This is a genomic window from Sphingomonas sp. GM_Shp_2 (genome assembly GCF_026540875.1).
In the GTDB taxonomy this organism is placed as follows: Bacteria; Pseudomonadota; Alphaproteobacteria; order Sphingomonadales; family Sphingomonadaceae; genus Sphingomonas; species Sphingomonas carotinifaciens.
Genome location: NZ_JALNUQ010000003.1, coordinates 56,000 through 112,713, shown reverse-complemented (window position 1 = coordinate 112,713; position 56,714 = coordinate 56,000). Strand labels below are relative to the sequence as shown.

50 protein-coding genes and 1 other annotated feature (2 of these 51 running past the window's edge) are annotated in these 56,714 nt (G+C 68.3%); of the genes, 23 read left to right on the top strand and 27 right to left on the bottom strand.

The annotated features are described in order from the left end of the window. The 5 genes from OXR08_RS02035 to OXR08_RS02015 form a co-directional block, all read right to left on the bottom strand. Positions 1 to 48, bottom strand: partial view of an ATP synthase F1 subunit epsilon gene (locus OXR08_RS02035; protein ID WP_267347364.1) — the beginning only. 204 nt of this gene lie to the left of the window's left edge; only the first 48 of its 252 coding nucleotides appear in the window; its start codon is at positions 46 to 48; the stop codon falls past the left edge of the window. Between the two features lie 123 nt (positions 49 to 171). Then, positions 172 to 1,653, bottom strand: a complete 1,482-nt coding sequence (gene atpD / locus OXR08_RS02030) for a F0F1 ATP synthase subunit beta (protein ID WP_112382077.1) — start codon at positions 1,651 to 1,653, stop codon at positions 172 to 174. A gap of 23 nt (positions 1,654 to 1,676) precedes the next feature. Then, positions 1,677 to 2,555 carry a F0F1 ATP synthase subunit gamma gene (locus OXR08_RS02025; RefSeq protein WP_112382076.1) on the bottom strand — a complete coding sequence of 293 codons (879 nt, stop codon included), beginning with the start codon at positions 2,553 to 2,555 and terminating at the stop codon, positions 1,677 to 1,679. 111 nt (positions 2,556 to 2,666) lie between these two features. Next, the gene (gene atpA / locus OXR08_RS02020; protein ID WP_112382075.1) at positions 2,667 to 4,196 is read right to left on the bottom strand and encodes a F0F1 ATP synthase subunit alpha; all 1,530 of its coding nucleotides are present in this window, start codon (positions 4,194 to 4,196) and stop codon (positions 2,667 to 2,669) included. Between the two features lie 6 nt (positions 4,197 to 4,202). Next, positions 4,203 to 4,772, bottom strand: coding sequence for a F0F1 ATP synthase subunit delta (locus tag OXR08_RS02015; protein ID WP_112382074.1), 570 nt, complete (start codon positions 4,770 to 4,772; stop codon positions 4,203 to 4,205). A gap of 226 nt (positions 4,773 to 4,998) precedes the next feature. On the opposite strand from OXR08_RS02015, the gene OXR08_RS02010 reads away from it, so the two are divergent. Continuing rightward, complete coding sequence (locus tag OXR08_RS02010) at positions 4,999 to 5,868, top strand: Ada metal-binding domain-containing protein (RefSeq protein WP_267347363.1); 870 nt, start codon at positions 4,999 to 5,001, stop codon at positions 5,866 to 5,868. On the opposite strand, the gene OXR08_RS02005 is transcribed toward OXR08_RS02010, so the two are convergent. Then, positions 5,865 to 7,394 (bottom strand): hypothetical protein, encoded by a 1,530-nt coding sequence (locus tag OXR08_RS02005; protein WP_267347362.1) that lies wholly within the window; start codon positions 7,392 to 7,394, stop codon positions 5,865 to 5,867. The two genes, OXR08_RS02010 and OXR08_RS02005, sit on opposite strands and share 4 nt — an antisense overlap. A 66-nt stretch (positions 7,395 to 7,460) precedes the next feature. Further along, positions 7,461 to 8,969 (bottom strand): trypsin-like peptidase domain-containing protein, encoded by a 1,509-nt coding sequence (locus OXR08_RS02000; protein WP_267347361.1) that lies wholly within the window; start codon positions 8,967 to 8,969, stop codon positions 7,461 to 7,463. 142 nt (positions 8,970 to 9,111) lie between these two features. Here OXR08_RS02000 and OXR08_RS01995 point away from each other — a divergent pair, with 142 nt between their 5' ends. Genes OXR08_RS01995 through OXR08_RS01985 form a run of 3 tightly spaced genes read left to right on the top strand, consistent with a single transcriptional unit; the run spans position 9,112 to position 13,412 of the window. After that, on the top strand, positions 9,112 to 10,665 hold the full coding sequence (locus OXR08_RS01995; RefSeq protein WP_267347360.1) for a CpaF family protein: 1,554 nt from the start codon (positions 9,112 to 9,114) through the stop codon (positions 10,663 to 10,665). Between the two features lie 57 nt (positions 10,666 to 10,722). After that, positions 10,723 to 11,946, top strand: a complete 1,224-nt coding sequence (locus OXR08_RS01990) for an aspartyl protease family protein (protein ID WP_267347359.1) — start codon at positions 10,723 to 10,725, stop codon at positions 11,944 to 11,946. Between the two features lie 11 nt (positions 11,947 to 11,957). Then, positions 11,958 to 13,412 carry a hypothetical protein gene (locus OXR08_RS01985; protein WP_267347358.1) on the top strand — a complete coding sequence of 485 codons (1,455 nt, stop codon included), beginning with the start codon at positions 11,958 to 11,960 and terminating at the stop codon, positions 13,410 to 13,412. Between the two features lie 6 nt (positions 13,413 to 13,418). Here the strand turns inward: OXR08_RS01985 and OXR08_RS01980 are convergent, their stop codons facing one another. From OXR08_RS01980 to OXR08_RS01955, 6 genes are all read right to left on the bottom strand, one after another. Next, positions 13,419 to 13,679, bottom strand: a complete 261-nt coding sequence (locus OXR08_RS01980; RefSeq protein ID WP_149682158.1) for a 3TM-type holin — start codon at positions 13,677 to 13,679, stop codon at positions 13,419 to 13,421. After that, positions 13,676 to 14,227 carry a glycosyl hydrolase 108 family protein gene (locus OXR08_RS01975; protein WP_267347357.1) on the bottom strand — a complete coding sequence of 184 codons (552 nt, stop codon included), beginning with the start codon at positions 14,225 to 14,227 and terminating at the stop codon, positions 13,676 to 13,678. The genes OXR08_RS01980 and OXR08_RS01975 overlap by 4 nt, the downstream gene beginning before the upstream one ends. Positions 14,228 to 14,316: 89 nt before the next feature. Further along, positions 14,317 to 15,222: an ROK family protein gene (locus OXR08_RS01970; protein WP_174236632.1), complete on the bottom strand. Its 906-nt coding sequence runs from the start codon at positions 15,220 to 15,222 to the stop codon at positions 14,317 to 14,319. A 61-nt stretch (positions 15,223 to 15,283) separates the two neighbouring features. After that, entirely contained in the window at positions 15,284 to 15,997 is a 714-nt protein-coding gene (locus tag OXR08_RS01965; protein ID WP_267347356.1) for an HAD family hydrolase, read from the bottom strand. A 54-nt stretch (positions 15,998 to 16,051) separates the two neighbouring features. Continuing rightward, on the bottom strand, positions 16,052 to 17,275 hold the full coding sequence (locus OXR08_RS01960) for a glycoside hydrolase family 27 protein (RefSeq protein WP_267347355.1): 1,224 nt from the start codon (positions 17,273 to 17,275) through the stop codon (positions 16,052 to 16,054). A 234-nt stretch (positions 17,276 to 17,509) separates the two neighbouring features. Next, entirely contained in the window at positions 17,510 to 18,367 is an 858-nt protein-coding gene (locus OXR08_RS01955; protein WP_112382066.1) for a glucose 1-dehydrogenase, read from the bottom strand. Between the two features lie 183 nt (positions 18,368 to 18,550). On the opposite strand from OXR08_RS01955, the gene OXR08_RS01950 reads away from it, so the two are divergent. Next, positions 18,551 to 20,083 (top strand): CoA-acylating methylmalonate-semialdehyde dehydrogenase, encoded by a 1,533-nt coding sequence (locus OXR08_RS01950; protein WP_267347354.1) that lies wholly within the window; start codon positions 18,551 to 18,553, stop codon positions 20,081 to 20,083. A gap of 59 nt (positions 20,084 to 20,142) precedes the next feature. Continuing rightward, entirely contained in the window at positions 20,143 to 21,285 is a 1,143-nt protein-coding gene (locus OXR08_RS01945; protein WP_267347353.1) for an acyl-CoA dehydrogenase family protein, read from the top strand. A gap of 242 nt (positions 21,286 to 21,527) precedes the next feature. On the opposite strand, the gene ftsH is transcribed toward OXR08_RS01945, so the two are convergent. The 6 genes from ftsH to OXR08_RS01915 all read right to left on the bottom strand — a co-directional run bounded on the left by ftsH (position 21,528) and on the right by OXR08_RS01915 (position 27,223). Next, positions 21,528 to 23,495 carry an ATP-dependent zinc metalloprotease FtsH gene (gene ftsH, locus OXR08_RS01940; RefSeq protein WP_149682163.1) on the bottom strand — a complete coding sequence of 656 codons (1,968 nt, stop codon included), beginning with the start codon at positions 23,493 to 23,495 and terminating at the stop codon, positions 21,528 to 21,530. 132 nt (positions 23,496 to 23,627) lie between these two features. Next, entirely contained in the window at positions 23,628 to 24,614 is a 987-nt protein-coding gene (gene tilS, locus OXR08_RS01935) for a tRNA lysidine(34) synthetase TilS (protein ID WP_267347352.1), read from the bottom strand. A gap of 93 nt (positions 24,615 to 24,707) precedes the next feature. Continuing rightward, entirely contained in the window at positions 24,708 to 24,920 is a 213-nt protein-coding gene (locus OXR08_RS01930; RefSeq protein ID WP_267347351.1) for a hypothetical protein, read from the bottom strand. Then, on the bottom strand, positions 24,917 to 25,126 hold the full coding sequence (locus OXR08_RS01925) for a hypothetical protein (protein ID WP_112382060.1): 210 nt from the start codon (positions 25,124 to 25,126) through the stop codon (positions 24,917 to 24,919). The genes OXR08_RS01930 and OXR08_RS01925 overlap by 4 nt, the downstream gene beginning before the upstream one ends. Positions 25,127 to 25,179: 53 nt before the next feature. Then, on the bottom strand, positions 25,180 to 26,571 hold the full coding sequence (gene fumC / locus OXR08_RS01920) for a class II fumarate hydratase (protein ID WP_267347350.1): 1,392 nt from the start codon (positions 26,569 to 26,571) through the stop codon (positions 25,180 to 25,182). Between the two features lie 166 nt (positions 26,572 to 26,737). After that, on the bottom strand, positions 26,738 to 27,223 hold the full coding sequence (locus tag OXR08_RS01915) for a ClpXP protease specificity-enhancing factor SspB (protein ID WP_112382058.1): 486 nt from the start codon (positions 27,221 to 27,223) through the stop codon (positions 26,738 to 26,740). An 87-nt stretch (positions 27,224 to 27,310) separates the two neighbouring features. On the opposite strand from OXR08_RS01915, the gene hisB reads away from it, so the two are divergent. The 7 genes from hisB to OXR08_RS01880 all read left to right on the top strand — a co-directional run bounded on the left by hisB (position 27,311) and on the right by OXR08_RS01880 (position 32,483). Continuing rightward, positions 27,311 to 27,898 (top strand): imidazoleglycerol-phosphate dehydratase HisB, encoded by a 588-nt coding sequence (gene hisB, locus OXR08_RS01910; RefSeq protein WP_267347349.1) that lies wholly within the window; start codon positions 27,311 to 27,313, stop codon positions 27,896 to 27,898. Further along, positions 27,895 to 28,500, top strand: a complete 606-nt coding sequence (hisH, locus tag OXR08_RS01905; protein ID WP_112382056.1) for an imidazole glycerol phosphate synthase subunit HisH — start codon at positions 27,895 to 27,897, stop codon at positions 28,498 to 28,500. The genes hisB and hisH overlap by 4 nt, the downstream gene beginning before the upstream one ends. Further along, complete coding sequence (gene hisA / locus OXR08_RS01900) at positions 28,497 to 29,231, top strand: 1-(5-phosphoribosyl)-5-[(5-phosphoribosylamino)methylideneamino]imidazole-4-carboxamide isomerase (RefSeq protein ID WP_267347348.1); 735 nt, start codon at positions 28,497 to 28,499, stop codon at positions 29,229 to 29,231. Before hisH ends, hisA begins: the two co-directional genes overlap by 4 nt. Continuing rightward, positions 29,228 to 29,989: an imidazole glycerol phosphate synthase subunit HisF gene (hisF, locus tag OXR08_RS01895; RefSeq protein WP_267347347.1), complete on the top strand. Its 762-nt coding sequence runs from the start codon at positions 29,228 to 29,230 to the stop codon at positions 29,987 to 29,989. The genes hisA and hisF overlap by 4 nt, the downstream gene beginning before the upstream one ends. 167 nt (positions 29,990 to 30,156) lie before the next feature. Beyond that, positions 30,157 to 30,474 (top strand): phosphoribosyl-ATP diphosphatase, encoded by a 318-nt coding sequence (locus OXR08_RS01890; RefSeq protein WP_267347384.1) that lies wholly within the window; start codon positions 30,157 to 30,159, stop codon positions 30,472 to 30,474. Between the two features lie 3 nt (positions 30,475 to 30,477). After that, positions 30,478 to 30,855 carry a histidine triad nucleotide-binding protein gene (locus OXR08_RS01885; RefSeq protein WP_112382053.1) on the top strand — a complete coding sequence of 126 codons (378 nt, stop codon included), beginning with the start codon at positions 30,478 to 30,480 and terminating at the stop codon, positions 30,853 to 30,855. A 92-nt stretch (positions 30,856 to 30,947) separates the two neighbouring features. Further along, complete coding sequence (locus tag OXR08_RS01880) at positions 30,948 to 32,483, top strand: amino acid permease (RefSeq protein ID WP_267347346.1); 1,536 nt, start codon at positions 30,948 to 30,950, stop codon at positions 32,481 to 32,483. A gap of 151 nt (positions 32,484 to 32,634) precedes the next feature. On the opposite strand, the gene OXR08_RS01875 is transcribed toward OXR08_RS01880, so the two are convergent. Beyond that, positions 32,635 to 34,893, bottom strand: a complete 2,259-nt coding sequence (locus OXR08_RS01875) for an NADP-dependent malic enzyme (protein WP_112382051.1) — start codon at positions 34,891 to 34,893, stop codon at positions 32,635 to 32,637. Positions 34,894 to 35,016: 123 nt separating this feature from the next. Here OXR08_RS01875 and mutS point away from each other — a divergent pair, with 123 nt between their 5' ends. From mutS to OXR08_RS01860, 3 genes are read left to right on the top strand one after another with little or no spacing between them, the layout of a single operon-like run. Further along, positions 35,017 to 37,587, top strand: coding sequence for a DNA mismatch repair protein MutS (gene mutS, locus OXR08_RS01870; protein WP_267347383.1), 2,571 nt, complete (start codon positions 35,017 to 35,019; stop codon positions 37,585 to 37,587). A gap of 60 nt (positions 37,588 to 37,647) precedes the next feature. After that, positions 37,648 to 38,490 (top strand): oxidoreductase, encoded by an 843-nt coding sequence (locus OXR08_RS01865; RefSeq protein ID WP_267347345.1) that lies wholly within the window; start codon positions 37,648 to 37,650, stop codon positions 38,488 to 38,490. A 54-nt stretch (positions 38,491 to 38,544) separates the two neighbouring features. Further along, positions 38,545 to 41,292, top strand: a complete 2,748-nt coding sequence (locus OXR08_RS01860) for a [protein-PII] uridylyltransferase (RefSeq protein ID WP_267347344.1) — start codon at positions 38,545 to 38,547, stop codon at positions 41,290 to 41,292. 199 nt (positions 41,293 to 41,491) lie between these two features. On the opposite strand, the gene OXR08_RS01855 is transcribed toward OXR08_RS01860, so the two are convergent. The 4 genes from OXR08_RS01855 to ruvB all read right to left on the bottom strand — a co-directional run bounded on the left by OXR08_RS01855 (position 41,492) and on the right by ruvB (position 46,859). Then, positions 41,492 to 42,412 carry a tetratricopeptide repeat protein gene (locus tag OXR08_RS01855; RefSeq protein ID WP_267347343.1) on the bottom strand — a complete coding sequence of 307 codons (921 nt, stop codon included), beginning with the start codon at positions 42,410 to 42,412 and terminating at the stop codon, positions 41,492 to 41,494. A 97-nt stretch (positions 42,413 to 42,509) separates the two neighbouring features. Beyond that, positions 42,510 to 43,379, bottom strand: a complete 870-nt coding sequence (locus OXR08_RS01850; protein ID WP_267347342.1) for a helix-turn-helix domain-containing protein — start codon at positions 43,377 to 43,379, stop codon at positions 42,510 to 42,512. A 93-nt stretch (positions 43,380 to 43,472) separates the two neighbouring features. Further along, positions 43,473 to 45,746, bottom strand: a complete 2,274-nt coding sequence (gene ptsP, locus OXR08_RS01845) for a phosphoenolpyruvate--protein phosphotransferase (protein ID WP_112382045.1) — start codon at positions 45,744 to 45,746, stop codon at positions 43,473 to 43,475. Between the two features lie 81 nt (positions 45,747 to 45,827). Next, a complete protein-coding gene (ruvB, locus tag OXR08_RS01840) occupies positions 45,828 to 46,859 on the bottom strand; it encodes a Holliday junction branch migration DNA helicase RuvB (RefSeq protein ID WP_149682178.1) in 1,032 nt (343 codons plus the stop codon). 73 nt (positions 46,860 to 46,932) lie between these two features. On the opposite strand from ruvB, the gene OXR08_RS01835 reads away from it, so the two are divergent. Continuing rightward, positions 46,933 to 47,532 carry an exopolysaccharide biosynthesis protein gene (locus OXR08_RS01835; RefSeq protein ID WP_149682179.1) on the top strand — a complete coding sequence of 200 codons (600 nt, stop codon included), beginning with the start codon at positions 46,933 to 46,935 and terminating at the stop codon, positions 47,530 to 47,532. Between the two features lie 3 nt (positions 47,533 to 47,535). Here OXR08_RS01835 and pyk read toward each other — a convergent pair whose 3' ends face one another. Then, the gene (pyk, locus tag OXR08_RS01830) at positions 47,536 to 49,008 is read right to left on the bottom strand and encodes a pyruvate kinase (protein ID WP_149682180.1); all 1,473 of its coding nucleotides are present in this window, start codon (positions 49,006 to 49,008) and stop codon (positions 47,536 to 47,538) included. A gap of 76 nt (positions 49,009 to 49,084) precedes the next feature. Here pyk and OXR08_RS01825 point away from each other — a divergent pair, with 76 nt between their 5' ends. Together OXR08_RS01825 and OXR08_RS01820 are read left to right on the top strand one after the other, a co-directional pair. Further along, positions 49,085 to 49,378: a DUF1244 domain-containing protein gene (locus tag OXR08_RS01825; RefSeq protein ID WP_267347341.1), complete on the top strand. Its 294-nt coding sequence runs from the start codon at positions 49,085 to 49,087 to the stop codon at positions 49,376 to 49,378. A gap of 121 nt (positions 49,379 to 49,499) precedes the next feature. Continuing rightward, positions 49,500 to 49,760 (top strand): DUF2312 domain-containing protein, encoded by a 261-nt coding sequence (locus OXR08_RS01820; RefSeq protein WP_112382040.1) that lies wholly within the window; start codon positions 49,500 to 49,502, stop codon positions 49,758 to 49,760. A gap of 171 nt (positions 49,761 to 49,931) precedes the next feature. Here OXR08_RS01820 and OXR08_RS01815 read toward each other — a convergent pair whose 3' ends face one another. Then, a complete protein-coding gene (locus OXR08_RS01815) occupies positions 49,932 to 51,395 on the bottom strand; it encodes an ATP-binding protein (RefSeq protein WP_267347340.1) in 1,464 nt (487 codons plus the stop codon). A gap of 111 nt (positions 51,396 to 51,506) precedes the next feature. Between OXR08_RS01815 and OXR08_RS01810 the strand changes: the two genes are divergently transcribed. The 4 genes from OXR08_RS01810 (at position 51,507) to OXR08_RS01795 (ending at position 55,739) form a co-directional block, all read left to right on the top strand. Then, on the top strand, positions 51,507 to 52,250 hold the full coding sequence (locus tag OXR08_RS01810) for a YebC/PmpR family DNA-binding transcriptional regulator (RefSeq protein WP_149682181.1): 744 nt from the start codon (positions 51,507 to 51,509) through the stop codon (positions 52,248 to 52,250). A 10-nt stretch (positions 52,251 to 52,260) separates the two neighbouring features. After that, a complete protein-coding gene (ruvC, locus tag OXR08_RS01805) occupies positions 52,261 to 52,767 on the top strand; it encodes a crossover junction endodeoxyribonuclease RuvC (RefSeq protein ID WP_112382037.1) in 507 nt (168 codons plus the stop codon). Between the two features lie 693 nt (positions 52,768 to 53,460). After that, a complete protein-coding gene (gene ruvA / locus OXR08_RS01800) occupies positions 53,461 to 54,057 on the top strand; it encodes a Holliday junction branch migration protein RuvA (protein WP_149682183.1) in 597 nt (198 codons plus the stop codon). A gap of 74 nt (positions 54,058 to 54,131) precedes the next feature. Continuing rightward, positions 54,132 to 54,187, top strand: a sequence feature (sul1 is cis-regulatory element that is thought to sense ions involved in sulfur or methionine metabolism; They are found in Alphaproteobacteria). A 61-nt stretch (positions 54,188 to 54,248) separates the two neighbouring features. Continuing rightward, positions 54,249 to 55,739: a SulP family inorganic anion transporter gene (locus tag OXR08_RS01795; RefSeq protein ID WP_267347339.1), complete on the top strand. Its 1,491-nt coding sequence runs from the start codon at positions 54,249 to 54,251 to the stop codon at positions 55,737 to 55,739. A 69-nt stretch (positions 55,740 to 55,808) separates the two neighbouring features. Here OXR08_RS01795 and lpdA read toward each other — a convergent pair whose 3' ends face one another. Beyond that, positions 55,809 to 56,714: the 3' portion of a dihydrolipoyl dehydrogenase gene (gene lpdA, locus OXR08_RS01790; RefSeq protein ID WP_267347338.1), read on the bottom strand. It continues 489 nt past the right edge of the window; 906 of the gene's 1,395 nt are visible here — the last part of the coding sequence; the start codon falls outside the window, past its right edge; the stop codon is at positions 55,809 to 55,811.

Sequence of the window (56,714 nt, the reverse complement as noted above, 5' to 3'; positions counted from 1 at the left end):
CTCCGAGCGGAGGAGCTTTTCGGGGGTGACGAGTTCGAAATGCAGCATTCTGGTAAGCTCCCCCCTCCCGCTCGCGGGAGGGGCTGGGGGAGAAAAGTTCGGCACAGACCCCGCGTCGCGCAGGACCATGCCCGACCCCCTCCCGCGCGTGGCAGGAGGGGACAGGCGCCTTTAGGCTTCCTTGGCCATCTTCTCGGCCTTGGCGACGACCTCGTCGATGCCGCCAACCATGTAGAAGGCTGCCTCGGGCAGATGGTCATACTCGCCGTCGACCACCGCCTTGAACGAGCGGATCGTGTCCTCGATCTGCACGAACTTGCCCGAGATGCCGGTGAAGACCTCGGCGACGTGGAAGGGCTGGCTGAGGAAGCGCTGGATCTTGCGCGCGCGGGTCACGGTCAGCTTGTCCTCTTCGGACAGCTCGTCCATGCCCAGAATCGCGATGATGTCCTGCAGCGACTTGTAGCGCTGGAGCAGCGACTGCACCGCGCGCGCGGTGTCGTAATGCTCCTGGCCCACCGTGCGCGGCTCCAGCACGCGGCTGGTCGAGTCGAGCGGATCGACCGCCGGGTAGATGCCCAGCTCCGAGATCGCGCGGTTCAACACGGTGGTCGCGTCAAGGTGCGCGAACGAAGTCGCCGGCGCCGGATCGGTCAAGTCGTCCGCGGGAACGTACACGGCCTGCACGGACGTGATCGAGCCCTTGTTGGTCGAGGTGATGCGCTCCTGCAGCGCGCCCATGTCGGTCGACAGCGTCGGCTGATACCCCACGGCCGAGGGGATGCGGCCGAGCAGCGCCGACACTTCCGCACCCGCCTGGGTGAAGCGGAAGATGTTGTCGACGAAGAACAGCACGTCCTGGCCTTCCTGGTCGCGGAAATATTCCGCGATGGTCAGGCCCGACAGGGCGACGCGGGCACGCGCGCCCGGCGGCTCGTTCATCTGGCCGAACACCAGCGCGACCTTCGATCCCTCCGAAATCGGGTTGCCGTCGGCGTCCTTGGCGATGACGCCCGCGTCCAGGAACTCGTGATACAGGTCGTTGCCTTCACGCGTCCGCTCGCCGACGCCTGCGAACACCGAGGTGCCGCCGTGACCCTTGGCGATGTTGTTGATCAGCTCCTGGATCAGCACGGTCTTGCCGACGCCGGCGCCGCCGAACAGGCCGATCTTGCCGCCCTTGGCGTAGGGCGCCAGCAGGTCGATGACCTTGATGCCGGTGACCAGGATCGCGCTTTCGGTCGACTGGTCGATGAACTCCGGCGCCTTGGCATGGATCGGCGCGCGCAGGTCGGTGCCGACCGGCCCACGCTCGTCGATCGGCTCACCGACGACGTTCATGATGCGGCCGAGCGTCGCGGGGCCGACGGGAACCGAAATCTGCGCGCCGGTATCGGTCACGGTCTGGCCGCGGGTCAGGCCCTCGGTCGAGTCCATCGCGATGGTGCGGACGGTGTTCTCGCCGAGATGCTGCGCAACCTCGAGCACCAGGCGGTTGCCGTTATTCTCGGTCACCAGCGCCGACAGGATCGCCGGCAGGGTGTTGGGGAAGTGCACGTCGACGACCGCGCCGATGACCTGCGCGATGCGTCCTACATTGTTCGTCTGGCCCGTCGACTGGATCGGGCGGATATCGTCAGCGGCGGTTGCCATGGCGGTTCTTCCTGCTTCGAAACTTAGAGCGCTTCGGCGCCCGAGATGATTTCCACCAGTTCGGTCGTGATCGCGGCCTGGCGGGTACGGTTATACTGGATGGACAGACGGTTGATCATGTCGCCCGCGTTGCGGGTCGCATTGTCCATCGCATTCATGCGGCTACCCTGTTCCGACGCGGCGTTTTCCAGCAGCGCGCGGAAGATCTGCACCGCCACGTTGCGCGGCAGCAGGTCGTCCAGGATCGCCTCTTCGCTCGGCTCATACTCGACCACGGCATCGGCGGACACCGCCGACTTGGCCGGCTGCGGCGGTACGGGCACCGGGATCAGTTGCTGGCCGACCGGCTCCTGCACCAGCGCCGAGACGAACTTGGCGTAGAACAGATGCGCCACGTCGAATTCGCCGCGGCCATAGCGTGCGATCAGGTCGTCGGCGATCGCGCGGGCATCGTCGAACGCGACCGACTTGATCTGGCCCATCTCGTGATCGGCCAGGATCGCGTTCGGGAAGAAGCGACGCAGCACGCGCCCCTTCTTGCCGGCGATGTAGAACTTCACCGTCTTGCCTTGCGCGATCAGCTCGTCCGCCTTGCGACGCGCGGCGCGCACGATGTTGGTGTTGAACGCACCGGCCAGACCACGCTCGGAGGTCGCGACGACGAGAAGCTGCACCTGGTCCTTGCCGGTGCCCGCCAAGAGCGGCGACGCGCCGGTGCCGCCGACGCGGCTCGCCAGGCTGGCCATTACCGCCTCCAGCCGCTCGGCATAGGGACGGCCGTTCTGCGCCGCTTCCTGCGCACGGCGCAGCTTGGCGGCGGCGACCATCTTCATCGCCTTGGTGATCTTCTGGGTCGATTTGACCGAGTTGATCCGAACTTTGAGGGCCTTGAGGCTTGCCATCTTGGTCCTTGTTTCTCCCCCGCCACGGGAGCGGAGGTTGCCATCAACGGAAGCGCTTGGGGCGGCCCCTCACCCAACCCCCTCCCCGGCGGGGAGAGGGCTATGGTTCACTTATGCGAAGGTCTTCGCGAACTGGTCGAGCGCAGCCTTGAGCTTGGCCTTGGCTTCGTCGCCCAGATCCTTGGTGTCGCGGATCAGGCCCAGCACGCCGGCGTGATTGGCGCGCAGGTCGGCCAGCATCGCCGCCTCGTAGCGCGTCACCTGCGCCACGGGGACGGTGTCCAGATAGCCTTGCGTGCCCGCGAAGATCGACGCCGTCTGCTCCTCGAAGGGCAGCGGGTTGAACTGCGGCTGCTTCAGCAGCTCGGTCAGGCGCGCACCGCGGTTGAGCAGCTTCTGCGTCGAGGCGTCGAGGTCCGAGCCGAACTGCGCGAACGCCGCCATCTCGCGATACTGGGCCAGCTCCAGCTTGATCGAGCCCGACACCTTCTTCATCGCCTTGGTCTGCGCGGCCGAGCCGACGCGGCTGACCGACAGGCCGACGTTGATCGCCGGGCGGATGCCCGCGAAGAACAGGTCGGTTTCGAGGAAGATCTGGCCATCGGTGATCGAGATCACGTTGGTTGGGATGTAGGCCGACACGTCGCCGGCCTGCGTTTCGATGATCGGCAGCGCGGTCAGCGACCCGTTGCCGTTGTCGTCGTTCATCTTCGCCGCGCGCTCCAGCAGGCGCGAGTGGAGATAGAACACGTCGCCCGGATAGGCTTCGCGGCCCGGCGGACGGCGCAGCAGCAGCGACATCTGACGATAGGCGACCGCCTGCTTGGACAGGTCGTCATACACGATCACGGCATGCATGCCGTTGTCGCGGAAATATTCGCCCATCGCGCAGCCGGTATAGGGCGCGAGGAACTGCAGCGGGGCCGGGTCCGACGCGGTGGCGGCGACGACGATGGAATATTCCATCGCGCCATTCTCTTCCAGCGTGCGGACGAGCTGCGCCACCGTGGAGCGCTTCTGGCCGACCGCGACATAGACGCAGTACAGCTTCTTCGACTCGTCGGTGCCGGCGTTCGCCGTCTTCTGGTTGATGAAGGTATCGAGCGCGATCGCCGACTTGCCGGTCTGACGGTCGCCGATGATCAGCTCGCGCTGGCCACGGCCGACGGGCACCAGCGCGTCGATCGCCTTCAAACCGGTCTGCACCGGCTCGTGCACCGACTTGCGCGGGATGATGCCCGGCGCCTTCACCTCGACGCGGCTGCGCTTCTCGGCGACGATCGGGCCCTTGCCGTCGATCGGGTTGCCAAGGCCGTCGACCACGCGGCCGAGCAGCCCCTTGCCCACCGGCACGTCGACGATGGTGCCGGTGCGCTTGACGGTGTCGCCCTCGCGGATCTCGGCGTCCGAGCCGAAGATCACGACGCCGACATTGTCGGCTTCCAGGTTCAGCGCCATGCCCTGCACGCCGTTGGCGAACTCGACCATCTCGCCCGCCTGGACGTTGTCCAGGCCGTAGATGCGCGCGATGCCGTCACCGACGGACAACACCTGACCGGTTTCGGAGACCTGGGCCTGGTCGCCGAAATTGGCGATCTGGTCCTTGATGACCTTGGAGATTTCTGCGGCGCGGATATCCATGGAACGTCAGCCTTTCATCGCGCTGGCGAGCGCATTCAAACGGGTGCGGATCGAGGAATCGATCATCTGGGAGCCGATGCGGACGACCAGCCCGCCGAGCAGCGCGGGATCGACCGACAGGTCGACCGAGACGTCGCGGCCGACACGCTGGCGCAACTGCTGCTTCAGCGCGGCGACCTGATCGTCGGTCAGCGGGTGGGCGCTCGTGACTTCCGCCGTCGTCTCGCCGCGATGGCGGCTGGCAAGCTGGCGAAAGGCGCGGATGATCTGCGACAACTGGCCCAGGCGACGGTTTTCCGCCAGCACGCCCAGGAAATTGCGGGTGGTGGCATCGACGCCCAACTGGTCGGCGACGGCGAGCACCGCCTTGACCGCCGCGCCGCGCGCCACGACCGGGCTGGTCGTCAGGTCGCGAAACTCGGCCGACTGGGCCAGCGCGTCGCGCACGGCCAGCAGGCTTGCCTCGACCGTGTCGATGCTGCGGCCCTGCTCGGCCAGTTCGAACAGGGCGAGCGCATAGCGTCCGCCCAGGCTCGCCTGGATGCCGCCTGTGCCACCTAGATTTCCGCCGGACATCTCCACGGACGCGAATTCCTCGTAATTACAAACGGGTTGCCCCCATGGGGAACGGGGCGCGAAATCGCGCCTCGGATGGGTTGGCGCGCGAGTAGCATCGGGAACCCGGCGATGCAAGCTGCGCCACCCCTTCCCATGACGGGATGGTAACAAGATCGTCACACCGGCGCCATGTCGTTTTGAGCGCAATCCGCGGGATGCGGTTTTGCCGCGACCACCCTAGATCATGCACATGGACGAGGACCGGGCCTGGATCGCCTTTGCAAGCCGCGACCGCGACGCCGACGGCCGCTTCGTCGTCGCGGTGCGCTCCACCGGCATCTATTGCCGGCCGAGCTGCCCCGCGCGCCGCCCCGCACGCGACAAGGTCGCTTTCTACAAGGATGCCGCGGATGCAAAAGCGGCGGGCTACCGGTCCTGCCGCCGCTGCCACCCGGACGCGGTGGCGCGCGATGCCACGGCGGTCGCACGGGCCGCAGCCATGCTGGCGCGGGACGGTGCGGTGCCGCTCGACCGGCTGGCACAGGCGGTGGGTTACGCCCCGCATCATTTCCACCGGTTGTTCAAGCGCGCCACCGGGGTGACGCCCGCCGCCTATGCCCGCGCGCTGCGCTCGGGCCGGGCGATCGCGGCGCTCGCCGGGGAAAACAGCGTGACCGAGGCGATCTACGCCGCCGGGCATGACGCACCCAGCCGCTTCTACGCCGCCGATGCGCCCCGGCTGAGCATGTCGCCCAGCGCGTGGCGGCACGGCGGCAGGGGGGAGACGATCCGCTGGACGATGGTCGCGACCGGCATGGGTCCGCTGCTCTTCGCCACCACCGCCCGGGGGCCGTGCCGGATCGCACTGGGCGAGGATGGCGCCGCACTCGCCGCCCGCTTTCCGGCGGCGACGATCCGGCCGGGCGACGCCGTCCTGCATGACCTGGCCGAGCGGCTCGTGACCCTGGCCGAATGCCCGGCGCGCAGCGACCTGCCGCCCGAGATACGGGCCACCGCCTTTCAGGAAGCGATCTGGCAGGCGCTGCGCACCGTCCCGCCGGGCGCACCATGCAGCCATGCCGAACGCGCGGCATCGGCCGGCGGTGCGGACTAGGGCGCCTCGCCCCCCGGCGCGGACTGCTCGGCATTGCCGCGGATGCGGGCCAGCGCTTCCTGCACCTTGTCGCTGTCCAGCAGCGCCAGCAACTGTGCCGCCGGATTGTCCGCCGGCGCGTGCGGATCAAAGGCCAATGGACGCAGGGTCGCGCGCGCGCCCTTGACGTCGCCCAGCTCGATCGCCTGTGCCGCCACCATGAAGCGCAGGCCCTGGTCCTGCGGCACCAGCTCGAACGCGCGGTACAGCCCCTGCACCGCCGCATTGGTCGGCTTGGCGCCGGCCATGCGATAGCTGCGATAATAAAGCGACAGCGGCTCGGCGGCGTCGGGGTCCAGCCGGTTCGCCTTCACGATCCAGCGCCGCGCCTCCGCCCACCGCGCCGGATCGCGGGAATTGCCTGCACGACGCATCAGCACCATCGCCTTGTAGGTCAGCGCCTGCACGGACTTCGGATCCTTGGCCAGCGCCCGGTCCGCCGCCGCCTCGGCCGCCGCGTCCTCCCCCGCATCATACGCCATCTCGGCCAGCCAGCCCTGCACCACCGGATCGTCGCCATAAGGCCCCACCGTGCGCAATGCGCGGTCATAGACCTCGCGGCCCGTTTCGCGATTGACGCCGCGTTCGGATCGCATGCGCAGGCCGATCATCGCCTGCTCGCCCTCGCTCAGCGTCCGGACCGCGATCGGGGGTACGGGCAGCATCGTGTATGGCAGGATCACGTTGGTGATGCGCGACGAGTTGAGATAGCGATCGAGATCCTTGTCCAGCGCCTTCAAACCACCGAACGCCGCCTCCCCTGCCTTCAGGCTGGGCACGCCTTCGTTCAACTGGCGCAGATAGGTCCCCAACTGGTTCTCGCGCTCTTTGCTGAACATCAGGTAATGAGTCAGCAGCCAGCCGCGCGCATAGACCGCCGCCCGTTGTTCGACACTGAGCTTGCGACGCGTGGAATCGAACAGCGTCTCGATGTTCATGTCGGTACGTAGCAAGCTGTAGGCGCGGTGCATCGCCGCCACGCCGACGCGCAACGCCTCCTTGTCGAAGGTGGCGGTGCTGACGAACTCGGCATAGCCTTCCGAATACCAGGCCGGATAGGCGGTGGATGCGTTGCCCAGCAGGAAGTGATGGGCATATTCGTGGAACAGCACGATCTGTGGATCGATGCTGCCCTCGCTGCTGCCGCGGCGCGGCGTGAACGCGATCGACCCACTGGCCCGCGGCTGGTAGAAGCCGGCGATGTTGGGGCATTTGCCGCACAACGACTGCACCTCGTTGGCGCTGGCCACTGTATAGACGGTGACCGGGTTGCTGGTCTGGCCGGGCTGCTCCGCCACCGCGTGCATGCGCCGCATCGCCCCGTCCAGCTGTTCCAGCCGCGTCGCCATGCGGCGGATATCGTCCTCGCCGGTATTGGCATAGATCACGAAGTGCTTCGCACGTGCCTCGCGCCATTCCGCCGCCGCCGGCGTGGCCATGCCCAGCGCCAGCGCGACACCGGCGACCCATCCCCCGAAACGCATCATCCCGTCGGCCCTCCCAAGCCCGTATTTCGCCCTATAGCGAAACAAAGGCGATGTGCGAGGGGAAGATCACCCCGCCTTGCGACAGGAATAGACCAGCTTCTCGTTGGGTAGCGGCGGCAGCGTCGCGCGGATCGCCGCCTGCTGGCGGGCCAGCGCGTCCTGCACCGCGTCCGCCGCCGAACAGCCATTGACCGGCTTGTCGCCCCGCGCCGCACGCGCCGCCGCCATGCCGGCTGCCGACAGGAAATAGCGTGTATCGGCATAGGTGCGGGTCAGCGGGTCGAAGCGCTGCACGGACACCGTCTGCTCGTCGTCGGGCACGGCGATCCGTTCCCAGCGCGCATCGCCCTCGGCAAATTGCTGCGTGCCGTTCATGCACCCCGCCCGGCCCCATTCCAGCGTCACCTCCGCCGTGGACGACATCGTCACCCGGCTGCGTTCGGGCTGCAGCGTGCAGACCAGCCGGCCAATCGCCGCGTCGCGGATCGGCATGGTCGTCGGCGCGACCGTGTCGGCGGGCAGTTCGGGCTCCCCCGATGGCCGCGCGACGAACACCACCACCGCCGCCAGCACGCCCAGCCCGCCACCGGACACCGCCCAGATCGCCGCGCGCCGCTGCCCGCGCGATTCGAACAGCCCCGCCGCGCCGATGCCGAGCGCCCCTGCGACCAGCAGCAGCCCGGCCAGCGCCATCACATTCTCGCGCGTCCGCTCCGCCTCGTCACGGGCGTGGTCAAGCGCCGCCTGCCGCTTCAGCGCGGCGGCCCCTGCCGCCTCGCGGCGGGCGGCGGCGGCATCCTCGGTGGCGCGGGCATCGGCGGCGCTGTCCTCGCGCAGCCGTTCCTCGATCGAGGTGCAGGGTCCGCCGGCCGAGACATAAGGCTGCTGCGCGTCGCGCAGGAAGCCCATCAACTCGGTATCCGCGATCGCGAAGCCGAAGGTCGAATCACCCTCGTCGGCGCGGGTCAGCGCGGAGTTGACGCCGATCACCCGCCCGCACGGATCAAGCAGCGGTCCGCCGGAATTGCCGCGCGCGATGCTGGCGGTGTGGAGCAGCACCTCGATCCCCGTCAGGCTGCGCCGCCCGGACGCCACGCCCTGCGAGCGGACCGGCGACAGCGGCCGGATATAATCCGCCGCCGACTGCGCGGTGGCCAGATCGACATTGCCGGGATAGCCCAGCGCGATCACCGCATTCCCTTCCGCCACCGGCCCCGTATAGAGTGCAACCGGCGGCAGCCGCGCCTCGGTGATCTCGATCAGCGCCAGGTCGCGCCGCGCGTCATAGGCGACGACCCGGCCCTGGTAGGATTTGCTGCCCTCCGACGGCACGATGCCGACGACCACATTGTCCGGATACCGCTCGGCCAGTTCCACGACATGCGCGTTGGTGACAATGCGGTTCGGCGCGACCGCGAAGCCCGATCCATGGCCGAAGCCCGCGACCTGATCGTCGACCACCGCGATGGTCACCACCCGCACCACCCCGCGGGCCGCCGCCGCGATGTCGTCGGCCCGCGCGGGTACGGCCAGGCCGACAAGGAAAACGAATGCGAGGGCCAGCCGGACGATCATCGCGCCCTCCTATCGCCCGGACGCGCCGCGCGGCAACCGCTTCTGCGCGGACATACGGGATCGGTGCGCGGGATCGTTGGTTAGGTATATGGTAAAGCTTGCCGTTTAGGCACCGATACCACTTGCAAGGGATTCGGGTCGGATGAGCGCGTTCGGGCGTCGCAGTGGAATGGGATCGGGTCAGCCCGCACGGCCGGCCTTTGGCGTCGCACGGCCGATGCACACCGGACAGGCCGGGGCGCGCGTGGTGCCGGCCGCCGAACAGGATCTGCCCCCTTCCGCCTTTGCCGCCCCCGAACCCGCCCCGCTGCCCGGCGGCGACATCGACGCCATCGGCCCCGGCACCATGCCCGGGCTGCAGATGGACGCGATGCAGCGCCTGGCCGATCGCCAGGCCTCCAGCGGCGACGCCGGCAGCAGCCGGGCCGAGGGGTTCGAGGCGTCGGTTCACAAGATCAAGGAACAGGTGCTGCCGCGCCTGCTGGAACGCGTCGATCCGGAAGCCGCGGCGACTCTCGGCAAGGACGAGCTGGCCGAGGAATTCCGCCCGATCATCGGCGAGGTGCTTGCCGAGCTGAAGCTGACGCTCAACCGTCGCGAGCAGTTCGCGCTGGAAAAGGTGCTGGTCGACGAGTTGCTGGGCCTCGGCCCGCTGGAAGAGCTCCTCGCCGATCCCAACGTGTCCGACATCATGGTCAACGGCCCCGAGCAGACCTATGTCGAGCGCAAGGGCAAGCTGGAGATCGCCAACATCCAGTTCCGCGACGAGGAACATCTGTTCCAGATCGCGCAGCGCATCTGCAACTCGGTCGGCCGCCGCGTCGACCAGACCACGCCGCTCGCCGACGCCCGCCTGAAGGACGGCAGCCGCGTCAACGTCATCGTGCCGCCGCTCAGCTTGCGCGGCACCGCGATCTCGATCCGCAAATTCTCCGCCAAGCCGATCACGCTCGACATGATGGCGGGCTTCGGCAGCATGTCGCCGAAGATGGCGACCGCGCTGAAGATCGCGGGCGCCAGCCGGTTCAACGTCGTCATTTCGGGCGGCACCGGCTCGGGCAAGACGACGATGCTCAACGCCCTGTCCAAGATGATCGACCCGGGCGAGCGCGTGCTGACCATCGAGGACGCGGCCGAGCTTCGCCTGCAACAGCCGCATTGGCTGCCGCTCGAAACCCGCCCCGCAAACCTTGAAGGTCAGGGCGAGATCTCGATCCGCGACCTCGTCAAGAACGCGCTGCGCATGCGCCCCGACCGCATCATCCTGGGCGAAATCCGCGGCGCGGAATGTTTCGACATGCTCGCCGCGATGAACACCGGTCACGACGGGTCGATGTGCACGCTCCACTCCAACTCCCCGCGCGAGGCGCTGGCGCGTATGGAGAACATGGTGATGATGTCCGACATCAAGGTGCCCAAGGAGGCGATCAGCCGCCAGATCGCCGATTCGGTCGACCTCATCATCCAGGTGAAGCGCCTGCGCGACGGCAGCCGCCGCGTCACCAACATCACCGAGGTGATCGGCATGGAAGGCCCGGTGATCGTCACGCAGGAGCTGTTCAAGTTCGAATATCTGGACGAGTCGGCCGAAGGAAAGATCATCGGCGAATATCGCTCCATGGGCCTGCGCCCCTATACGCTCGACAAGGCCAAGCAGTTCGGCTTCGACCAGGCGTTCCTGGAGGCGTGTCTCTAAAGGGCACGGCGGCGCCACTGGCGCGTCGCCGGCGCTTGCTCTAGGGCCGGCGGCACGATGCGCCGCCTGCTGGTCCTGGCTCCCCTGTTGATCGCCCCGTTGGTGGTGGCGACGACCCATGCCGGGCAACAGGCGTCTCCGCCCAGCGTCGTGGCCGAGGCCACGCGCGATCCCGGCACGGGCCGGCTGGCGGACGACACCGAAAATCGCTGGGTGCCCTTCACCCTGACGCCGGGCAACCAGATCCGCTTCACCATGACGCTGGACGGGCGGCCGGTGTCGGCGATCCTCGACACCGGGGTCAGCTTCACCGTGCTGGCGCGCACCTCGAAGGCGGTGGTGCAGAAACGCCTGCGCAGCGGTGGCAGCGCGACCGCGATCGGCGGCGCGGTGGCGGTCGGTTGGATGCCGACGCGTCGCGTCGAACTGGGCGGCCTGACCCGCACCGGCGGCGGCGTCACCGTGGCGGACCTGCCCGCCATCGCGACGGGCGATGCCGAGCCGGTCGATCTGCTCGTCGGGCGCGACCTGACCGCGCTATACGCGCTCGACATCGATTATGCGGGAAAGCGCTTCCGCCTGCTCCCCTCCGGCCGGATGCCTTTCGCCGGCGCGGTCGCCCCCCTCACCATCTCGGCGCAGCGACGCGTGTACGAAAGCGCGATGCGGCTGGGTGCTGGCCGGCTGGCGCCGGTCATCGTCGACACCGGCGACGGATCGTCGGTCACCGTCACCCGCGCCGGCTGGACCGCAGCGAGGCTCGACCGCCTGCCCGTCACCAGCACGATCGGCTTCGGGCTGGGCGGCGCCAGCGTCAACGAGCTGGCGATCGTCCCGCACCTGACGCTGGGCACGCTCGACGCGCAGAATGTGGAGGTGCGGATCGAGCCGCCGGGCGGCTTCAGCCAGTCGATCGGCGTCGCCGGGCGCATCGGCTCGGGCTTTCTCGGGCGGTACCGCGTGCTGCTCGATCCCTATGCCGGGCGCATGGTGCTGAAGGGTGACGGCACGCAGACCACCCCGCTGCGCTCGACCAGCGGCCTGCTCGTCGGCGTCACGCCGGATCGCCTGCGCGTGCTGCACGTCATGCGCGGCAGCCCGGCCGAGGCCGCCGGCTGGCGCACCGACGACCTGATCTGCGCGATCGACGGCCAGCCGGTGACGCGGGATTATGCCACCAGCCCGCTTGCCCGCTGGTCGGTGGCGGCGCCCGGCACGGTGGTGCGCCTGTCCGACTGCGAGGGGCGCACCCGCGCCCTCACCCTGCGCCGCTTCTACTGAGGCGTCTTCCGGTGAAGCGCGCCCGCGACCTCCTGCTGTTGCTGCTCGCCGCCGTCGCGCTGCGCGGCTGGGACATCGGCAACCCGGTGATCCATGTCGACGAGCAATATTATCTGCTGGTCGGCACCCGGCTGCTGAACGGTGCGGTGCCCTATATCGACATCTGGGATCGCAAGCCGATCGGGCTGTTCCTGCTCTATGCGCTGTTCGCCGCCGCGCCCGGCAAGGGGATCGTCGCCTATCAACTGGCCGCGCTCGCCGCCGCCTGGGGAACCGCGGCGCTGGTCTATCTGGCGGCGGGCCGGATCGGGGTGCGGCGGCGCGGTGCGCTGGCGGCGGGCGCGGTCTATCTGATCGCGCTGATGCTGCTCGGCGGGCGCGGCGGCCAGTCGCCCGTCTTCTACAACCTGCCCATGGCCGCCGCCGGCTGGCTGACGCTGGGCCTGCCCGCGCTCGCCGCGCAAGGGCAACGCACCCGCATCCTGTGGAACGGCGCCGTCGCCTGCCTGCTGGCGGGCATCGCGATACAGATGAAATACACCCCCGCGATCGAAGGGGCGTTCTTCGGCATCGCGCATCTCTGGTTCCTCCGCCGCGCACAGGCCCGCTGGCCCGCCATCGCCGCCGCCGCGCTGTTCTGGGCGCTGATCGGTCTTTCCCCCAGCCTCGCCGCGCTCGGCTGGTATTGGGCGCATGGCTGGCTTCAGCCTTTCTGGTTCGCCAACATCACCTCGATCGCGCTGCGGGCGCCCTATCCGCCGGACCAGCTGGCGATGCGGCTGCTCGGCATCGCCGCGCAGCTCGCCCCGGTCATCGTCTCCGCCGCGATCGCCTGGCGCCGCCGCCCGCGGGAGGGCATCCGGGCAAGCGCGAACCTGCTCGCCTGGGGCTGGCTCGCCGCCGCCACCGCCGGCTTTTTCGCGATCGGCACCTTTTTCGACCATTATGCCCTGCCGCTGCTCGCCCCCCTGACGCTCGTCGCCGGCCGCTGCTGGGGCCGCTCGACCCGCGCGCTGGTCGCCACGCTCGGCCTCGGCCTGACGATCCTGTCGGTGGAGGCGCTGACCGCGCATGACGATGCACCCGGTGCCTATCGGACCGCGCGGATCGTCGCCGCGAACAGCGGCACCGGCTGCCCCTATGTGTTCATCGGCGACACCATCACCTATCAACTGGCCGACACCTGCCTGCCGACGCCCTATGCCTTTCCCAACCTGCTCGCCTACACCACCGAGCAGGGCGCGACGGGAATCGACGAAGCCGCCGAAGTCCGCCGCATCCTTGCAAAGCGGCCGCCGGTCATCGTCACCTCCGACCGGCGGATGCGGATCTGGAACCCGGGCAGCCTCGCCGCGCTGAAGGCGACGCTGACCCGCGACTACCGCGCCGTGTTCCGCACCCGGCGGGCAAGCTGGCACACCATCGTCTTCCTGCGCCGCGACCTGCCCTACCGCGATCCGCGCTGATCGGATCTACCGCCGCTTCCCCCACTCCCGCGCCACCGTATAGCCCAGATATCCGGTGCCGAAGAGCGCGTAGAGCGGCTCCGGGATCGCCGCCAGATACGCCGCCATGCCGCGGATCATCGCCTGCGCCATTGCCGGGCGCAGCCCCGCGACGATGCTCATCGGCAGGCTCCACAACAGGAACACGTACATCACGTACAGGAATGCCGGCCGCGCCTGCGCCGTCCAGCGGTCGACCGGCTCGGCGGGTTCGTCGCCCGCCGTCATGCCAGCACCCCCACCCGGTGCGCCAGCCAGCCATACAGGAACGCCTCGTTCGCCGGCCGCCGCTCGGCCAGGGTGATATAGCGTTCGCCGCGCAGCGCCTCGATCGCCTTGACCAGCACCGCCTCGCCGTCACGCCCCCGCCGCACCAGATACGCATCCAGCGCGGTCAGCGTGGCATCGCCGATCCGCCCGTCGCGCGCCACCTCCGGATAATCCGCCGCGCCCCGATTCAGCGCGTTCAGCGCGCGCTGAAGAAAGCCGATCGGAACGCGCGGTCCCATGTTCACGCCCCCGTCGAACAGTTCGGCCGCCAGCATCGGCGTGCGCCGCGCGACCCGGTCGATCCCCGGCCCCTTCCAGTAGCGGGTCCGGTAGATATCCTCCGCCACGCTGCGCGGCAGTTGCCGGATCGCCCCGGCATAGCCCCCGGCGCGCGCCACCGCCTCAGTGATCCCGAAGCGCGTCGGCCCGCCCCGGTCGGCGGGATGGTCGACATAGCCCCCTTCGCGCGCGACCACGCCTGCAATCAGCCCATCGATATCCGTCATGCCCGTCTCCCCCGGGCAGCAACGAACCATATCGGTTCGCTGTAGGACAGCGATTTCGGCGAGAGGCCGCTATTTTGTTGGAAACGCCCTCAGCGCGCCGGCAGCACCGTCTGCGCCAGCGCCAGCGTGCCGAGCGGCCCCGCCTGGTCGCCCAGTTGCGCATGAACGATCCGGTTCGCGACCTGCGCGGCATCGACGAAGGGCAGATATCCGGCCAGCTTCGCCACCACGCGCTGCTGCACCATCGGCAACAGATGCTGCTGCCCCATGCCGACGCCGCCGCCGACCACGATCCGCCCGCACGCCAGCGTCAGGAACAACCCGACAAAGCTTTCCGCCAGCGCATCCGCGACAAAGGTCCATGCGGGGTCGTGCGCGTCCAGCTCCTGCGCCGGCCGCCCGGCGCGCGCCGCGATCGCCGGACCGGATACCAGCCCCTCCAGGCAATCGCCATGAAACGGGCAAACCCCGGTAAAGCCGTCGCCCGGCATGCGCCGCACGCGGACATGCCCTGCCTCGGGATGCATCCGCCCCGACACCGGATGGCCGCCCGACACGATGCCCATGCCGACGCCGGTGCCGACGGTGACATAGACATGATCGCCCAGCCCCTTGGCCGCGCCCCAGAATCCTTCCGCCAGCGCCGCGCCGGTCACGTCGGTATGGATCGCGATCCGCTCGCCAAAGCCTTCCGCCAGCGCGCCGCGCACATCCGCTCCGGCCCAGCCGGGCTTGGGCGTCGCCAGCATCCGCCCGTAATCGGCGCCATGCGCGTCCAGCGCGATCGGCCCGAAACTGCCGATGCCCAGCGCTTCGGGCGCATAGGCGTCACGCCATTCGGCCAGCTTGGCGGCCAGCACCCCCAGCGTGGTGGCCGGATCGGTGGTGGGGAACCGTTCGGACACCAGGATCTCGCGTCCCCGGCCGATCAGCACGATCGACTTGGTGCCACCCAGCTCGACGCCGGCGACGATGCGATCGGCAGCTTCGGTCATTATTTTCTCCCAACCCCCATGATGTAATCGATTGTTGCGGTGCGCGGTACGACGGAGCGGGTCAAGGGGCTGTACGCCCCGCGCCGATCGCATCGATCCAGTCCGGCAGTTCGGCCAGCCTCGTCAGTTCGCGGAACCGCGGATGGTCGCTCGGCGCGCGGCCCTGTTCGTGCACCCAGGCCCCCGGCTGCGGCACGAACGCCGCCCAGGCGCCCGCCTCCAGCGCGGGCAGCACGTCCGATCGCATCGAATCGCCCGCCATCACCGCGCAGGCCGGATCGATACCGTGGCGTGCGAACAGCCGACGGAACGTGTCCGGCGTCTTGTCGCTGACGATCTCGATCCCCGCGAAACGGTCGCCCAGTCCCGAGGCCGCCAGCTTGGCCTCCTGGTGCAGCAGGTCGCCCTTGGTCACCAAGATCAGCCGCCCCCGCTCCGCCAGCCGGTCCAGCGTGTCTTCGATCCCGTCCAGCAGTTCGACCGGATGCGCCAGCAGCCGCCGACCCGCCGCCAGTATCTCGCCGATCGCCCGGACCGGCAGGCGGTCGCCCGCCAGTTCGATCGCGGTTTCCACCATCGACAGGGTAAATCCCTTCGCGCCGTAGCCATAGACGGACAGGTTGCGCATCTCGCACGCGTCCATCGCGGCCCGCGTCACCTGCGCATCGGCAAAGGGCTTGAGCAGCGCGAGCAGCGCCGCCTGCGCTTCCTCGAAGTGGCGCATATTGTGCCACAACGTGTCGTCGGCATCCAGGCAGATGAGATCGATTGGCATGGCGCGGCCGTTAGATCAGAACGGCACGCCGGTCCATCGCAGGTCCGGTGGCGATCACGGCTTCACCGTGACCATCACCACGCCGTGCGCCGGCACCTTGGCGGCGAAGCGCCCCGTCTTGCGGCCCAGCGAACGATGCGCCCACAGGTCGCGCACCTCGGCCCGCACCGCCTTGGTCAACCCGATCTCCGGCCAGTCGACCGCCATGTCCGCTGCCTGTTCCGAACGATTGAACAGGATCACCGCGCGGCTGCCATCCGCCAGCGGGCGTGCCCACACCTCCAGGTCGCCGTCGTCGCGCACCCGCCGGCCCTGTTGCCCCAACGCATCCTGATCCACCGCGATCACCTCCCGGTTGAGCAGGATCGCACGCGTGTCCGCGCTCATCCCCACGATATCGTTCCCCGCGATCAGCGGCGCCGCCATCATCGCCCACAGGCTGAAATGCGCCCGATACTCCGTGTCGCTCATCCCGCCATTGCCGACCTCCAGCATGTCGGGATCGTTCCAGTTACCGGGGCCGGCATGCGGGTAGAGCGGCTCGTTCAGGTCGATGATGTCGAGCAGGCCGATCGACCATTTCTCCCGGCCCTTCCAGGCATCACGGATATCGGCGGACGTCCGCCAAAGATTGCCGATCTTCTTGCCCCATTCCCAGGGGCGGTTGTTGCCCCATTCGCAGATCGCCAGCACCACCGGCCGGCCGGTCGCCTTCAACGCGTCCGACATCAGCGCATAGGCTTCCTCGGCATTGCGCGTGCCGGTCGAGCACCAGTCATATTTCAGGTAATCGACACCCCAGCGGGCATAGGTCAGCGCGTCCTGATATTCATGGCCCTGGCTGCCCGGCTTGCCGCCGCAGGTCTTGGCGCCCGCGTCCGAATAGATGCCGAACTTCAAACCCTTGGAATGAACATAATCGGCCAGCGCCTTCAGACCGGAGGGAAATTTCTCCGCGTTGGCGGTGATGAAGCCGTTCGCGTCGCGCTCGCCGTGCCAGCAATCGTCGATGACGATGTAGCGATAGCCCGCCTCCGCCATGCCATTGCTCGCGATCGCGTCCGCCATCGCCCGCACCGTCGCCTCGTCGATACGGCACCCGAACTTGTTCCAGCTATTCCACCCCATCGGCGGCGTCAGCGTCAACCCGTTCGCCTTGCGATTGGGGTCGAGCGACGGCCGCAGCGTATTGGGATCGAGGAACTGGTCCTGTGCCGCGGCCGCACCACCGGTCATCAGCAACAGGGCCGCCATCGCATTCTTAAAGCAATTTGCCATTATTATCCCCTCCGCTGCGTGGTTTAGGCAGAGCAGCGGCGGGACACAAGGGCGGCAAAGTAGCCCGGCCGCATCATCCGTCAGGACGCTGCGGCCGGATCTGTTGCCTTGGATCGAATTCGATCAAACTTGGTCGCCCCCACCTTGCGCTGCTTTCAGCGTCTTTTCCCTCTCCCGCCGGGAGCGGCGCAGCCGCGAAAGGGTGAGGGTAAACGAAGGCGATCGAATTCCACTCTATAGGAAGGGGCGTCCACCGGTCACCGCGATGGTGGCCCCGGTGATGTAGCTCGCTTCGTCGGTCGCCAGCATCACATAGGGCGGCGCCAGCTCGGCGGGCTGCGCCGCGCGGCCCAGCGGCGTGTTCTCGCCGAATGTCTTCACCGCCTCGGGTGGCATGGTGGAGGGGATCAGCGGCGTCCACACCGGCCCCGGCGCGACCGCGTTCACCCGGATCTTCCGCTCGGCCAGCATCTGCGCCAGGCCGGCAGTGAAATTGTGGATCGCGCCCTTGGTGGTGGCATAGGCGAGCAGTTGCTGGCTCGGCTGGTCGGCGTTGATCGAGGTCGTGTTGATGATCGACGCGCCCTCGCCCATGTGCGCGACCGCCGCCTTGGACAGGTAGAACATCGCATGGATGTTGGTGGCAAAGGTCTGCTGCCATTCCTCGTCGGGAATGTCCTCGATCGCCTGAAAGCTGCGCTGGTGCGCGGCGTTGTTGACCAGGATGTCGACCCGGCCGAACGCCTCCACCGCCTTGTCGATCACCGCGCGCGCCTGTGCCGGATCGCTGATGTCGCCGGGTACCAGCACCGCCTGCCGACCGGCTTCCTCGACCAGCCGCTTCGTCTCGGCCGCATCGTCATCCTCGTTCAGGTACGAGATCAGCACGTCGGCCCCTTCGCGCGCATAGGCGATGGCGACCGCGCGACCGATGCCACTGTCGCCGCCGGTGATCACCGCCTTCTTGCCCTCCAGACGACCGCTGCCCTTGTAGCTGGTCTCGCCATGGTCGGGGCGCGGGTCCATCGCATCGGTACGGCCGGGGATCGACTGCTGCTGTTCGGGATAAGGCGGCTGGGGACGGTCGGTCATGGGCAAGCTCCTATATCTGCTCCCCTCCCCAATGGGTTGCGGCGCTCGACGTTCCCGCTCGCGAACCTGGGTTAACGACTTTTCCCCGGCCCGATGCCGTCATTCGAGACTTGCGCGGCCAAGCAATGAAATTACAACGGTCGCAAAGAGGCCCAACAGCCCACCGAAGCGAAGGAGAGTATCATGCGCGTGATCGACCATGTGATCGCCGGTGCCGGCAGCGGCACCGCGGCGACCCGCCACGGCGAGGTGTTCGACCCCAATAGCGGCCAGGTCCAGGCCCGCGTGCCGCTGGGCACTGCCGCCGATCTCGACCGCGCCGTCGCCGCCGCTCTTGCCGCGCAGCCCGGCTGGGCGGCCACCAATCCGCAGCGCCGCGCACGCGTGATGTTCCGCTTCAAGGAGCTGGTCGAGCGCGAGATGGAAGCGCTGGCCCACCTCCTCTCCGCCGAACATGGCAAGGTCATCGCCGATTCGAAGGGCGACATCCAGCGCGGGCTGGAGGTGATCGAATTCGCCTGCGGCATCCCGCACGTCCTGAAGGGCGAATATACCCAGGGCGCCGGCCCCGGCATCGATGTCTATTCCATGCGCCAGCCACTGGGCATCGGTGCCGGCATCACCCCGTTCAATTTCCCCGGCATGATTCCGATGTGGATGTTCGGCGTCGCCATCGCGTGCGGCAATGCCTTCATCCTGAAGCCGTCGGAGCGCGACCCGTCCGTCCCCGTCCGCCTCGCCGAACTGATGCTGGAGGCCGGCGCGCCCGAGGGCATCCTGCAGGTCGTCCACGGCGACAAGGAAATGGTCGACGCGATCCTCGACCACCCCGCCATCTCCGCCGTCAGCTTCGTCGGCTCCTCCGACATCGCGCACTATGTCTATCGCCGCGGTGTCGAGGCGGGCAAGCGCGTGCAGGCAATGGGCGGCGCCAAGAATCACGGCATCGTCATGCCCGATGCCGATCTCGATCAGGTCGTCGCCGATCTGGCGGGCGCCGCCTTCGGCTCGGCGGGCGAACGCTGCATGGCGCTTCCCGTCGTCGTACCCGTCGGCGAGCGCACCGCGGACGCGCTGCGCGAGAAGCTGATCCCGGCGATCGGGGCGCTTCGGGTGGGCGTTTCTACGGATGCGGACGCGCATTACGGCCCCGTCGTCAACGCGGCGCACAAGGCGCGCGTCGAGGGCTGGATCGCCAGGGGCGTGGAGGAGGGCGCAGAGCTGGTCGTCGATGGCCGCGGCTTCTCGCTCCAGGGCCATGAACAGGGCTTCTTCATCGGCCCCTCGCTGTTCGACCATGTCACGCCCGCGATGGACAGCTACCGCGAGGAGATCTTCGGTCCTGTCCTCCAGATCGTCCGCGCGCCCGACTTCGAAACCGCGCTCCGCCTGCCGAGCGAACATCAGTATGGCAACGGCGTCGCCATCTTCACCCGCAACGGCCATGCCGCGCGCGAATTCGCGGCGCGGGTCAATGTCGGCATGGTCGGCATCAACGTGCCGATCCCGGTGCCGGTCGCCTATCACAGCTTCGGCGGCTGGAAGCGCTCCGCCTTTGGCGACGTCAACCAGCACGGGATGGAAGGCGTCCGCTTCTGGACCAAGGTGAAGACGGTGACGCAGCGCTGGCCCGACGGCTCCGCGCTCCCCACCGGCAGCGAGGATGGCGGGCCGTCGCGCGTGCAGGACGCGTTCGTCATCCCCACAATGGGATGACGCCGATCCCTCCAGCGCCCACCCCCCGGTAACCATCCGATCGCCCGAACAGGACCGCCATGACCGACCAGTTCCAGTTGACCGACGAGCAGCGCGAGATCCAGGAGCTCGCCCGCCGCTTCACCGCCGACCGCATCACCCCCTTTGCCGCCGAATGGGATGAAAAGCACATCTTCCCGCGCGACACGATCAAGGCGGCCGCCGAGCTGGGCTTCGCCGCCATCTACGTATCGGAAGAGTCGGGCGGCATCGCGCTCGGCCGGCTGGAGGCGGCGCTGATCATGGAGGCGATGGCCTATGGCTGCCCCTCTACCTCGGCCTTTATCTCGATCCACAACATGGCCTCCTGGATGATCGACCGCTACGGCGACCCCGATCTGAAGGCGCGCTACCTGCCCGATCTGGTCACCATGGACCGGCTGGCCAGCTATTGCCTGACCGAGCCCGGATCGGGTTCGGACGCGGCCGCGCTCAAGACGCGCGCGGTGCGCGACGGCGACGAGTATATCGTCACCGGCTCCAAGCAGTTCATCTCCGGCGGCGGCGAGAACGAGGTCTATGTCACCATGGTCCGCACCGGTGAGGAAGGCCCCAAGGGCATTTCCTGCCTGGTGATCGACAAGGACATGCCCGGCGTCTCGTTCGGCGCGAACGAACGCAAGCTCGGCTGGCATTCGCAGCCTACGCGCCAGGTGACGTTCGATCAGGTTCGCGTGCCCGTCGCCAACCGCGTCGGCGCGGAGGGCGAAGGCTTTCGCATCGCGATGACGGGCCTCGACGGCGGCCGCCTCAACATCGGCGCCTGTTCGCTGGGCGGTGCGCAGCGCTGCCTGGACGAAGCGATCGGCTATGTGAAGGATCGCAAGCAGTTCAACAAGGCCATCGCCGATTTCCAGGCGACGCAGTTCACGCTGGCCGACATGGCGACCGAATTGGAGGCGTCGCGCGCGCTGCTCTACCTCGCCGCCGCGAAGGTCACCGCCGACGCGCCCGACAAGACGCGCTTCGCCGCCATGGCCAAGCGCCTGGCGACCGACACCGGCTCCGCGGTCGTCGACCGCGCGCTGCAACTGCATGGCGGCTACGGCTATCTGATGGATTATCCGATCGAGCGCTTCTGGCGCGACCTGCGCGTCCATTCGATCCTGGAGGGCACGAACCAGGTCATGCGCATGATCGTCGGGCGGGACCTGTTGCGATAGAACGTCCAATGCCCTCTCCCCCACGGGGAGAGGGAGGGGACCCGCGGCTGTAGCCGTGGGGAGGGTGAGGGGCTGCCACGAAGCGCAGCACTGTTGGTCTGCCCCTCACCCTCCCACCGCTATGCGGCGGGCCCCTCCCTCTCCCCGTGGGGAGAGGGCAAATCGCACCAAAACATGTCTACACGAAAAAGGCCGCGGCTCCCTCCGGAACCGCGGCCTTTCTCACATCAAAGCCGAACCACTTACGCCCCCAAGGGACTCGGCGAACCGAACGGCCCGCTCGGCCGCCGCGTCTTCGGGATCGACGTCCCTGCCTTGGCGATCGTCACCTTCTTCGTCGAAGGATCGGGACGATCCAGATCGTCACCCGCGATCAGCGTCTTGATCTCGTCGCCCGACAACGTCTCATATTCGAGCAGCGCCCCCGCCAACAGGTGAAGCTGGTCGACATGGTCGGTCAGAACCTGCTTGGCCTTGGCCAGACCGCCCTCGACGATCGCGCGAATCTCGTCATCGATCAGCTGCTGCGTCTGGTTCGACATCCGTACCGGCTGCGACGACGAATATCCCAGGAAGGATTCGCCCTCGGGCTGCGAATATTCGACCGGGCCGACCTTGTCCGACATGCCCCATTTGGTGACCATGTCGCGCGCCAGACCGGTGGCATACTGGATGTCGCCAGACGCGCCGGAGGATACCTTGTCATAGCCGAAGATGATCTCTTCGGCGACACGGCCGCCCATCGACACCGCCAGGTTCGCGTACATCTTGTCGCGGTGATAGCTGTACGAGTCGCGTTCCGGCAGGCGCATCACCATGCCCAGCGCGCGGCCGCGCGGGATGATCGTCGCCTTGTGGATCGGGTCGGAGGCAGGCTCGTGCAGCGCCACGATCGCGTGACCGGCCTCGTGATAGGCGGTCATCCGCTTCTCGTCGTCGGTCATCACCATCGAACGCCGCTCGGCGCCCATCATCACCTTGTCCTTGGCTTCCTCGAACTCGGCCATGGCGACAAGCCGCTTGGACTTGCGCGCCGCCATCAGCGCCGCCTCGTTGACGAGGTTGGCGAGATCGGCGCCCGAGAAGCCCGGCGTGCCGCGTGCGATCGTGCGGGCATCGACGTCGGGGGCCAGCGGCACCTTCTTCATGTGCACTTCGAGGATCTTGACGCGACCATCGATATCCGGGCGCGGCACCACGACCTGACGGTCGAAACGACCGGGACGCAGCAGCGCGGGGTCCAGCACGTCGGGACGGTTGGTCGCCGCGATGATGATGATGCCCTCGTTCGCCTCGAAGCCGTCCATCTCGACCAGCAGCTGGTTCAGCGTCTGCTCGCGCTCGTCATTGCCGTTGCCGAGACCGGCACCACGATGACGGCCGACCGCATCGATTTCGTCGATGAAGACGATGCACGGCGCGGACTTCTTGGCCTGCTCGAACATGTCGCGGACGCGGCTCGCGCCGACGCCGACGAACATCTCCACGAAGTCCGAACCCGAGATGGTGAAGAACGGCACGCCCGCCTCACCCGCAATGGCGCGGGCAAGCAGCGTCTTGCCGGTACCCGGCGAGCCGACCAGCAGCGCCCCCTTCGGGATCTTGCCGCCGAGGCGTGCGAACTTCGACGGGTCCTTCAGGAACTCGACGATCTCCTGCAATTCCTCGCGCGCCTCGTCGATGCCGGCGACGTCGTCGAAGGTGACCTTGCCTTCCTTCTGCGTCAGCATGCGCGCACGGCTCTTGCCGAAGCCCATCGCACCACTGGCGCCGCCGCCCTTCTGCATCTGGCGCAGCACGAAAAAGGCGATGCCCAGGAAAAGCAGGAACGGCAGCGCGTTGTAGATCATCAGCATCCACACCGAGGGACCCTCATCCACCTTGGCGGTGAAGGTCACGCCCTTTTCGCGCAGGCGCGGGATGAGTTGCGAGTCCTGCACCGGCGTCGTGCGGAACGCCTCGCCGGACGACAACGTGCCGGTGATCGATTCGCGCGAGATCACGGCGTCCTTCACCGTGCCCTCGTCCACCTTGTCCAGGAAGGTCGAATATTCGATCTGGTTGCCACGCGCGGTCGCGGTCCGGCCGTCGAACATCGTCACGAACAGGGCCAGGGCCAGCAGAATGCCCACCCAGACCAGCAGGCTTTTCATCCAGGGATTGCCCCCACCATCATTGCCGGGGCCAGGCTGCTTGTCGTGGTCGCTCATCGGTGCGTGATACCTTTCCGACTGCCAAGATAGGCGCGGCCCGGTTAATGGCAATGGAACAACCCCGATCAATGTGATCGCCGGGCGCATAAGGGCGTCGAACGGCCCGAAATGCCGCCGGTTTCGCCCTGGTCAGCCGGTCCGCCGCGGCGGCGCCGGGCGGAATCGCCACATGTCCCCCCGCGCGCTGCCGATCACGCCCGCCTGCGTCGCCCGCCGCCCCTCGGCCAGACCGTCGAGCAACGCCTCGATCTGCGCCGATTCGCTCCATGGCGGCGTCGTGATGCCCGCCGCCTCGCGCACCGTGCCGATCGCCCGCCGCACCAGCCGCCGCGTCACCTCACGCGGCAGTCCCGCCGCCAGCAGCCGCACATTGTCCCCATCCACCTGCGCCCGCTCGCCCCAGAACCATTCGACCGTCGCGCGGATGTCGCCGTCCGCCTCCGCCAGCAACGCCGCGGCGCGCGCCAGATGCGGCGGGTCAAGCCACTCGTTGCGGTCCAGCAACTGGCGAAAGCGGGTCCGGTCGTGTCGCGGATCGGCATTGGCGGGATCGTCCACGAACGGCGCCTCGGCCCGGCGGACGATCGCGCGCAGCTCGGCACGCCGCCATTCCAGCAGGGGCCGCACCACCGCGATCCCGGCGATCACCGTCCGCGCGCGCACCCCGGACAGGCCCGACAGCCCCGATCCCCGCGCCGCGCGCATCAGAAACGTCTCCGCCTGATCGTCGACATGATGCGCGGTCGCGATCGCCTCGGCCCCGATCACCCGCGCATGCTCGGCAAGGAGCGCATAGCGCGCGGTGCGGGCCCGTGCCTGGATGCTGGAGCCGGTAATCGGCTCGGGCGGGACCAGCGTGGCGTGGGGCACGCCCAGCGTTTCGCACAGCCTGGCCACCATCGCCGCCTCCGCCGCCGCTTCGGGTCGCAGGCGATGATCCACCGTCGCCGCCCTGATCCGCCCCGGCATTGCCGCCGCCGCCAGCAGCAGCATCGCCATGCTGTCCGGACCACCGGATACCGCCAGCAGCACGGTGGCCGGCTGGTGATTCAGCGCGGCGGTCAGGTCGGCTGCAAAGCGCGCTTCCTGCGCAGCGGCCGTGGCATCGGGGGACATGGATCGACTCGGGGATCTACTGGAGGAGAAACGCAAAACGGGTGCGCCCCGTGGCGCACCCGCTTTCGTTTCGCAAGTCCGTGTCGCCGGGCATCAGTAGCGGGGCGGCACGCCCTGCTTGCTCATGCGGCGGCGGTCATAGGCCTTCTTTGCCGCATATCCGCCACCCAGCACCAGACCCAGCGGACCCAGCCGGCGCATGCCCCCGGCGACCATCGCGCCCAGTGCCGCACCCTTCAGTCCGCCCGAGCCGTCACGCCGGCTCATCTCGCGCCCGACCAGCGCACCAACAATCTTACCGATCATGCCACTTCTCCAAAAACCTTGTCCTTCAGTTCACCGGCACCGCGCAGCACGGCCCAGCCGACCGCGTAGGTGATGGCGATGGGCACCACGACCTTCAGCACATTGGCGGTGATCGCGCCGATCAGCGCCCCGTCCGCGGCGCTGTCGTCGCCGCTCATGCTGTCGATCGCTCCGCCGACCAGCGCGCCTATCGTTGTTGCACCCATGTAAACGATCTCCTTTGTGCAAAGATGTTCGGGCCGGCGGATGGTTCCCGCGCCTATCGCCCGATCATCGCCTCGGGACGGACGACGCGGTCGAAGGTCGCCTCGTCGACCAGCCTCAGTTCGAGTCCCGCCTGCTTCAGCGTCTGGCCCTGCTGGTGCGCATGCTTGGCGATCTTGGCGGCATTGTCGTACCCGATCTCGGGCGCCAGCGCGGTGACCAGCATCAGCGAACGATCGACCAGTTCGCCGATCCGCTCGCGATTGGCGGTCATCCCATCCACCGTCCGCTCGGCAAAGCTTTCCATCGCCACGCTGAGCAGCGTGATCGAGCGCAGCACAGCCGCCCCGATCAGCGGCTTGAAGACGTTCAGCTCCATATGCCCCTGCAACCCACCGATTGTGACGGCGGTGTTGTTGCCCATCACCTGCGCGGCGACCATCGTCATCATCTCGGCCTGGGTCGGGTTGACCTTGCCCGGCATGATCGAGCTGCCGGGCTCGTTGGCCGGCAATTCCAGTTCGCCGAGACCAGAGCGCGGCCCCGACCCCAGCAGCCGGATATCGTTGGCGATCTTGGTCAGCGCCACCGCCAGCACGTTCAGCGTGCCGTGCAGGTCGACCAGCCCGTCATTCGATGCCAGCGCCTCGAACTTGTTGGGCGCGGTGACGAACGGCAGGCCGGTCAGTCCGGCGATCTCCGCGGCCACCGCCTCGGCGAACCCGGCCGGCGCGTTCAGCCCGGTGCCGACCGCGGTGCCCCCTTGCGCCAGCGGCATGATGTTGCGCTCCAGCGTGCCGGCGATCCGGTCGCGCGCATTGGCGAGTTGCTGGATATAACCGGAAAATTCCTGGCCCAGCGTCAGCGGCGTCGCATCCTGCAAATGGGTACGCCCGATCTTGACCAGATCGCCCCATTCCGCCGCCTTGGCCGCCAGCGCGTCGTGCAGCCGGTCGAGCGCCGGATAAAGCTGCCCCGCCACCGCCAGCGCGGCGGCGACATGCAGGGCGGTCGGAAAGGTATCGTTGGAGGATTGGCCGCGATTCACATCGTCATTGGGATGCACCGGGCTCTTGCCGCCGCGCGTGCCGCTCAGCACTTCGTTGGCGCGGCCCGCGATCACCTCGTTGGCGTTCATGTTGGACTGGGTGCCGGACCCCGTCTGCCAGATGACGAGCGGAAACTGGTCGTCCAGCCTGCCCGCCACCACCTCGGCCGCCGCCGACTCGATCGCGTCGGCCTTTGCCGCGTCCAGGCCATGCCTGCGGTTCACCCGCGCCGCCGCCTGCTTCACGATGGCGAGCGCCCGGACGATCTCCACCGGCATCCGCTCACGCGGGCCGAAGGGGAAATTTTCCAGGCTGCGTTCGGTCTGCGCGCCCCAATAGGCGTCGGCGGGAACGTCGATCGGGCCGATCGAATCGGTTTCGGTGCGGGTGTGGCTCATGCCCGAAGGGACGCCCACCACCAAAAAGGGTTCCCTGAGCCTCAAAGCCTTCTCCCCTCGGGGAGAAGGAGGGGACCCGCGGCGAAGCCGTGGGGAGGATGAGGGGCCGACCAGCAGTGCTACGCTGATTGCCCCTCATCCTCCCGTGGGGAAGAAGGGTAAGACCCTATTTCTTCCGCTTGAAGTCCACCGCGACGACGTTGCTGCCATCCTCGACCGGCGTGGCGACGGGGCCGTCATTTTCCGCCTCGTCATGCGGCTCGGGACCATCGTTCGGCCCTTCGGTCGCCTGGAAGCGCAGCTCGAAATTCACCGCCGGATCGTGGAAGCCGGTGATCGCCGAATAGGGAATGTTCAGCTTCGACGGCACCTGGTTGAAGCTCAGCCCCACCGAGAAGCGCGAGTCGTCGACCAGCAGGTCCCAGTAGCGATTCTGCAGCACGATCGTCATCTCGTCCGGGAACCGGTCGATCAGCCGCTGGGGGATATCCACCCCCGGCGCCTGCGTCTTGAAGGTGATGTAGAAATGGTGGTCGCCGGGCAATCCGCCGGCCGCCGCCACGGACCCGAGCACGCGGCCCACCACGGCGCGCAGCGCCTCCTGCACGATTTCATCGTACGGAATCAGGCTGTCTGGCAATCCATCGGTCATGCCCCTTGGACTAGCGGGGTTTGGTGGCGGGTCAAGATTGCTTGGGCCCAAGATTGCATGGAACGCGCCGTAGGGTATGGGGCAGGCATGCGCACCGCCACCGTCCACCGCGCCACCGCGGAAACCGCCATCGACGTGACCGTCAACCTCGACGGGACCGGCCGCTATGCCAACGAAACCGGCATCGGCTTTCTCGATCACATGCTCGACCAGCTTGCCCGCCATTCGCTGATCGACCTGGAGGTGAAGGTCGCGGGCGACCTGCATATCGATGGCCACCACACCACCGAGGATGCCGGGCTGGCGATCGGACAGGCCTTCGCCAAGGCGCTGGGCGACAAGCGCGGCATCCGCCGCTACGGCGAGGCCTTGTCGCCGATGGACGAGACGCTGACCCGCATCGCGCTCGACATTTCCGGGCGGCCCTGGCTGGTCTGGAACGCGACATTCACCGTTCAGTCGCTCGGCACGCTGCAGACCGAGATGATCGAGCATTTCTTCCACAGCTTCGCGCAGGAGGCGGGCATCACCCTCCACGTCGATCTGCTGCATGGTCACAACAACCACCACATCGCCGAAAGCCTGTTCAAGGGCCTGGCGCGGGCGCTGCGCATGGCGGTGGAGATCGACCCGCGCAAGGCGGACGCCGTCCCCTCGACCAAGGGCGTGCTGTGACGCTGGCGCTGATCGATATCGAATCGGGCAACCTGCATTCGGTGGAAAACGCGCTGCGTGCCGCCGGCGCGACCGATATCGTCATCACCGCCGACCCGGATGTGGTGGCAAGGGCGGACCGCATCGTCCTGCCCGGCGTCGGCGCGTTCGGGGCATGTGCGGCCAATCTGCGCCGGGTCGACGGGTTGGAGGAAGCCCTGCGCACCGCCGCGCTGGACCGCGCCCGCCCGTTCCTCGGCGTCTGCGTCGGCATGCAGTTGCTGGCCGACGCCGGCGAGGAGATGGGCACGCATCGTGGGCTCGGCTGGGTTCCCGGCCGCGTCCGGCGGCTGGAGCCTGGCACGATGGCGGCCAAGGTGCCGCACATGGGCTGGAACGACGTGGTGCCGACCACCGGCCACCCGCTCATCGTGCCCGGCGAGGCCTATTTCCTCCACAGCTATGCCTTTGAGGGCGAGCATGTCCTCGCCACCACCGACCATGCCGGCCCGGTCACCGCGGCGATCGGCCGCGACACGGTGATCGGCGTGCAGTTTCACCCCGAGAAGAGCCAGCGCTACGGCATCGATCTTCTTTCCCGTTTCCTGGAGTGGCAACCGTGAGCCTGATCGTCTTTCCCGCCATCGATCTGAAGGGTGGCCAAGTCGTCCGCCTCGCCGAAGGCGATATGGACCGTGCCACCGTCTATGGCGACGATCCCGCGCACCAGGCTGAATTGTTCGCGGAAAGCGGCGCGCAGCATCTCCATGTCGTCGATCTCGACGGTGCCTTTGCCGGCAGGTCGGTGAACGGTGACGCGGTGCGCGGCATCGTGTCGCGCTTTCCGGGCCATGTGCAACTGGGCGGCGGCATCCGCACGCCCGAAAGCGTGGAGCAATGGTTCGATCTCGGCGTGTCGCGCGTCGTGATCGGTACCGCCGCGCTCGAAAACCCCGATTTCGTCCGCGACATGGCACGTGCCTTCCCCGGCGGCATCGTCGTCGCGGTCGATGCCAGGGACGGCATGGTCGCGACCAAGGGCTGGGCGGACGTCTCCACCGTCACCGCCACCGACCTTGCCCGCCGGTTCGAGGATGCCGGCGTCGCCGCTTTGCTCTTCACCGATGTCGGCCGCGACGGGCTGCTCAAGGGCTGCAATGTCGAGGCGACGGTCGATCTCGCGCGCAGCGTCGACATCCCCGTCATCGCCAGCGGCGGCGTCGCGGGGATCGGCGACATCCACATGCTCGCCGTCCATCACCGCGACGGAGTGGAAGGCGTGATCACCGGCCGCGCGCTTTATGACGGCCGGCTCGACCTCGCCGCGGCGATCAGCGTGGCGAACGCGGCATGACGGTTCGCGCACGCGTCATCCCCTGTCTCGACGTGGCGAACGGCCGCGTCGTCAAGGGCGTCAATTTCGTCGACCTGATCGATGCGGGCGACCCGGTCGAACAGGCACGCGCCTATGACGCCGCCGGTGCGGACGAACTCTGCTTCCTCGACATCACCGCCAGCCACGAGGCACGCGGCACCATCCTCGACGTGGTACGCCGCACCGCTGCGGTCTGCTTCATGCCGCTGACCGTGGGCGGGGGCGTCCGCTCCGCCGACGATGCCCGCGCGCTGCTGCTCGCAGGCGCGGACAAGGTCGCGGTCAATTCCGCCGCGGTCACCCGCCCCGAAATCGTCGCCGACATCGCCGAACGCTTCGGCAGCCAGTGCTGCGTCGCCTCGATCGACGCGCGGCGGACGGAGGACGGCTGGGAGGTGTTCACTCACGGCGGCCGGCGCGCGACCGGGATCGATGCGGTCCAACACGCGCTGCGCCTCGCCGATCTCGGCGCTGGCGAACTGCTCGTCACCTCGATGGACCGCGACGGCACCCGCGGCGGCTATGACCTCGACCTGATCCGCGCCATCGCCGACCGCACCAGCGTTCCGGTCGTCGCCTCGGGCGGGGTCGGCACGCTGGACGATCTGGTCGCTGGCGTCCGCGACGGCCACGCCTCGGCGGTCCTCGCCGCCTCGATCTTCCATTTCGGCGAGGCCACCGTCGCCGACGCCCATCGTGCGCTTTCCGCCGCTGGCGTACCGGTCCGGTCGCACTGAATGGGATCCACGGCGCAGGCTCCGGTCCACCCACCCAGAACGCACCCCGAACTCTCCGACCTCGCGCTCTTCGCCTGCGCCGTCGCCGCGATCTGGTTCGTCCGCCGCCGCCTGCGCGGACGCCGCCGGGATTGACCGCGCCCGCCGCAGCCGCCACCACGGCCGCCATGGACGCCTTCCACCGCCTCGAAGCCACCATCCGCGACCGGCGCACCGCCGACCCCGCCACCTCCTACGTCGCCAGCCTCTTCGCCAAGGGCCGCCCCAAGATCGCGCAGAAGCTGGGCGAGGAGGCGGTGGAAACGGTGATCGCCGCCATGGCACAGCCCGACAAGCTCGTCTCCGAAGCGGCCGACCTGATGTTCCACCTGTGCGTGCTGCTCGCCGACGCCGGCCTCGACCTGGACGATGTCCGCGCCGAACTCGACCGCCGCGAAGGATTGTCCGGCCATGCCGAAAAGGCCGCGCGTACCCAAGGAGCCTGACCGATGCCGATCGATGCCACCCAGCCCTATGACGACGGGAACATCTTTGCGAGGATCCTGCGAAACGAGATCCCGTCCAGCCGCGTGTACGAGGATGAATGGGCCGTCGCCTTTCACGACATCGCACCCGTCGCCCCGCAGCACATCCTGGTCATCCCGCGCGGCGCTTACGTCTCGTGGGACGATTTCACCGCCCGCGGTTCCGATGCGGAGATCGCCGGCTTCGTCCGTGCGGTCGGCCATGTCGCGCGCGAGGCCGGACTGGTGGCGCCCGGCTACCGCCTGCTGGCCAATATCGGCGGCGATGCCGGGCAAGAAGTGCCGCATCTTCACGTACATATCTTCGGCGGCCGGCCACTCGGGCCCATGCTGGCGCGATAGGGATTGCGCGCAATAAAATTGCAGCTAACCTACGATCCCATCCAAGACCACGGGCGCACACGGTGCCCGGCTCCCCGGGGGGATTTAAGTACATGATTTTTGGGCGCGTTAAGCCTTTGGACGCCATTTTGGCGACCGCCGAGAAGCGAGGCCTCGAACGCACGCTCGGCGCCTTCCAGCTCACCATGCTGGGCATCGGTGCAGTGATCGGCACCGGCATCTTCGTTCTGACGTCGGAGGCCGCGCAAAAGGCGGGCCCCGGCATGATGATCTCGTTCGTCATCGCCGGGTTCGTCTGCGCGGTGGCCGCGCTCTGCTATTCCGAACTCGCCTCGATGGTCCCGGTCGCCGGGTCCGCCTACACCTATACCTATGCCGTGATGGGCGAGCTGCTCGCCTGGATGGTCGGCTGGGCGCTGATCCTGGAATATGCGGTCGGCGCCTCGGCGGTGGCGGTCGGCTGGTCCGGTTATGTCGTCGGGCAGTTGCGCAACCTGCTGGGCATCGACATTCCGATGGAATGGGTGAACGGCCCGTCCGCAGGCGGCTATGTCAACCTGCCGGCGATGATCATCACCGTTCTCGTGACCTGGCTGCTGGTCGTCGGCACCACGGAGAGCGCACGCGTCAACGCGGTGCTGGTCGCGATCAAGGTGGCCGCCCTCACGCTGTTCATCGTGCTGTCCATCCCGATGATGAACGTCGAAAATTTCCAGCCCTTCATGCCCACCGGCATGGTCGGCGTGGCGGGGGCCGCGGCCTCGATCTTCTTTGCCTATGTCGGCTTCGACGCGGTCTCGACCGCGGCGGAGGAAACCAAGAACCCGCAGCGCAACGTGCCGATCGGCCTGATCGCATCGCTGCTCTTCTGCACCATCTTCTATATCCTGGTGTCGGCCGGCGCGATCGGATCGCCGCTGGGCGCGCAGCCGGTGCGCGATGCGGCCGGAACGCTGCTCGCCCCCGGTTCGTCCGAGATCGCCGCCCGCTGCCAGGCGCTGGTCGCGGGCGGTGCACTGGAGCCCCTGCCCTGCTCGCGCGAGGCGCTGGCCCATGTGCTGCGCACCTTCGGCTGGGTGAAGGTCGGCAACCTGATCGGCCTTGCCGCCACGCTGGCGCTTCCCTCGGTCGTGCTGATGATGATGTTCGGCCAGACCCGCGTGTTCTTCACCATGGCGCGTGACGGCCTGCTGCCCGACAAGCTCGCCTCGGTGCATCCGCGCTACAAGACGCCGCACGTCGTGACGGTCGTCACCGGCATCGCCGCCACCATCGCCGCCGCCTTCCTGCCGGTGGGCAAGCTGGCCGATTATTCCAATTCGGGCACGCTGTTCGCCTTCTTCATGGTGGCGATCTCGGTGCTGGTGCTGCGCAAGGTCGACCCGACCCGCCATCGCCCCTTCCGCACCCCCGCCATCTGGATCGTCGCCCCGCTCGCGATCGTCGGCTGTCTGTACCTGTATTTCTCGCTGCCGCTGATCGCGATCCTGGTGCTGCCGGTATGGGGGGCGCTGGGGCTGCTCATCTATTTCGGCTACAGCCGCCGCCGCAGCTATGTCGGCCGCGGGATCATCGACGTGGTGGACGACCCCGCGATGCAGCCGGAGATCGCCAAGCCGCTCGACTGACGGCTAGGCCGATCGACGCAAAAAAGGGGCCGGGGGAGCGATCCTCCGGCCCCTTTTTCGTGGGAACATCCCTGATCAGGTCACCATAACAAAAAGGGCCGGGGGATCGCTCCCCCGGCCCTTCGATCATGTCCCGATCGCCCCGCGGGCGTTACCGCGCGATACCGCCCGCCGCCAGCACCGCCAGCGTCACCAGCTCGCTGGCCGTGGAGGTCATCGGCGCGATCTGCACCGGCTTTTCCATGCCGATCAGCATCGGGCCGATCATGTCGTCGCCACCCAGTTCGCGCAGCAGCTTGGCCGAGATATTGGCCGATTGCAGCCCCGGCATGATGAGGACGTTCGCCGGCCCCGACAGCCGCGCGAAAGGAAAGTTCTTCATCTGCTTCGGGTTCAGCGCCACGTCCGGCGCCATCTCGCCCTCATATTCGAAGCTGACCTGTCGGCGGTCGAGCGCCGCCACGCCCGCCCGGACATTGTCGATCCATTGGCCATGCGGGTTGCCGAAGGTCGAGTAGCTGAGGAACGCCACCCGTGGCTCATGCCCCATGCGGCGCGCCACCGCCGCGGTGCGCTCGGCGATATCGGCCAGTTCCTCGCCCGACGGCCGCTCGTTCACCGTGGTGTCGGCGATGAACACGGTGTGGCTCTGCCCGACCAGCAGGTGGATGCCGAACGGCACCTTGCCGTCCACCGGATCGATCACCCGGCGCACGTCGCGGAAGGTCTTGGCATAGGTGCGGGTGACGCCGGTGATCATCGCATCGGCATGGCCGAGCTGGAGCAGCGTCGCGGCAAAGGTGTTGCGGTCCTGGTTGATCAGCCGCTCGGCATCGCGGCGCAGATAGCCGCGGCGCTGCAGCCGCTCGTACAGGAAGTCGACCATCTCCGGCACTAGGGTCGAGGTGCGGCTGTTATGCACCTCATATTCCTCGGGCTTTGACACGCCGAGCGCCGCCAGCCGGTCATGGACATCGTCGCGTCCGACCAGCACCGGGATACCATAGCCGCCTTCCTTGAACGCGATGGCGGCGCGCAGCACCACCTCTTCCTCGCCCTCGGCGAACAGCACGCGCTTGGGATGCGCCCGTGCGCCCTCATAGGCCATGGTCAGCACCGACGTCGTCGGGTTCAGGCGCGCGCGCAGCTTCTGGCGATACGCCGCCATGTCCAGGATCGGCCGCGTCGCCACGCCCGAATCCATTGCCGCCTTGGCGACGGCGGAGGGCACCAGTTCCATCAGCCGCGGATCGAACGGCGCCGGAATGATATATTCGGGGCCGAAGCTGTGCTGCGTGCCGTAAGCCAGCGCCACTTCCTCCGGCACGCGCTGGCGCGCCAGTTCCGCGATGGCATTGGCGGCGGCGATCTTCATCTCGTCGTTGATGCCCGTCGCGCGCACGTCCAGCGCGCCGCGGAAGATGAAGGGGAAGCCGATGACGTTGTTGACCTGGTTCGGATAATCCGACCGGCCGGTCGCCACGATCGCGTCGGGCCGGGCCGCTTTGGCCAGTTCGGGGCGGATTTCCGGCTCCGGATTGGCCATTGCAAAGATGATCGGCGACTTGGCCATGTCCTTGACCATCTCGGGCTTCAGCGCGCCCGCGGCCGACAGCCCCAGGAACACGTCCGCGCCGTGCAGCGCCTCGGTCAGGGTGCGGCGATCGGTGACCGCGGCATGCGCCGACTGCCACTGGTTGATGTCGTCGCGCCCCTGATAGATCACGCCCGTGCGGTCGCACATGATGACGTTGTTCTGGCGGACGCCCATCGCCTTCATCAATTCGGTGCAGGCGATCGCGGCGGCGCCCGCGCCGTTCACGACGACCTTCACGTCCTCCAGCTTCCGGTTGGTCAGCAGGCAGGCGTTGATCAGGCCGGCGGCGCAGATGATCGCGGTGCCGTGCTGGTCGTCGTGGAAGACCGGGATGTTCATCCGCTCGCGCAGCGTCTGCTCGATGATGAAGCATTCCGGCGCCTTGATGTCCTCAAGGTTGATGCCGCCAAAGCTCGGCTCCATCAGCTCGATCGCATCGATCAGGCGATCGACGTCTTCGGTCTTCAGCTCGATATCGATCGAGTCGACATCGGCGAAGCGCTTGAAGAGCACCGCCTTGCCCTCCATCACCGGCTTGGAGGCGAGCGCGCCCAGATTGCCGAGACCCAGGATCGCCGTGCCGTTGGAGATCACCGCGACCAGATTGCCCTTGGCGGTATAGTCATAGGCGGTGGCGGGATCGTCGGCGATCGCCTTAACCGGCACGGCCACGCCCGGCGAATAGGCCAGTGCCAGGTCGCGCTGCGTCGCCATCGGCTTGGATGCGATGATCTCGATCTTGCCCGGCCGCCCCTCGGAGTGGAACAGCAGTGCTTCGCGCTCGGAAAACTGGTCGGTGGGTTCTTCGGACATGGGCGACCTTCGTATGCGGATAACGGGACGCTACGGCTCTTGAAGCTTTCGCCCCCCGCTTTCAAGGCCGTTGCCCGCGCGCGGTGCAACCCCTAACCGGTGGCCATGTCCGCTCCCACCCCGATGATGGCCCAGTATCTCGCGCTCAAGGCGGAGGCCGAGGATTGCCTGCTCTTCTACCGCATGGGCGACTTTTTCGAACTTTTCTTTGAAGATGCGCGGGTTGCAAGCGGCGTGCTGGACATCGCCCTCACCAGCCGCGGCGAGCATGCGGGCGAGAAGATCCCGATGTGCGGCGTGCCCGTCCATGCCGCCACCGCCTATCTGCAACGCCTGATAAAGGCGGGGCACCGCGTCGCCATCGCCGAACAGACCGAAACTCCGGCCGAGGCCAAGGCGCGCGGCGGATCAAAGGCACTGGTCGCGCGCGGCATCGTTCGCGTCGTCACCGCCGGAACGTTGACCGAGGAGGCGCTGCTGGATGCCCGCACCGACAATTGGTGCGTCGCCATCGGTGAAGCGGGCGGCGAGGTCGCGCTGGCCGCCGCCGATGTCTCCACCGGCCGCTTCCTGGTGATCGACGCCAGCGCCGATGCGATCGGCGCCGAGCTTGCCCGCCTTGCGCCTGCCGAGACGATCGCCAGCGAGACGGGCGATTACACCCAGGCCGCCACCGGCCTGCGCCCCAGGGCGGATTTCGACAGCGCAGGCGGCGAGGCGCGGCTGAAGCGTCTGTTCGGCGTCGCCACGCTGGATGGCTTCGGCCAGTTCGGTCGTGCCGCGCTCGCCGCCGCCGGCGGGCTCGTCGCCTATCTCGACCACACCGCCAAGGGTGCCCTTCCCTTCCTCCGCCCGCCCGTACTGGTGCAGGCGGCGGGGACGATGGCGATCGACGCTGCCACGCGCGACAGCCTGGAGCTCACCTGCACCACCGGCGGCCAGCGCAAGGGCTCGCTGCTCGACACCGTGGATCGCACCGTGACCGGCGCCGGCGCCCGCGCGCTTGGCGGCGATATCGGTGCGCCGTTGATGGACCGTGCCGCGGTCGAGGCGCGGCTGGATCTGGTGCAATTCTTCCATGACGATCCGGCGCTGCGCGAAACCCTGCGCGGCGCCCTGCGCGCGCTACCCGATATCGGCCGCGCCCTCGGCCGCCTCGTCGCCCGTCGCGGCTCCCCACGCGACCTCGGCCAGCTTCGCGACGGTCTCGACGGCGCATGGCGGCTCGCCGACCGGCTGGGGGACGGCCCTGCCCTCCTCGAGCAGGTCGTGCCGCAGTTGCGCGGCCACGGCGCGCTGATCGACCTGCTCGCCCGCGCGCTCGTCCCCTCCCCCCCGATCGAGGCGTCGGACGGCGGCTATATCGCGGCGGGCTATGATGCGGCGCTCGACGATCTGCGCGACACCGGTGCCGGCGGCCGCCGCGCGATCGCCGCGCTGGAGGCGGAGTTCCGCACCCAGACCGGCATCACGACGCTCAAGATCCGCCATAACGGTGTGCTCGGCTATCATGTCGAGGTGCCGGCGCGCGCCGCCGACGCGCTGATGAAGCCCGACTCGGGCTTTACCCACCGCCAGACCCTGGCCGGTGTCGTCCGCTTCAACACCCCCGCGCTGCACGAGGTCGCCGCGAAAGTGTCGCAGGCCGGCGCCCATGCCCTCGCTGCCGAGGCCGCGCATCTGGAGGAACTGATCGCCCAGGCGCTCGCCGCGCGCGACCGGATCGCCGCCACCGCCGATGCGCTTGCCCGGCTGGACGTGGCGAGCGCACTGGCCGAGCGCGCAGCGGAGGGCGGCTGGGTCCGCCCCGAACTGGTCGATCATGCCTGTTTCGAGGTGACGGGCGGCCGCCATCCGGTGGTCGAGGCCGCGGTCGCACGCTCGGGCGAGCGTTTCGTCGCCAATGACTGCCAGTTGTCGGAAGGGTCGCGGCTCTGGCTGGTCACCGGGCCGAACATGGGCGGCAAATCCACCTTTCTGCGCCAGAATGCACTGATCGCGGTGCTGGCGCAGGCGGGCAGCTACGTTCCCGCCACCCGCGCGCGCATCGGGCTGGTCGATCGCCTGTTCAGCCGCGTCGGCGCGTCGGACAATCTCGCGCGCGGCCGCTCGACCTTCATGGTCGAGATGGTGGAAACCGCCGCGATCCTGGCGCAGGCGACGCCGCGCAGCCTGGTCATCCTGGACGAGGTCGGCCGCGGCACCTCCACCTATGACGGGCTCGCCATCGCCTGGGCGGTGGTGGAGGCGATCCACGAGGATAATCGCTGCCGCTGCCTGTTCGCGACGCATTACCATGAACTGACCCGGCTGGCGGAGCGCTGCGAAGCGCTCAGTCTCCATCATGTCCGCGCGCGCGAATGGAAGGGCGAACTGGTGCTGCTGCACGAGGTCGCGACCGGCCCCGCCGACCGCAGCTACGGCCTCGCCGTCGCCCGCCTCGCCGGCATGCCCCCCGCCACCATCGCCCGCGCCAAGTCCGTCCTCGCCCGGCTCGAGGCCGGCCGCGCCCGGACCGGCGGGCTCGCCGCCGGTCTGGACGACCTCCCTCTCTTCGCCGCCGTCGCCCAGGCCGAGGAAGAGCAATGCGACGCCATCCGCAGCGCGGTGGAGGCGATCGACGTCGACAGCCTGTCCCCGCGCGAGGCGCTCGACGCGCTCTACCGGCTGAAGGCGCTGGCACGGGACGGATAAGGAACCGCCCCCGACCATCTGCGTAGAGGGGCAAACCCTTCACCCAGAGGCACATTCCCCATGTCCGACACCCCCGTCTGGTTCATCACCGGCTGTTCCACCGGCTTTGGCCGTGCCCTGGCGGAACGCGTGCTCGCACGCGGATGGCGCGTCGTCGCCACCGCACGCGACCGCGCCCGCGTCGCCGATCTGTCGGGCGATGGCGACGCCCTGCTTGCCCTCGATCTCGATGTCACCGATGCCGGCCAGATCGCCGCCGCGGTGGGCGCGGCGAAAACGCGCTTCGGCCGCATCGACGTGCTGGTGAACAATGCCGGCTATGGCTACCAGGCCGCGATCGAGGAGGGCGTGGAGGAGGAGATCCGCGCCCAGTTCGACGCCAACGTCTTCGGCCTGTTCGCCCTCACCCGCGCCGTCCTTCCCCTGATGCGCCACGCCGGCCGCGGCCACATCCTCAACATCACCTCCGTCGCCGGCCTCGCCGGCTTCCCCGCCTCCGGCTACTACGCCGCCAGCAAACACGCGGTGGAGGGCTGGTCCGATTCGCTTGCCGCGGAGGTCGCGCCGCTCGGCCTCCACGTCACCTGCGTCGAGCCCGGCCCGTTCCGCACCGACTGGGCCGGCCGCTCGCTGCGCCAGACGCCGAACCGCATCGCTGCCTATGCCGAGACGGCTGGCGCCCGCATGAAAAGCACCAGCGACATCAGCGGTCAGCAGGCCGGCGACCCGGTCCGCGCCGCCGACGCGATGATCGCGCTCACCGAACGCGCCGACCCGCCCCGCCACCTCGTCCTCGGCCGCTGGGGCCACGACGCGGTCGTCCAGCGCCTGCGAGAGCGGCTGGCCGAGATCGAGTCGCTGCGTGACGAAGCACTGGCCACCGACTTCCCCGACGGCGGCTGACGCCCGGCACAACGCGGCTCAACTTGTTCGCGCCAAGCGGCTATGGCCTGATCCATGTCGAGCCGCTTCGAAACACTGTCCCACCGCCGCGCCATCGTCGATCGCCGGGCGCTGGCCGACCAGATTGCCGCGCTGGGGCCTCTGCACGGGGCCGAGGGGCGCAAGCGGATGACGCCGGTGCTGAAGGAGGCGCTGGAGACCGGGCGGGCGGAGGTGTCGCGGCGCCTGATCGCCTATCCGTCGCGCGGGCTGGAGGCGGCGGCGGGGCAGGCCTATCTGGTCGACCAGATCCTGCGCGTGCTGTTCGATGCGACGACGCAGGGTCTTTATCCGCTCCACAACCCCACCGCCGCCGAACGGCTGACCCTGATCGCGGTCGGCGGCTATGGCCGGGGCGAGATGGCGCCGCACTCGGATGTCGATATCGGCTTCCTCACCCCGTGGAAGCAGACCCCGCATGCCGAACAGGTCATCGAATCGATGCTCTATTCGCTCTGGGACCTGGGGCTGAAGGTCGGCCATTCCAGCCGCTCGGTGGACGAAATGATCCGCCAGGCGCGCAGCGACATCACCGTGCGCACCGCCCTGCTCGAATCACGGCTGATCTGCGGCGACGCGGGGCTGTACGAAGAGGCCGGCCGCCGCTTCAAGGCGGAGATCCAGAAGGACACCCACCGCCAGTTCATCGCCGACAAGCTGGCCGAGCGCGATGCGCGCCACCGCAAGATGGGCGACACGCGCTACGTGGTCGAACCCAATGTGAAGGAGGGCAAGGGCGGCCTGCGCGACCTCCATGCGCTGTTCTGGATCGGCAAATACGTCCATGACGTGCAGCGCGCGACCGATCTGGTCGATGCCGGGCTGTTCACGCGGCAGGAATATCGCCAGTTCCACCGTGCCGACAATTTCCTGTGGGCGGTGCGCTGCCACCTGCACGATATCACCGGCCGCGCCGAGGACCGGCTGACCTTCGACGTGCAGCGCCAGATCGCCGAGCGGATGCGCTATGCCGACCGCCCCGGCAAGCCGCGGGTCGAGCGCTTCATGCAATTCTACTTCCTGCAGGCCAAGACGGTGGGCGCGCTGACCGGCGTCTTCCTGGCGCATCTGGACGAGCGGTTCGCGGCGCGCGGCCACCGCTTCGGCCTTCCCACCATCCGCCGCCGCCCCCGCCGCCTGAACGGCTTCGTCCTCGACCGCGGCCGGCTCGCCCTGCCGCATGACGGCTTCTTCGCCGAGGACCCGGTGCGCCTGATCGAGGTCTTCCAGCTTGCCGACCGTTACGAACTGGAGGTGCATCCGCTGGCGATGCGCGCCGCCGCGCGCGACGCCAAGCTGGCCGACGAGATCCGCAACGATCCCCGCGCCAATGCGCTGTTCCTCGACGTGCTGACGTCCCCGCGCGATCCCGAACTGGTGCTGCGCTGGATGAACGAGGCGGGGGTGTTCGGCCGCTTCGTGCCCGATTTCGGCCGCGTCGTCGCGCAGATGCAGTTCGACATGTACCATCATTATACGGTGGACGAGCACACGATCCGCGCCATCGGCCTGTTGTCACGGATCGAGCGCGGCCGGCTGCGCGAGGATCATCCGCTCGCCAGCACGGTGGCCGAACAGATCCTGTCGCGCCGCGTGCTGTTCGTCGCGGTGCTGCTCCACGACATTGCCAAGGGGCGCGGCGGCGACCATTCGATCCTGGGTGCAGGGGTCGCCCAGCGGCTGTGCCCGCGCCTGGGGCTGAGCGCGGCGGAGACGGAGACGGTCGCCTGGCTGGTTCGCTGGCACCTGCTGATGTCCGCCACCGCGTTCAAGCGCGATCTGTCGGACTTCAAGACGATCCTCGACTTTTGCGAAACCGTGCAAAGTCCGGAGCGGCTGCGCCTGCTGCTCGTGCTGACCGTGGTCGACATCCGCGCCGTGGGCCCCGGCACCTGGAACAGCTGGAAGCGGCAATTGCTGTCCGACCTGTACGAGGCCGCCGAGGAGGTACTGCGCCTCGGTCACAAGCAGCGCGGGCGCGGCGAGCGCATCGCCGCCAAGCAGGCGCGGCTGGCCGAGGCGCTCGGCTGGACGCAGGAGGATTTCCACGGCCACGTCCGGCGCCTGCCCGAGGCCTATTGGATCGCCGAGCCCGACGACGTGCTGGCGATCAACGCGCGGCAGATGGCCAAGGCCGGCGACGCGCAGCTGTCGATCGAGGCCGCGGTCGACCCCGATCGCGGCGCGACCCTGGTGTCGATCTACGCCGCCGACCATCCCGGCCTGTTCTACCGCATCGCCGGCGCGATCCATGTCGCGGGCGGCAACGTCATCGATGCGCGCATCCATACGACGCGCGACGGCATGGCGATCGACAATTTCCTGGTGCAGGATCCGCTGGGCCGCCCCTTCGACGATCCGGGGCAACTGGCCCGCCTGAACCGCGCGATCGAGGATGCGCTGGCCAATCGCGGCAAGCTGGCCGACCGGCTGGTCGCCAAGCCCGCTCCCCGCCCCCGCGCCGAGGCGTTCGACCTGCAACCCAATGTCCTGATCGACAATCGCGCATCGAACCGCTTCACCGTGGTGGAGGTCCATGCCCGCGACCGGCCGGCGCTGCTCAACCGGCTGGCCCATGCGCTGTTCCAGTCCAAGGTCACGATCCATTCCGCGCACGTCGCCACCTATGGCGAGCGGGCGGTGGACGTATTCTACCTCACCGACCTGACCGGCGACCGCATCGTCGCACCCGCGCGACTCAAGACGCTGGAAAAACGCCTGCTGGGTGCCGCCACCGGTGAAACCATGGAACTGGCGGCGTAAACTCACGCCCTCTCCCCAGCGGAGGGGCATCAGGTAGACAGCGCCTTGTGCTGGTTAGTCCATGCCGGGGGCATGGACGACCTGATGCTGGAGGGGCCTCGCGGCGCGGCCGTGAGGAGAGTGAGGGGGCAGACCAACAGTGCTGCGCTGCTTGGCGCCCCCACACTCCTCCCCTCAGAGAGGGGAAGGTATTTCCGCCCTACTTACACTTGGCCGCCGAACGTCCAGCCTCGACCTGCCCCTTCATCGCCGCCGACAGCTTGGCGCCGTATACGTCCGACAGCTCGTCATAGACCTTACACGCATCCGCCGGCTTGTTCAGCTTGGTCAGCGCCTGCCCCAGATACAGCAGGCTGTCAGGCGCCCGCTCGCCATCGGGGAATTTCTTGTAATTCTCGTAAAAGGCCATGGAGGCGAGGCTGGGCTTGCCCGTATCCAGATAGGAGCGGCCGAGCAGGTTCTGCGCATAGCTGGCGCGCTTGCTCTTCGGATAGGTCGCGACGACCTTTTTCAACTGCGCCTCGGCCTCCGGATATTTCTTCGCGCTCCACAGGCGGTATCCGTAAAGATACTCGTCCTCCGCCGCATCACCGGTCGAGGGCTTCTCCACCCCCGCCACCGCAACGGGCGTCGCAGCCGCGGCCGGCTTGGCGCTCGCGCTGCCGCCGGGCGCGCGGACCGGCGGCGGCGACACCGCAGCGCCCTCCAGCGGCGCGCTTTCGCCCGCCGGCGCGATCGGTGCCGGTCCGCCCTCGACCAGCTTCAGGCGATTGTCCGTGGCGCGCTTGTACGCTTCGAACTGTTCCTGAAGCTGGCGGACGCGAAAGCCGTTCTGCTCGATCTGCCCGGTCAGCGACGCCAGCTGCTCTTCCAGCGAGGTCACGCGCGACGAAAGATCGGCGACCGCGCTGGTCGCGGGCACGCCGGCGGCCGTCTGCGGCGCCTGCGACGCGGTGATGTCGGGTTGCAGATACTGGCCCGCCCCGTTCGGGAACACCTTGCGCTGGACGGCGCGCATTTCGCTTTCCAGCTTGGTCACACGGCCCTCCACGCCTTGCGCGGATACCGCCGTGGGCAGGAACAGCGCGGCGGCAACGCCGGTCATCAACAGGTTACGCATCGATCACACCCCCCGGTGCAAGCAGGATTTTCATGAACATCGACCATAACTGCAACGCCCAAGCTGTCGCCAGCCTTAAAGCGGTTGCCGGCGCACGCTATTCCGGAATGGCCGCCGCATTCAGTGGCCTCGGCGGCGCCGGCTCGGCGGCGGGCGCCGGAGCCGCGGCCGGGATCGGCGTCCCGGCCAGCCGCGCGCCGACGGCGGCGGCGTCGACCCGCACATCCTTGATCGGGCGCGATCCGTCGCCCAGCGGCGGCGTCGCCTTGCCGTTCAGCATGATGGTCAGCTTGTCGGGGCGACCGACGTTGATCTTGGGCTCGCGCGCGGTGGTCGGCACGTCGAACCGTTCGCCCGCCTTCATCGTGCGCAGGAACAGCGTCTCGTTGTTGGCGTCATAGACGCGCAGCCACACCTCGTCATTGGCGACCAGCGTCACCTGCCCGGTCGTGACGGCCGGCACCGGCTGCGTCACCGTCCTGGGTGCGGCGGTCGGGGTCGGCGCGGCAATTTCGGGTGCCTCCGGCGCCGTCGCGGTGCGGTTGTGGAACAGCTCGGTGCCGAACCACAGCGCCACCAGCACGAGGATGGCGAGCGCCACGCCGACGCCGAGGATCGCCAGGCCGCGTGGCGGCACGCGGGCCGGGTCGGCGATGTCGTGGGGCACATAGTCGCTCTGCCGGCGCCCGATCCGGTCCACCTCGGCGCGCACCGAATGGGCGATCGCCACCTCGTCCGCGCCGACGGCGCGGGCATAAGCCTTGGCAAAGCCCATCGCATAGGTCGCCGATGGCAGGCTCTGGTAATCCGATGCCTCGATCGCCGCCAGATGGCGGTTGGGGATGCGGGTGCGTGCGCCGACATCCGCGAGGGACAGCCCCTGCGCCTCGCGGGCGGCGCGCAGAACGTCTCCGGCGCGCGCGGGTGCCGCGGGCGCGGCGTCATGGCCCGGATTGACCTCGTCCATTCTCAACTCCGAAGCGACCGCGGCCCACCCTGCCGGTCGCCCCCGTCTTTCCCAAAGGGTTGTAGGCGTGTCAACGCGCCCTCTGCCCTGGCATCAGGCCAATTCCACGCCGTTCGTCGCAGCCCAGGCACCAAGCACCCCGCGCATGTCGCGCGGCGGATGCGCCAGCAGCCGGTCCATCTCGGCGGCAATGGCGGCGTGATCGAGCGAACGGACCATGGCCTTGACCGGTCCGACCGCCGCCGGGGTGATCGACAGGCGGTCGATGCCGATCCCGATCAGCGCCATCGCCTCCAGCGGCCGTCCGCCCATCTCGCCGCATACCGCGACCGGCACGCCGGCGGCGCGGGCTGGCTCCACCACCCGGCGCAGGAAGCGCAGGATGGAGGGCGACAGCCAGTCATAGCGTTCCGCCAGCTTGGGGTTCGCACGGTCGGCGGCGAACAGGAACTGGGTCAGGTCGTTGGTGCCGATCGACAGGAAATCGACCTGCGGCAGGATCAGGTCCAGTTGCTCGGCCAGCGCCGGCACCTCCAGCATCGCGCCATAGCGGATCTCGTTCGGCATCCGCTTGCCGCGTCCCGACAGGAATACCCGCTGCGCCTCGAACAGCGCGCGTGCCTCGTCGAACTCCCAGGCCTCGGACACCATCGGGAACATCACGTTCAGCGTCCGCCCGCCCGCCGCCTCCAGCAGCGCGCGCGCCTGCGCCTTCATCAGGCCGTCGCGTTCCAGCGCGAGGCGCAGCGCGCGCCAGCCCATCGCCGGATTTTCCTCGTCGCCCGCCTCGATGTTGAGATAGGGCAGCGCCTTGTCGCCGCCGATATCGATCGTGCGGAACACCACCGGGCGCTCGCCCGCCGCTTCCAGCACTTCGCGGTACAGCCGCTGTTGCCGCTCGCGCTGCGGCAGCGAGGCGGAGACGAGGAACTGGAATTCGGTGCGGAACAGACCGATCCCGTCCGCGCCGGTGATGTCCAGCGCCGCGGCATCGTCGCGCAGGCCGGCATTGACCATAACCGTCACCCGGTGGCCGTCCTTCGTCTCCGGCGCCACGTCGCGCAGCGCGGCATAGGCGGCGCGGCGCTTCTGGCGGAGCGTCAGCTTGGCGTCGAACGCTTCCTCCATCGCCGCGGAGGGCCGGACGAAGACGTTGTTCTCGATCGTGTCGAGCAGCAGCCGGTCGCCCTCGGCGATCAGCCGGCGGGTGTCGCGCACCCGGCCCAGCACCGGCACGCCCATCGCGCGCGCGACGATGATGACGTGCGCGGTCAGCGATCCTTCCTCCAGCACCACGCCCTTCAGGCGGCGCTTGTCATATTCCAGCAGCTCGGCCGGCCCCAGGTTGCGCGCGATCAGGATCGTGTCCTGGCGCAGGCCCAGCTGCGCCGCCGTCCCCATCTGGCCCGACACGATGCGCAGCAGCCGGTTCGACAGGTCCTCCAGATCGTGCATCCGGTCGGCGAGCAGGGGATCGTCGATCTGGCGCATGCGCTGGCGGGTGCGCTGCTGCACCCGCTCGATCGCCGCCTCCGCGGTCAGGCCGCTGTCGATCGCCTCGTTGATCCGCCGCGCCCACCCCTCGTCGTACGCGAACATCTTGTAGGTATCGATCACCTCCTCATGCTCGCCGCCGACACCGAACTCGGCCTCGCGCGCCATGCGGTCGATCTGTTCGCGCATCTTGTCGAACGCGGCATAGACGCGGTGCCGCTCGGCATCGGTGTCCTCGGCCACGGTATGCTCGATGGTGATGCGCGGCTGGTGGAAGACGGCAAAGCCCGACCCCATGCCGTCGACCAGCTTCTGGCCCATCAGCCGCTGCGACGCGGTGCTCTGCGGACGCCCGGCGCCCTGCCCGCCCTCGTCGATCAGCCCGGCATTGGAGATCAGCTCGGACAGCACCATCGCCACCGTCTGCAACGCCTCGATCTCGACATCCTGATACCGGCGCGGCTCGCTGTGCTGCACCGCCAGCACGCCCACCGCCCGCTCGCGCCGGATGATCGGCACGCCGGCGAAACTGTGGAAGCGGTCCTCGCCCGTCTCTGGCTTGTAGGCGAAGTCGGGATGGCTGGCGGCTTCGTCCAGGTTCAGCACCTCGACATCCTCGGCGATCGTGCCGACCAGCCCTTCCCCCATCGCCAGCTTGGTGACGTGCACCGCCTCCTGCGCCAGCCCGCGCGTCGCGAACAGCTCCAGCACGCCCTCGCGCAACAGGTAGATCGAACACACCTCGCTCCCGATCGCCTCACCGATGATCTGGACGACCTGGTTCAGCTTGGATTGCGCGGGCGCCCGCGACGCCATCACGTCGTGCAGGCGGACCAGGATTTCGCGGGCGGAGGCAGCGGCCGATAGGGGCATGGGCCAAGGGCTAACAGATCACTGCCTTGGGTGCCATGCAACATTATGACGCAGGGCACGAAGCTGGAATGCCTGCCCCGATTATCCGCCCAGGTCGAACAGGCCGTCCTGGCTGCCGACCGGCGGATTGAGGCCCAGATGCTTCCATCCCCCGGCATTCAGCACGCGCCCGCGCGCGGTGCGCGCGACCAGGCCGAGCTGGATCAGATAGGGCTCGATCACTTCCTCGATCGTGTCGCGCGGTTCGCTCAGGCCCGCCGCCAGCGTCTCCACGCCGACCGGGCCGCCGCGATAGACGTCGGCGATCATCATCAGATAGCGGCGATCCATCGCGTCCAGCCCCAGCGCATCGACCTCCAGCCGGTTCAGCGCCTGATCGGCGGCGCGGGCATCGACCACGTCATGCCCCGCCACCGTCGCGAAGTCGCGCACCCGGCGCAGCAGCCGGCCGGCGATGCGCGGCGTGCCCCGCGACCGGCGCGCGACTTCGGTCGCGCCGTCCTCCGCAATAGCCAGGTCGAGCAACCGCGCCGCGCGCGTCACCACCCGGGTCAGTTCCTCGACGGTGTAGAATTGCAGCCGCACCGGAATGCCGAACCGGTCGCGCAGCGGCGTGGTCAGCAATCCCTGCCGCGTGGTGGCGCCGACCAGCGTGAAGCGCGGCAGGTCGATGCGGACCGAACGGGCCGACGGCCCCTCGCCGATCATCAGGTCCAGCGCGCGGTCCTCCATCGCCGGATACAGCACCTCCTCCACCGCGGGCTGGAGCCGGTGGATCTCGTCGATGAACAGCACATCGCCGTCTTCCAGATTGGTGAGCAGCGCCGCCAGATCGCCCGACTTGGCGATCACCGGGCCGGAGGTGGCGCGAAAGCCCACCCCCATCTCGCGTGCGATGATCTGCGCCAGCGTCGTCTTGCCCAGCCCCGGCGGACCGAAGAACAGCACATGGTCCAGCGCGTCGCCCCGCGACCGAGCCGCCTGGATGAAGACGCGCAGATTGTCGCGCGCGGCCTGCTGGCCGACGAATTCGTCGAGATGCTTGGGGCGCAGCGCGGCGTCGACATCCTCGGGACGGCGGCTCGCGGACAAAAGGCGGTCGGTGTCGGTCACCTTTCGTTCCGTAGCGGGCGAGCGGGGGCGCTGTCGAGTGGAACCGCGCCACTTGTCATCCCGTTCCGCCCCCATGGCCAGTGATCCCCACAGCATCGGCGATATTCTCGACGCCCTGGATGAACTTGCGGACAAGCAGGACCGGGTTTCGCTCGGCGACGTGATCGAGGCTTTCGGCAACCGGTCCTATGGCCCCTTCCTGCTGTTGCCCGCGCTGGTCGACATATCGCCGGTCGGGTCGATCCCCGGCCTGCCGACCGTCCTCGCCTGCGTGATCCTGTTGACCGCGGTGCAGATGGTGCTGGGGCGCAAGCATCTCTGGCTGCCCGGCTTCCTGCGCAACCGCTCGGTCAAGGCCGAGACGGTCCGGAAAACCACGAAGAAGGCGCGCAAGCCCGCCGGCTGGGCGGATCGCTGGTTCCATGGTCGCCTGCCGGCGCTGACCAAAGGGCCGTTCGTGCGGGTCGCGGCGGTGGCGTGCATACTGCTCGCCTGTACGGTGCCGCCGCTGGAGTTGCTGCCGCTGGCGACCACCGCGCCGATGGCGGCGATCGCCACCTTCGGCCTGGCATTGATGGTCCGCGACGGGCTGGTGATGATCGTCGCGATCGTGCTGGCCGGCGTCGCGGTTGCGATCGGCGCCGGCCTGCTGGGGTCGAAGATCGGCGGCTGAGGTTCAGGCCTCCGCGCGATCCTCGCCGTACTTCTCCAGTTCGTCGCCGGTCAACCGCGTGACGTGCAGCACGTTGGTCGATCCCGGCGTGCGGAACGGTACGCCGGCCATGATGATGACCTGATCGCCCGCAGCGGCGATGCCGTGACGCAGCGCCATGCGCTTCGACTTGGCGACCATTTCCTCGAACGACTCGACGTCGCGGGTGTGCACCGCATGACAGCCCCACAACAGGCCGAGCCGCCGTGCCGTCTCCGCCTGCGGGGTCAGCACCAGGATCGGCACCGGCGGCCGCTCGCGCGCCACGCGGCGTGCGGTCGATCCGCTGGTGGTGAAGCAGATGATCGCCTTGGCCGAGGTCGTGCGCGCGATGCTCTTGGCCGCCTCCGCCATCGCGTCCGCGGTGGTGGGATCGGGCTTCATCACGGTGAAGTGCACGCGGTCGCCATGCGCCGGGTCGCCTTCGACCGACACGCCGATCGCGTTCATCATCGCAACCGATTCGACCGGCCACGAACCCGCCGCCGATTCGGCGGACAACATGATCGCATCGGCACCGTCATAGATGGCGGTGGCGACGTCCGACACTTCCGCGCGGGTCGGCGACGGGCTTTGGATCATCGATTCCAGCATTTGCGTGGCGACCACCACCGGGCGCCCCATGCGGCGCGCTACCTCGACGATGCGCTTCTGCAGCGGCGGCACCGCCTGTGGCGGCAATTCGACGCCCAGGTCGCCGCGTGCCACCATCACGCCGTCGCACTGCTCGACGATCTCGTCCAGCCGGTCGATCGCGGCCGGCTTCTCGATCTTGGCAAGGAGCGCCGCCTTGCCCTTGATCAGCCCGCGCGCCTCCATTAGGTCCTCGGGCCGCTGCACGAAGGACAGGGCGATCCAGTCGACCCCCTGCTCCACCGCGAACGCCAGGTCGGAACGATCCTTGGGCGTCAGCGCCGCCATCGGCAGCACCACGTCGGGCACGTTCAGCCCCTTGTTGTTCGACAGCGCGCCGCCGACCTCGACCAGGGTGACGATGCGATCCGCATCATGGTCCGCGACGCGCAGCACCAGCTTGCCATCGTCCAGCAACAGGCGCGCACCCGGCTCGATCGCGGCAAAGATCTCCTTGTGCGGCAGTTCGACGCGCGTCGCGTCGCCCGGCGTCGGGTCGCGGTCGAGCACAAAGGTGCTGCCCGTCTCCAGCACGGTGCGGCCGCCCTCGAACTTGCCGACGCGCAGCTTGGGACCCTGAAGATCGGCCAGGATCGTGGTCGGCCGGTTGAACCGCGCCTCCATGCCTCTGATCGCCTGGATGAGCGGCACCTTGGACGCCTGGTCGCCATGGCTCATGTTGATCCGGAACGCGTCCGCACCCGCCTGGAACAGCGTGGCGATCATTTCGGGATCGCTGCTGGCGGGTCCCAGCGTGGCCAGCACGCGGACTTTGCGGGATCGGGGGGCGAGGGCCTTGGTCATGTAGCGCTTATCCTGCGAACTTTGCCCGCACGGCTCTAACCTCTATTACGCGCCGATCAACCTTGGAGCTTGTAAAATGGACCGTCTCGACACGCTGGACGACGCCGCCGCCGCCGCGGCCTTCCGCCGGCTGGTGCGCCACCTGCGCCACCGCACCGATGCGCAGAATGTCGACCTGATGGGTCTGGCCGGCTTCTGCCGCAACTGCCTGTCCGACTGGGTGGGCGAGGCCGGCGGGCTGGACAAGGACGCCGCGCGCGAGACGATCTACGGCATGTCCTATGACCGGTGGAAGGCCGAGCATCAGGCCGACGCATCGCCGGAACAGCTTGCCCGCATGAAGGAAAGCGTCGCAAGGAACGCGCACTGACGACGGTTGAGCGGCGCGCGCAAAACGCCTAGACGCGCCGCCGCACCCGACATCGGGAATCTTCAACGCCGCCCCGTCCGCGCGGGCGAGGGCCGCGGCATCAAAGGGAAAGCGAATCACCATGGCGGACGCGGAATTCGAAGGCTCGGGCCAGGTTGCGGCAGACGAGCTGCGGCTGCTGATCGAGCGCGCCGAGCGGCTGGAAGAAGAGAAGAAGGGCATCGCCGACGATATCAAGGACGTGTTCGGCGAGGCCAAGGCCCGCGGCTACGACCCCAAGGCGATCAAGAAGATCATGTCGATCCGCAAGAAGAAGCGTGAGGAATATCAGGAGGAAGAGGCCATCCTCGAGGTCTATATGCAGGCGCTCGGGATGCTTTGAGCACTCTCACCCCTCTCTCCTCCGGGGAGCATCAGGTGAACAGCGCCCCGCGCTGTTCAGGTCACGCCGGGGGCATGACCGACCTGATGCTGGAGGGGCCCACTGCCAAAGGCAGTGGGAAGGTGAGGGGCCGCCAAGCAGTGCAACGCTGCTCGTCCCGCCCCCCCCGATTTACGCCGCCTCGGCGGCCTGCGTCGTCCACCCCAGCCGCGGGATCGTGATCGACCGCTTGCCGGTCAGGTCGGTTCGGCACACGAACAGGTCGCGGCTCTCGATATAGCCGATCAGGCGTCGCACCCGCCCCAGCGAGCTGGTGCCATAGGTCTGCGCGATCTGCGTATCGGGCGGACACGGCTCCCCCGCCCGCGCCGCGCGCGCCACCAGCAGGAACGCGCCCAGCATATCGTCGGGCAGCGCACTCGCCAGCGCCAGCGCATCCTGCCAGTCGGGATCGCTCACATCGAAAATGCCGGCGCGCGCACAGGACAGGCGCCGCGCGAAACCGTTCAGATCCAGCGGCGGGCGCGCCAGTCCCGCCATGCGGCACCGCACCTGAAAATCCTGGAACAGCACGGACGCCGGACGGAAGGTCGATTCGGCATCCTCGACGATCGCGCGCAGCACCGCGGCATAGATCGCCTCCACCTCCTCGCCGCTCATGTCGGGCACCGCCAGTGCGGCCGTGGTGGGCAAGGGCGGGCGGCCCAGATCGGCCATCAACTCGTCGGCCGGCACCCGCCGCGGACGCGGGTCAAAGGTCATCGGCAGTTGCGGCGCCTCCTCCACGGGGGCGAACAACAGGTCCTGCAAATCGGGTGGCGGCGCATCGGGCAAGGGCGTCAGCTTGGGACTGCCCGAACGTGCCGAGGTTTCCACCGCACCGATCTTCACCGTGATCGGCCGCCGCGACACCGCCGGGCCCAGCGCCAGGAAGGTGCCGCGCGCCAGATCGCGAATCGCATCCGCCTGCCGCCGCTCCATGCCCAGCAGGTCGGCCGCGCGCGCCATGTCGATGTCGAGGAAGGTGCGTCCCATCAGGAAGTTGGACGCCTCCGCCGCGACGTTCTTGGCCAGTTTCGCCAATCGCTGCGTCGCGATCACGCCGGCCAGGCCGCGCTTGCGCCCGCGGCACATCAGGTTGGTCATCGCCGACAGCGAGGCCCGGCGTACCTCCTCCGTCACCTCGCCGCCGGTGGTGGGCGCAAACAACTGTGCCTCGTCCACCACGACGAGCGCGGGGTACCAATGCTCGCGCGGCGCATCGAACAGCGCGTTCAGGAAGGCGGCGGCACAGCGCATCTGCCCCTCGATCTCCAGCCCCTCCAGGCTGAGCACGACGGAGGCACGGTGCTCGCGGATACGGCTGCCGAACTTCGCCACCTCGCGCTCGGCATAATCGCCCGCTTCGATCACGACATGGCCATAGGCCTTGGACAGGGTGACGAAATCCCCTTCCGGATCGATCACCACCTGTTGCACCTGCCCCGCCGATTTTTCGAGCAGGCGGCGCAGCAGATGCGACTTGCCCGAACCCGAATTGCCCTGCACCAGCAGGCGGGTCGCCAGCAATTCTTCCAGATCGATCGGGACGGACGCGCCGCGTTCGTCCGTTCCCATGTCCACGCGTACCGTCATGGCCACGGGCCATGCCGCATGGGCACGGCCCCAAACAAGACTTGTATTTCGCGCAGGTGGCAAAACCGTCCCCGGCCCGCTAAGTGCGCTGCATCACTCAATGAGGCACCGATGGCAGGCCACAGCAAATTCAAGAACATCATGCACCGCAAGGGCGCGCAGGACAAAAAGCGCTCGGGCATGTTCTCCAAGCTTTCCCGCGAGATCACCGTGGCGGCCAAGATGGGCCTGCCCGATCCCGACATGAACCCGCGCCTGCGCGCCGCGGTCAACGCGGCCAAGGCGCAGTCGATGCCCAAGGACAATATCCAGCGCGCGATCGACAAGGCATCGAAGGGAGATACGGAGAATTACGAGGAAATCCGCTACGAGGGTTTCGGCCCCGGCGGCGTGTCGCTCATCATCGAGGCGCTGACCGACAATCGCAACCGCACCGCCACCAACGTGCGCACCGCGGTGTCGAAGAATGGCGGTAATCTGGGTACCGCAGGCTCGGTCAGCCACGGCTTCGACCGGGTCGGCCTCATCACCTATCCGGCCAGCGCCGGCGACGCTGAAAAGGTGTTCGAGGCAGCCCTGGAAGCGGGCGCCGAGGACGTGACCTCCACCGAGGACGGCCACGAGATCTGGACCGAACAGGGCGCGCTGCACGAAGTCAGCAAGGCGCTGGAGCCGGTGCTGGGCGAGGCCGAGGGCGCCAAGCTCGCCTGGCGGCCGCAGACGATGGTGTCGGTCGAGGAAGGCGATGCGGCGACGCTGTTCAAGCTGATCGACGCGCTCGACGACGACGACGACGTGCAGACCGTCTGGGGCAATTACGAAGTCTCGGACGAGGTCATGGAGAAGCTGGGTTGATCCAGCTGGCATGATCCTGCTCGGTCTCGATCCCGGTCTCGGCACCACCGGCTGGGGTGTCATCGCGGCGGAGGGCAATCGGCTGCGCCATATCGGCAACGGCCAGATCAAGACCGAGCCGTCCATGCCCCTGCCCCGCCGCCTGACCTATCTCCACGCCGCGCTGGCCGAAATGATCCGGGTCGAACGCCCGGACGGCGCGGCGGTGGAGGAGGTGCTGGGCAATTCCAATGCCCAGTCCACGCTGAAACTGGGTCAGGCACGCGGCATCGTCCTGCTATCCGCGGCCCAGGCCGGGCTGATCGTCGGCGAATATCACCCCAGCATCGTCAAGAAGGCGGTGGTCGGCACCGGCGGCGCGGACAAGAAACAGATCCAGGCGATGGTCGGCCATCTGCTGCCCGGCGTAAAACTCACCGGCCCCGACGCCGCCGACGCGCTGGCGGTGGCGATCACCCACGCCCACCACCTCGCCAGCGCACGTGCACAGATGCGACGGACAGGCATTTCGGCGTAATCGGGATAGCGGAATATTCGTTCACGCGAAGACGCGAAGACGCGAAGAGGATTTCTCACGCGGAGACGCGGAGAAGAAGTTCAGGTTCGTGCAGAGGACGCAGAGGGACAGCGTCCGTCGCGACCGAGGCACCCGCTGTCGATCGGAAGACACGCCCGATCGGTGATGCAGGCCGAGCCTACGGCACAAGAAGCAATCCCTGCGCGCTCTGCGCCTCCGCCCGTAAAGCCCCCTTCTTCTCCGCGTCTCCGCGTCTCCGCGTCTCCGCGTGAATCCCCCTTTCTTCTTCGCGTCTTCGCGTCTTCGCGTGAACCATTACAGGCCAGAGCCAAGCGATGCCCCCGCGAAACGAAAGGGAAGCCGCGAAGCCGCGAAGAAGATGTTTCACGCGGAGACGCGGAGACGCGGAGAAGAAGTCCAAGTTCGCGCAGAGGACGCAGAGGGGCAGCGTCCGGCGTGACCGATACGCCCGTTTCCGATCGGAAGACGTGCCCGATCGGTGATGCAGGCTGAGCCCACGGCTCGAGAACCAATCTCCGCGCCCTCTGCGCCTCCTCCCGCAAAACCCTCTTCTTCTCCGCGTCTCCGCGTGAATCCCCCTCTGCTTCGCGTCTTCGCATGAACCCTTCCCCGACCACGGGGAGCGCATCGCCCCCGTGACAGCGTGCCGGGTTTGTTCTAGCGATCACTCCCATGATCGCGCATCTCAAGGGACGATTGGACGCAACCGGCACCGACCATGCGGTGATCGATGTCGGCGGCGTCGGCTATCTGGTCGGCGCCTCGGCGCGCACCCTGGCAGCGATCGGCCCGGTGGGCGAGGCCGCGATGCTGCATACCGAAATGCTGGTGTCGGAGGATTCGATCCGGCTGGTCGGCTTCTCCTCCTCGGCGGAGCGGGACTGGTTCCGGCTGCTGACCGGGGTGCAGGGCGTGGGCGCGCGCGTCGCACTCGCCATCCTGTCCGCGCTCGACCCGTCCGAGATCGCCCGCGCCGTCGCCAGCGGCGACAAGGCGATGATCGCGCGCGCCAACGGCGTCGGGCCGAAACTCGCCCAGCGCATCGTAATGGAATTGAAGGACAAGACCGGCGGCATCATTCTCGGCCCCGCCGCCGCGTCGCAGGTGATCCCGGTCGGGGCCGGCGCCGATGCGGTGTCCGCGCTGCTGAACCTCGGCTTCCGCCCCGCCGAGGCGAGCGCCGCGGTCGCGGCCGCCGAGGAGGATCTGGGCGAAACCGCGACGCTCGACGCGCTGGTCCGCCTCGCGCTGCGCAAGGCGGCGAAATAGGGCCACGAAACGGGGCGGCGGCATAGCGCGGCTTGCCCCGCCCCCATCACCTCCGCTAAGGGCGCGAACAATCGCAAGGACCCGGTGAGACTCCGGGTGGCTCTTCCGGCCGCCGATCCGCCGGACAACCTGCCCATGCCCTATCCGTCGCGCCCGTATCCGGCGCCATGGGCCCCGTTGCAGATTTCCTCATGACCGATTTTCTTTCCCGCACCCGCGCCGAATGGTTCGTCGGCGCGCCGCAGGCCGGCCGCGACGTCCTTGCCGGCGTCGTCGTCGCCCTCGCCCTGATCCCGGAGGCGATCGGCTTTTCGATCATCGCCGGTGTCGATCCCAGCGTCGGCCTTTATGCCTCGGTGGCGATCGCCATCGTCATCTCGCTGCTCGGCGGGCGCCCCGGCATGATCTCGGCCTCGACCGCGGCGGTGGCCGTGGTGGTGACGCCGCTCGTCCGCGATCACGGCGTCGATTACCTCTTCGCCGCGACGATCCTGATGGGCCTCATCCAGATCGTCGCGGGGCTGGCCCGGCTCGACCTTCTGATGCAGTTCGTCTCCCGCTCGGTCATCACCGGCTTCGTCAACGCGCTCGCCATTCTGGTCTTCATGGGCCAGTTGCCGCAACTCGTCGGCGTGACGTGGCACAGCTATGCGATGGTCGCCGCCGGCCTCTTCATCGTCTACCTCTTTCCACGCGTGACGAAGGCGGTGCCCGCCCCGCTGGTGACCGTCCTGTCGCTCGCCGCGGTCAGCATCGCGCTGGGCCTGCCGGTGCGCACGGTCGGCGACATGGGCAATATCCCGCACGGCCTGCCGAGCTTCACCCTGCCCCGGGTGCCGCTCACGCTGGAGACGCTGCGCATCATCCTGCCCTTCTCGCTCACCATGGCGGCGGTCGGCTTGCTGGAGGCGCTGCTGACCGCGCAGATCGTCGACGACATGACCGAGACCGACAGCGACAAGCGCCGCGAATGCATGGGTCAGGGCGGCGCCAACATCGCCTCGGCGCTGGCCGGCGGCATGGGTGGCTGCGCGGTGATCGGCCAGACGGTCATCAACGTCACCTCGGGCGGCCGCACCCGGCTATCGACCTTCGCGGCGGGCGCGGTGCTGCTCTTCATGCTTGCGGTCCTCGGCCCCTGGGTCGGGCGCATCCCGATGCCGGCGCTGGTCGCGGTGATGATCATGGTCGCGATCGGCACCTTCAGCTGGAACTCGATCACCAACATCCGCCACCACCCCTGGACCTCCAGCGTCGTCATGGTCGCGACCGTCATCGTCGTCGTCGCGACCCACAACCTGGCACAGGGCGTGCTCGTCGGCGTGCTGCTCTCCGGCGTCTTCTTCGCCGGCAAGGTCCAGCGCATGTTCGCGGTCATCCGCGACGTGCAGGGCGACCGCGCGACCTACCGCGTGTCGGGCCAGATCTTCTTCGCCTCGGTCGATCGCTTTACCCGCGCCTTCCGCACCGACGAGCCTGCGACCTCCGTGGTGATCGACGTCTCCGCCGCGCACTTCTGGGACATTTCCGGCGTCGGTGCGCTCGACAAGATCGTCACCCGCCTGCGCGGTGGCGGCCGGACGGTCGAGGTGATCGGCTACAATGCCGCCAGTGCCGACCTGATCGACCGCTATGCGCTGCACGACAAGACGGGTGTGGAAACCGGCGCCGTCCCGCACTGATCGCCCACGAAAAGGGCCGCGGGAGATCGCTCTCCCGCGGCCCCTTGCCGGTTCCGGACGTGGTGCCGATCAGACGTGGATCGGCTTGCCCCGCACCGCCATCGCGGCTTCCTTCAAGGCTTCCGAATGCGTCGGATGGGCATGGCAGGTATAGGCGATGTCCTCCGACGTCGCACCGAATTCCATCGCCTGCGCCGCCTGCGCGATCATCGTCCCCGCCAGGCTGGAGACGATCCACACGCCCAGCACCCGGTCCGTCTTGGCGTCGGCAATGACCTTCACGAAGCCATCCGTGTCGCGGTTCGTCTTGGCGCGGCTGTTCGCCATGAAGGGGAACTTGCCGACCTTTACCTCGCCCTTCTCCTTGGCCGCTTCCTCGGACAGCCCAACGCCCGCAATCTCGGGCATCGTATAGACCACGCTCGGAATCACGTCGTGGTTCACGATGCCGGTCTGGCCGGCGATGTTCTCGGCCACCGCGACGCCCTCGTCCTCGGCCTTGTGCGCCAGCATCAGGCCCGGCGCGACGTCGCCGATCGCCCAGACGCCGTCGACATTGGTCGCGAAGTCATGATCGATCTCGACCTGGCCGCGGTTGTTGAGCTTCACGCCCGCCGCATCGAGGTTCAGGCCGTCGGTGTTCGGCTTGCGCCCGATCGCGACCAGCACCGCATCCGCGGTCAGCGTTTCCGCCGCACCGCCATTCGCCGGCTCCAGCGACACGGTCGCGGTCTTGCCCTCGACGGTGACGCCGGTCACCTTGGTGCCGGTCTTCAACTCGAAGCCCTGCTTCTTGAACAGCTTGGCCGATTCCTTGCGGACTTCGCCATCGAAGCCGGGCAGGATCTGGTCAAGATATTCGACCACGGTCACCTTGGCGCCCAGGCGCCGCCAGACCGAGCCGAGTTCCAGCCCAATCACGCCACCGCCGATCACCACCAGATGCTCGGGCACCTTGGGCAGCGCCAGCGCGCC

Bases quoted from the DNA above. Each gene is read 5' to 3' on its own strand.
- atpD (WP_112382077.1), bottom strand. From the start codon at position 1,653: ATGGCAACCGCCGCTGACGATATCCGCCCGATCCAGTCGACGGGCCAG.
- OXR08_RS02025 (WP_112382076.1), bottom strand. From the start codon at position 2,555: ATGGCAAGCCTCAAGGCCCTCAAAGTTCGGATCAACTCGGTCAAATCG.
- atpA (WP_112382075.1), bottom strand. From the start codon at position 4,196: ATGGATATCCGCGCCGCAGAAATCTCCAAGGTCATCAAGGACCAGATC.
- OXR08_RS02015 (WP_112382074.1), bottom strand. From the start codon at position 4,772: ATGTCCGGCGGAAATCTAGGTGGCACAGGCGGCATCCAGGCGAGCCTG.
- OXR08_RS02010 (WP_267347363.1), top strand. From the start codon at position 4,999: ATGCACATGGACGAGGACCGGGCCTGGATCGCCTTTGCAAGCCGCGAC.
- OXR08_RS02005 (WP_267347362.1), bottom strand. From the start codon at position 7,394: ATGATGCGTTTCGGGGGATGGGTCGCCGGTGTCGCGCTGGCGCTGGGC.
- OXR08_RS02000 (WP_267347361.1), bottom strand. From the start codon at position 8,969: ATGATCGTCCGGCTGGCCCTCGCATTCGTTTTCCTTGTCGGCCTGGCC.
- OXR08_RS01995 (WP_267347360.1), top strand. From the start codon at position 9,112: ATGAGCGCGTTCGGGCGTCGCAGTGGAATGGGATCGGGTCAGCCCGCA.
- OXR08_RS01990 (WP_267347359.1), top strand. From the start codon at position 10,723: ATGCGCCGCCTGCTGGTCCTGGCTCCCCTGTTGATCGCCCCGTTGGTG.
- OXR08_RS01980 (WP_149682158.1), bottom strand. From the start codon at position 13,679: ATGACGGCGGGCGACGAACCCGCCGAGCCGGTCGACCGCTGGACGGCG.
- OXR08_RS01975 (WP_267347357.1), bottom strand. From the start codon at position 14,227: ATGACGGATATCGATGGGCTGATTGCAGGCGTGGTCGCGCGCGAAGGG.
- OXR08_RS01970 (WP_174236632.1), bottom strand. From the start codon at position 15,222: ATGACCGAAGCTGCCGATCGCATCGTCGCCGGCGTCGAGCTGGGTGGC.
- OXR08_RS01965 (WP_267347356.1), bottom strand. From the start codon at position 15,997: ATGCCAATCGATCTCATCTGCCTGGATGCCGACGACACGTTGTGGCAC.
- OXR08_RS01960 (WP_267347355.1), bottom strand. From the start codon at position 17,275: ATGGCAAATTGCTTTAAGAATGCGATGGCGGCCCTGTTGCTGATGACC.
- OXR08_RS01955 (WP_112382066.1), bottom strand. From the start codon at position 18,367: ATGACCGACCGTCCCCAGCCGCCTTATCCCGAACAGCAGCAGTCGATC.
- OXR08_RS01950 (WP_267347354.1), top strand. From the start codon at position 18,551: ATGCGCGTGATCGACCATGTGATCGCCGGTGCCGGCAGCGGCACCGCG.
- OXR08_RS01945 (WP_267347353.1), top strand. From the start codon at position 20,143: ATGACCGACCAGTTCCAGTTGACCGACGAGCAGCGCGAGATCCAGGAG.
- ftsH (WP_149682163.1), bottom strand. From the start codon at position 23,495: ATGAGCGACCACGACAAGCAGCCTGGCCCCGGCAATGATGGTGGGGGC.
- tilS (WP_267347352.1), bottom strand. From the start codon at position 24,614: ATGTCCCCCGATGCCACGGCCGCTGCGCAGGAAGCGCGCTTTGCAGCC.
- OXR08_RS01930 (WP_267347351.1), bottom strand. From the start codon at position 24,920: ATGATCGGTAAGATTGTTGGTGCGCTGGTCGGGCGCGAGATGAGCCGG.
- OXR08_RS01925 (WP_112382060.1), bottom strand. From the start codon at position 25,126: ATGGGTGCAACAACGATAGGCGCGCTGGTCGGCGGAGCGATCGACAGC.
- fumC (WP_267347350.1), bottom strand. From the start codon at position 26,571: ATGAGCCACACCCGCACCGAAACCGATTCGATCGGCCCGATCGACGTT.
- OXR08_RS01915 (WP_112382058.1), bottom strand. From the start codon at position 27,223: ATGACCGATGGATTGCCAGACAGCCTGATTCCGTACGATGAAATCGTG.
- hisB (WP_267347349.1), top strand. From the start codon at position 27,311: ATGCGCACCGCCACCGTCCACCGCGCCACCGCGGAAACCGCCATCGAC.
- hisF (WP_267347347.1), top strand. From the start codon at position 29,228: ATGACGGTTCGCGCACGCGTCATCCCCTGTCTCGACGTGGCGAACGGC.
- OXR08_RS01890 (WP_267347384.1), top strand. From the start codon at position 30,157: ATGGACGCCTTCCACCGCCTCGAAGCCACCATCCGCGACCGGCGCACC.
- OXR08_RS01885 (WP_112382053.1), top strand. From the start codon at position 30,478: ATGCCGATCGATGCCACCCAGCCCTATGACGACGGGAACATCTTTGCG.
- OXR08_RS01880 (WP_267347346.1), top strand. From the start codon at position 30,948: ATGATTTTTGGGCGCGTTAAGCCTTTGGACGCCATTTTGGCGACCGCC.
- OXR08_RS01875 (WP_112382051.1), bottom strand. From the start codon at position 34,893: ATGTCCGAAGAACCCACCGACCAGTTTTCCGAGCGCGAAGCACTGCTG.
- mutS (WP_267347383.1), top strand. From the start codon at position 35,017: ATGATGGCCCAGTATCTCGCGCTCAAGGCGGAGGCCGAGGATTGCCTG.
- OXR08_RS01865 (WP_267347345.1), top strand. From the start codon at position 37,648: ATGTCCGACACCCCCGTCTGGTTCATCACCGGCTGTTCCACCGGCTTT.
- OXR08_RS01860 (WP_267347344.1), top strand. From the start codon at position 38,545: ATGTCGAGCCGCTTCGAAACACTGTCCCACCGCCGCGCCATCGTCGAT.
- OXR08_RS01855 (WP_267347343.1), bottom strand. From the start codon at position 42,412: ATGCGTAACCTGTTGATGACCGGCGTTGCCGCCGCGCTGTTCCTGCCC.
- OXR08_RS01850 (WP_267347342.1), bottom strand. From the start codon at position 43,379: ATGGACGAGGTCAATCCGGGCCATGACGCCGCGCCCGCGGCACCCGCG.
- ptsP (WP_112382045.1), bottom strand. From the start codon at position 45,746: ATGCCCCTATCGGCCGCTGCCTCCGCCCGCGAAATCCTGGTCCGCCTG.
- OXR08_RS01835 (WP_149682179.1), top strand. From the start codon at position 46,933: ATGGCCAGTGATCCCCACAGCATCGGCGATATTCTCGACGCCCTGGAT.
- pyk (WP_149682180.1), bottom strand. From the start codon at position 49,008: ATGACCAAGGCCCTCGCCCCCCGATCCCGCAAAGTCCGCGTGCTGGCC.
- OXR08_RS01825 (WP_267347341.1), top strand. From the start codon at position 49,085: ATGGACCGTCTCGACACGCTGGACGACGCCGCCGCCGCCGCGGCCTTC.
- OXR08_RS01820 (WP_112382040.1), top strand. From the start codon at position 49,500: ATGGCGGACGCGGAATTCGAAGGCTCGGGCCAGGTTGCGGCAGACGAG.
- OXR08_RS01815 (WP_267347340.1), bottom strand. From the start codon at position 51,395: ATGACGGTACGCGTGGACATGGGAACGGACGAACGCGGCGCGTCCGTC.
- OXR08_RS01810 (WP_149682181.1), top strand. From the start codon at position 51,507: ATGGCAGGCCACAGCAAATTCAAGAACATCATGCACCGCAAGGGCGCG.
- ruvC (WP_112382037.1), top strand. From the start codon at position 52,261: ATGATCCTGCTCGGTCTCGATCCCGGTCTCGGCACCACCGGCTGGGGT.
- ruvA (WP_149682183.1), top strand. From the start codon at position 53,461: ATGATCGCGCATCTCAAGGGACGATTGGACGCAACCGGCACCGACCAT.
- OXR08_RS01795 (WP_267347339.1), top strand. From the start codon at position 54,249: ATGACCGATTTTCTTTCCCGCACCCGCGCCGAATGGTTCGTCGGCGCG.